Source organism: Halobellus ruber (assembly GCF_014212355.1).
Lineage (GTDB): Archaea > Halobacteriota > Halobacteria > Halobacteriales > Haloferacaceae > Haloquadratum > Haloquadratum rubrum.
This window is the reverse complement of sequence record NZ_JACKXD010000003.1, coordinates 224,761-280,200: the sequence shown is the minus strand read 5'-3', so window position 1 is coordinate 280,200 and position 55,440 is coordinate 224,761. Positions and strand designations below refer to the sequence as shown.

The window sequence follows — 55,440 nt, the reverse complement described above, 5'->3', positions numbered from 1 at the left end:
TCACCAGTCCCGTGAAAACCACCTGGTGTGGTGGTTTGTGGCGTGTAGCGACAGAGAGGTTGGGACCAAATCTGTTGTCACACGCCACGCTACGATCCGTGCTGCCGGTATAAAGAGGTGTTGTGAGTAACTGAGTGAACACTGACGGAGTACCGGTTTTGTTGGACCCGTACCCTCCCGATTCGGCGTGTCTTTATGATTGTACGTGTTACATCGTCATATCTCAGTCCGGTGAATTAACCAACCGGGGACCGAACGGGACAGTAGCGGTTGAGGTTGGGACCAATGGACGATAGTTCAAATCAAGACCAAGCGATCGAACTGCTCAAGGAACTCGGACTCAAGGAGTACGAGGCCAGGTCGTTCGTGGCGCTCACACGCCGCGAGCGCGGGACAGCAAAGGACATCAGCGAGACCTCCGAGGTCCCCCGGACGCGTGTCTACGACGCGATTCGCGTACTGGAATCGAAGGGACTGGTCGAGACCCAACACTCGAACCCGCAGGTGTTTCGGGCGGTCTCCATCGACGAGGCTGTCAACACCCTCCAGTCGGAGTACGTCGAGCGGACCGAGTCACTCCGGAGCGCTCTCAGTGGACTCGACCCGGCTGACGACGAACGGACGACGGAAGCGACCCACGAAGTATGGGCGCTGAGTGGTAACCAGGGGATCACAAGTCGAACGCAACAGTTGATCGAGGGGGCGACCGAAGAGGTGGTTCTCGTGATCGGGCACCAGAGTGTTTTCACCGACCGACTGGCCGAGCAGTTGCGGACGGGCCAGGAGCGCGGTGTGAACCTCCTCATTGGAACAGCCGATGAAGACCTCCGAGCCGAGGTTCAGGATACTCTCCCGGACGTCGATGTGTTCACGTCGGGCTTGGACTGGTTGAGTCGATCGACGCTCCCGTCGGACAACACGGAGATCAGTCGGCTGTTGCTGGCCGACCGCGAGACGATCCTAGTGAGCTCCTTCACCGAAACCGGAGAGGACGGTCGCGAACACGAACAGGGGGTGTTCGGCCGTGGGTTCGACAACGGGCTCGTTACGATCGTTCGACGACTGATGGCCACGGGACTGCCGGTGGCGGATGATCCGGGGGACGGCGACGCCTGAATCCCGCCGGACGCAACGCCACAGGATTCGCTGAGAACGACTGAGGCGTCTCCGATGGCACCGACTGCCGCGTCCCGACGCGACGTGTTCCAATCGAGAGCGACGACACAGCAGCTCGATCGGCCGGCCTACGACTCGACGCCACCGTACGACCAGGGTTCACCGACGGCGCTCACTGAGGATGTCCGGACCGTCTCGGGAATCCGGTTCGAACACAGCGCTCACAACCCGGTCGAGCGGCTCGTCCGTCAGTATTCACTGTCCTACGTGGAGTTCATACTGTCGGCTGTAGTCCCGTGACGGACTTCGACACCTCGGGGTGTCGAAAATCTTCACGTAGTTATACCCAACAGTATCAGCCCCCACGATCAGTACTCCGGTCCGACCCGGTAGGAGATGCCACCGCTTTTCAGAACGCTCCCGCTGAAAGGGCCACGAAACAGCGTTCGTCGAACATCCCCGGCAGCACTCCGAGCCCCGTCGGTCGCTGGGGTTCGATTCCGGTCCCGACCAGCCGACACTCCGGCGCAGTTGGACCAAGCGCTTCAGCGCCGATCTCCGTGAGACAATCGAGAGAACGGCTCGGATGCCCCTCATCAACGCACAGAACGCCGGTGTTGCGGTTCCTCGTGACCCGGAACGGAGGCTTCGGTACTGTGACGGCGAGTCCGGGGAGACCGGACTGTCCCGGAAGAAGCAGCGAAGATCAGCACTCACTGTACTAATATAGTAGCGTTTGCAACTGGTTGCACATCAGATCGCACGCCGTCGTGCGATCGAGTGAGCGAAGACTTGCAAACGCTACCATAACAACCCTATATGACATTCCTAATACTGCCAAATTCGACGGATTTGACGGCTGTAAAACCATATACGCAGACGTGAATCAAGTACCGCTACATCCTCTTTCTGTTGTTGAGGCTACTCCCGCGATGGAGGGGGCAGTACGCGTATCTCACCGGTATTCCGAAATCCACTGGGATGGCACGTAGTACCCGCTTCGTCGGTCTGTGTTGACAGTCACGCACCGGCAGTTGGCGCATCAATCTTTCCAGCACCGGTCGCAGCTAACACCACTACTGGCCGGCCCGACAACGGTCACGTCTGTGAGACCGATCTCGATCCGGACGTGGCACTCGGTAGGCGGCGACCGGGCACCGACGACCCCGGCCGGGGGCTGACGCCGACTACCCCCTGAGGGCCTCGACCGGCAGTTCGTTCGCGGCCTTCCAGGCGGGATACAGCCCGCTCAGGACGCTCGCGACGACCGCAAACCCGAAGCCGTACCCGAGATACCGGAGGCTCTCCCACGCGAACACGAGGGTCGGGTCCCCGGTCAGCATCTCGAAGATCACGAGCCCGGTGCCGAGCGACGCGGCGGCACCGACGACACCGCCGATCAGTCCGAGGAACGTCGCTTCCGCGAGGATCATCCGGAGGACCTCTCCACGACGGATCCCGACCGCACGGAGCACGCCGATCTCGCCGCGGCGTTCGATCGTGCTCATCAGCATCACGTTGAGGATGGCAACGCTCGCGACGACCAGCGAGATGGCGCCGATACCGAGCAGCGCGAGGTTGAGGGTGTTGAAGAACGAATCGATGTTCTCCTGGATGTTCGCGAAGTTCGTGACGCTCACTTCCTCGTCGTCCTCGGTGTTGAACCGGGTTTCGAGCGTTGAAGCGATCGCCTGCGCACGGTCGCCGTTGGCCGCGACGACGGTCACTTCGTCGTAGTGTTCCTCCTCGTCGAGTGCGGAAAGCGGGACGACGAGTTCGCTTCCCCCGCCGAAGCCGCTGCTGGACTCGATCAACCCCTGGACGCGGTAGAGTCGCCCGTCGTAGGTCACCGGGTCACCGAGTTCGATCCCCAGCCGTCGCGCCGTCTCGTTGGTGAGGAGTGCCCCGGAACGCAGTCGTTCCGGGGACTCGCCCGCGGAGGCGGTGTACAGCGCGGCGGCGTTCGTGACGCCGACGACGTTGACGAACGCCTCCTCGCCGTCGCGGGACGACAGCGTCGTACTGTTGGTCTTCTGTGGCACGACCGGGGCGTCGGTGACGATACCCCGGATGGCGTCGACCTGGTCGTCGGTCACGCCGTCCGTCTCGCTGTCCGCCCCCGACCTGACTGTCACGTCGCTCCCGAGGCTACCCAGATCGGACGTCGCCTGCTCCTGGAGTGCGACGCCGGCGATCCCGAGCGACGCGATCGCCACGACGCCGATGACGATCCCGAGCGTCGCGAGCGCGGTCCGGATCCGGTTCCGCCCGAGGTTGCGCCACGCCATCCGGAGGCTCGGGAACCGCCACAGGAGGTCCGAACGGCTCACTGTATCACCCCGTCGACGAGGCGGACGACCCGGTCGGCGTACTCGACCAGTTGCTCGTCGTGTGTGACCGCGACGATCGCGATGTTCTCCTCCTCCTTGAGCCGAGTCAGTTCGTCGAGGATGGTCCGCCCGGTGTCCTGATCCAGGTTGCCGGTCGGCTCGTCGGCGAGGACGATGTCGGGTTCGTTGACCAGCGCCCGGGCGATCGCGACCCGCTGTTTCTGCCCGCCCGACAGCTCCTCGGGCGTGTGCGCAAGCCGGTCGCCGAGACCGACCCGGTCGAGGAGGTCGGCCGCGCGGTCTGATCGATCCCGTGTGGTGTCCCACAACGACGGGAGCTCGACGTTCTCGACTGCGGTGAGCATCGGCAGCAGGTGAAACGCCTGAAAGACGAACCCGATCTCCGAGCGGCGTTCCTCGGTCAGTTCGTCCTCGGAGAACGCCGTCACGTTCCGGCCATCGAGTCTGACGGTCCCCTCCGAGGGCGTATCCAGGAGTCCCACCAGGTTCAGCATCGTGCTCTTGCCGGAGCCGGAGGGCCCGATCACCGTCACCATCTCGCCGCGTGCCGCCGCGAAGTCGACGCCTGCAAGCGCCTCGATAGTCTCGCCGCCGGTCCGGTAGCGCTTGACGACGCCGTCGAGTCGGACGACCGTCATCAGCTTCGCCGTCGGTAGATCACGAGTCCGACAATCACGCCGAGGATCACGACCGCGCCCCCGACGAGTGCAAGCGGCGGACCGCCGGACCCTCTCGGGTCGTTCATCCCTCCCGGGGCGGGTTCGTTTTCGACCCCGACAGCTCGGGCGGACGGGGCCCCGGCGGCCGACAGATCCACCCGCTGTGTCGTCGTCACCCGCTCGTTGTCCACGAGATACGTGATCTCGACCGGAACCGAGGAGGCGTTCTCCGTCCGGGCAGTCAGCTCGAAAGTCGCGAACTCGCTGGCTTCGACGGCACCGACGAAGTACTCGCCGGACGGCGGCGTGGGCGAGACCCCAGGCGCGTCACCGACCCGAACCAACACCGAGTCAGCGTCGGTGCCGCCGAGGTTGGCCGCATCGCCCTGAATCATCACGCCGGTGCCCGTCCGGGACACTTCGATCGCGGTGAGTCGGACCCGACCGGGGACCGGCGTCTCGTCGTCGACGTCGACAGCGAGGGTGGTGGTGTGATTCCCGCCGGCAGCCGCATACGTCGCGGTGAAAGTCACCGAGTCGGCATCGACAGCGTCGGTGTCGAACGCCGTCGTACCGCTTGCCTCGGGGGGGAGTTCTTGGAGGAAGTTCCGATCGACGACGGTCCCGTTCGCGACCGCAGCGATCTCGACGTTCGAGAGGTTGGTGTTGCCGTAGTTCGTCAGCGATATCCGGGTCACTCCGGTGTCGTTCGTCGGCGTGCTTGCAGCGAGATCCGCCCGGACCGTCGGTTCCGTCACGTCGATATAAATCGGGTACGTGTAACTGTGGTAGCTCCCGTCCTCGTCGCGAACGCCCACGTTGAGTTCGAGCCGCTTCTGTCCCGGCGTGTCGAAGGTCGTCGAGATCGGTACCGACAGGCTGCCGCCCGGGGCGACGGACCCGACGTTTTCCACGCGGGCGAACTCCTGTAGTGTCCCGGGCTTCCGGACGTAGAGGTCGGTCACGTCGACCGTCGTGTCACTGTTCTGTAAGTTGGCGATCGTGGCGTCGATCGTCACCTGTTCGCCGGTGTTCGGGTCGTCGGGCGTCACCACCACCGACGACAGCTGTATGGCCGGATCAGCGGCCGTGACTGCGGCGACACCCGACCCGCTGAGCACCACCAACAAAGCAATCACCACTCGTGGGAGGGGGGACCAACGCATTGTCGACAACGTAGTCGCTTCGGCCTGTTAAGCGCTCAGTAGACTGATATTTCGATTTCAGTCTTCCGTCGGATCGACGGTCGATGCGGATCGCGCCTCCGGGGTAGCCGTCGGAACAGACGCCCCCTCCGGAACGCCGACAGAGGAGTTGAATGCTGGACCCGACGACGGCATCGCTCCGCGAAGCCGTTCAGGAATCGGGTGAGCGACCGGCACGATCCGGGGACGCTTCACGGAACGGCGCGGCCGTGTTCCGAAGAGCACCACACTACCGTCCGTCGCAGGCGGCGGAGACTCTCACGCAGATATTAGTCATCGGTATGGCTTTGTGTTCGGTGTGTCTTCTCCGGCGTATGTCAAGTCCGGGCCCCGGGGACGCACCGGGAAGGAGTTCGGCTCCCACGGCCGAAATCGATCTCGATTGGTTGAGCCTCGAGGACGGCGAGTCGATCCAGTGGGCGAGCACGCCGCACAAGTACAGTCTCGTCCCCGCGTTCGTGTTCGGGATCCCCCTGTCGCTCGTTCTCATCGGGATTCCGCTTCTCGTGGGGTCGTACCTGCAGTACACGAACACGAACTACGTCGTCACGAACCGGGGGCTCTACAGCAAACGCGGGATCCTCTCCAGGGACGTCCAGCAGATCGGGTTCGACAAGGTACAGAACATCTCCTACTCGCAGTCGGCGCTGGGGTCGTCGTTCGGCTACGGCTCCGTCGAGATCAGTACGGCCGGCGGGTCGGGCGTCGAACTCGAGTTCCGGAGTATCCCGGATCCGGCCTCGGTACAGGAGCTGATCGCCGGAGAGATCGACAATCGACAGGGGCGCGACTCGGAGTCGGCCACCACGACGGACGACGTCTTAGACGAGATCCTCGAGGAGCTGCGTGTCATCCGCCGGGCGGTGACCCACGACGACGAGAACCACCCGGAGGGGGCGCGGACTGCCGGCCCGGCCGGCGGCGGGACCGAAGCGCAGCCCTCGGCCGACGAGGAATGAGCGACGAGTGGTGGTTTCGGGACGGCGACGAGCGGGTCGTCTGGCGGGGACAGCCGCGGCTGTCGGCTGCGCTGGGCGGCGTTGGTGCTGGGGTTGTCGTCTGCGCCCTCGCGATCGGTGCTGCGGTCACCGTGGATCCACGGATAGCTCTCGGCTGCGCGTTCGGAGTCGGGATCGCCGTTTGGGCCGTATTGCGGGTCCGACGGACCGCGTACGTGCTCACCACGCGGGCACTGTGGCTGAAACGTGGCGTGCTCGGACACACCGTCCGGCGGGTCGGGCTTTCCAAGGTCCAGAACACGGCCTACGCACAGTCGGCTACGGGGTCACTCTTCGGCTACGGGACGGTCACTGTCGACGTTGCCGGCGGGGATGACCTCCGGCTTCGCCGGGTCGAGGATCCCCGGACACTACAGGAGGCGATCGCCGAGCGAGCCGGGAGGTCCGACGGAACCGTCCCGGGGTCGACCGAACAGTGGCAGTCGGTGCTGGGACTGCTCCGTGAGATCCGAACTGCGGTCGAGTGATCAGAACGACGTTCGTGGCGTTTGAAAGCGAAGTTACTCACTGTGTGCGCCGCCGAGTCGCGGGCGAGTGTTTGTACACAGGCCGATACGTTCGCAGCTATGCGGCCAGTCCGTGCAGTAAAGCGGGTCCCGGGTACGACGGTCCTCGTCCTCGGTACCCTCCGCGCCGGACGTCTCTGGCGCCAGCAGGAGCCCCCCGGCGAATCCCCCTTCCCGAACGCGTTCGATCCGGCCAGTTCACGGGAGGCCGTACTCGAGGCGGTCAGTCAGTTCATCGACTCCGGCGACCCGGGGAACGGAACGGATGCGCCCGACGGCAACGAAACCACGATGCCGCCGTCGGAGACGCCGAGTACCGAAACGACGACATCGCGGGGAAACGAGTCGACGTGAGCCGGTCACGCCGATAGCGTCACGAGCAGCGATGCGGACGTGTCCGGAACTCCCCCCGGGGAGTTTCGTGAGTTCGTGCGTCGCCGTCACGGCGGGAGTGCTCCCGGAAGTCCCGAGGACCTATCTTCTCCCCCCGACGAGTCGGCCGTATGAGCGAATCGGATCGCAGCCAGCCGAGCGACACGATGCGGGAGCGGGTCGACGAGAACCGGGTAAAGCTGTGGGTGCTGCTGGGAGCGAACCGGTGGGTGCTCACGGGAATCATCATCGGGGCGATGTTCGTCGCGCTCGTGGTTTTAGGGAGCCTCGATCCCGCGCCGCTCCGAGCAGCGATGGGTAGCAAAGATCCCGTCGAGACGACGTTTCAAGGGTTTCTCACGGCCATTATCACCGGCGTGACGCTCGTCGTGACCCTGAATCAGCTGGTGCTCTCACAGGAACTCGGCGCGGTCGGCGACCAGCGCGAACGGATGGAGGAGGCGATGACGTTCCGCCGGGACGTCGAGGGCGCAATCGACAGCCCCGCGGCCCCGCCGGAGCCAGCGGCGTTCCTCCGGGCGATCGTCGACGCGACCGCGGCGAGTGCGGACCGGCTCGCGGCCCTCGTCGGGGAGAGCGGCGACGACGAGCTCCGCGAACGAACGACCAACCTCGTCAACAGCATCAGGGGAAACGCGGACGCGGTCGACGATCGGCTCGAAGGGGCGGAGTTCGGAACGTTCGAGGTGCTTTTCGCCGCGTTGAACTACAACTACTCCTGGAAGCTCTACGAAGCGCGTCGGCTCCGCAATCGCCACGCGGACGCGCTGTCCGAGGAGGCGCAGGCGGCGTTCGACGAGTTGGCCGAGGCGCTGCGGTTCTTCGGCCCGGCCCGGGAGCATTTCAAGACGCTGTACTTCCAGTGGGAGCTGGTGAATCTCTCGCGGGTCATCCTGTATGCGGCGGTTCCGGCGCTTCTCGTGTCGATCAGCATGATCCTGTTCGTCGACAATCCCGACACCATCCCCGGTGCGACCCTCGCGGTCGACAACCTGGTGTGGGTCGCCAGTGCCGCGGTCGCGGTTGCCCTCCTCCCGTTCGTGCTGTTGCTCTCGTACGTACTCAGGATCGCAACCGTCGCGAAACGGACGCTCGCAATGGGGCCGTTCGTGCTCCGGGCATCCGAACGCACCGGCGATGTCGAGTGGGAACGCTGATACGACCGGCCCCATCCGTCGGTTCGGGATCGGTCCCGAGCGGGGGGCGTGCGGTCGTGCGTGACATCGTCCAGCATCGGTGCCTTCCGCGCCTCGCCGACGCGGAAGCGATCGATTATTAACCAACAGCTTCCCGGAGAGAACCGAAAGTGTTGGTTAAGACGAAGGAATTCGGAAACGGCCCACGCCCTCGGGAGGGAATGGACGCCCGAAGCGTCGAAGCTGAAGCGGCCGAATCCCATCAGGCGTGGGATACTTCCATATCCGCGTCGGAGTGGGTAGAGACACACCCCGCTATCGATGTGTCCGTCACGAGAGCAGCAACGTCGGCAAGGCCGTATCGGGCGCATCGACGGGCACGATCAGTGTAGTTGGTGGCGCCTCCCGGACCGTACTCTACGTGCAGTTGTGTCGAATATGCCGTCCGAGCGACGTAAGTCGGATGATGCTTTCGGTTGGAAGACACGAGTCGGTTCCAGCAGTCCACGGGGTGCCGGAGGATCAGTCGAGCCAGCAGACACTAACGTCTCGGGGACGAGATTCCCACGATGCGAACGTCCACAGTCGTCATCGCCTTCGGGGCCGTACTGTTCGTGATCCCCTTCCCGGGAACGTTCATCCTCGGCGGGGTAGTGGCTCTCGTCGGTGCACTCCTACGGTGGTTTGACATCTGATCCGGCCCCGAACGTGCCGTGAGTGTAGACCTCGGTCGTTTCAGGACCGATCGGCCTCGTGACGGGTCAGGTCCGAGAAGCGGTAGAGACGGACGCCTCTCGGAGGGCCGGGGAAGACAGACACCCCTCTATCGAAGTGTAACGCTCGGGATCTCCGATCCGTCCGACGCCCCGCTCGGGTTCTCTCGGGCTACAGCCGGTCACGCCCGGCGACCGACGAACCGACAGCCCCGAAGACTCACAGACGGACCCTTTGTCGGTGTGTTCGTCCTCGACGCTGCCGACCACACACCCCCATCGAAGTGTAGCGACCCCGCCGCGTTCCTACCGGTCGGGACTGACCGGCCCCTTGTACTTCGAGGTTACCGTATCGCCCTCCCGCCACTGCCAGTAGTAGTAGCGGTTGTCGTTGATCTCCTTGATCGTGATCGTGGCCTTCGACGGCACGTCGTCCGGTCGTTCCTCGACGTCGTCCTCGCTGGATCCTCCCTCCGGACGGGCCTCGCAAGCTTTGTGCTCCGCCAGCGCCTCGGCGTACCCGGCGACGCTCCGAAGCCGATCGGGATCGTATCCGTCGAGGGCGTCGAGGACGTCTGTCGGTAGCCCCGCCGGCGGTGTCGGTGGCTCGTTGGACATCGGGTTCGGCCCCTCGTTAACCAACGGAACCGCGGTGATCGTAGTTTTGTTGGTTAAGAACTCCCCCGCCCCGGAGCGGACGAAACGTTCGGGAACGACCCGCTGCTGTACCCTGAACCCCCGGGACGGCCTGTTCGACCGCCAGCGGGTCGGGGAGATCATCGCGGGAGGAGCGCGACGATGCGGGCCAGGGAGTTGGAAATCGCGGGACGCTTCAGGTCGCCGACCGACTACGGGATCCCGGAACTCCCCGACTGGCAGGTTTGCCGGCCTTCCCGTGGCGGGGTCGAACTCGCGGACGACGGCGATACGTTCATCCGCGCCGAAGACCCGATACGGTTCGAAGAGAACCACCGATGACAGACGACACCCAACAGCCGGACCCTGACGCATCGACCGCACGCGACGCCCCGGACGTCGTGGTGGTCGGCGGCGGGGTCGCCGGCCTCTCGGCGGCCGTTTTCACCGCCCGCCACGGGTTGGAGACGACCGTCCTCGATTCCGGCGAGTCGATCCTCCGGCGGAACGCCCACCTGGAGAACTTTCCCGGCTTCCCCGCCGGCGTGAACGGCCGGCACCTGCTGGACCTCCTCGGGGAACAGGCCGCGGAAGCGGGCTGTGAGCAGGTGACCGCGACCGTCGCGAGCGTTGGGACGACCGATGGGGGCTTGGTTGTCCACACCGACACCGGCGACCGATACCGCGCGGCGTACGTTGTCGCCGCAACGAAGAACGCGGTCGGCTACCTGGAGGACGTCGACGGCGTGGGCATCATCGACCGCGGCAAGGCGTTCGTCGACACCGACGAACGCGGTCGCACCGGCGTCGATGGCCTCTACGCGGCGGGTCGCCTCGCCGAGAAGCCCCACCAGGCGGCGGTCTGCGCCGGCCACGGAGCCGAAGTCGGCGTCACCATCCTCGAAGACGACGACCGACCGTTCTACCACGACTGGGTGACGCCAGAGGGGTACTTCACCGACCGCGGCCGCGACCTGCCGCCCGGGTGTGAGGAGGTCGACGAGGCCGAGCGGGCCGACCGCGAGGCGCGCTCGCTCGACGTTATGCGCGAGCGGTTCGCCGAGCCCCACCCCGACGACCAGGTCACCCACCCCAGTCTGGGTGAGGACTAACTCCCCGCAACGCGTAGCCGAACCCAGGATGATCGAGGCGACACCCGTCGATATCGGAGCCACCGGCGCCGCTCGGGGGCGGCCGGCAGCCGTGCGACCCCGTCCTCGGGAGGGAAGCCCCGCGGAAGGCGGCAGCCGGCGTCGCCGCAGGCGGTCGCAGGCGCGGGTGTCCATGCCGACCTCCGAACCCGGAGACCGGCCTGCTCCCGGAGCGGACGGCGAGCGTAGCGAGTATCGAACCGACGGCCACCCGGAAGCCGTGTCCGACAGCGTATGAGCGGCACCGCACAGTACCTGCTTGCCGTATACATCCTTGGGCACCGTACCGACCCGCCGATCCGAACCACGGCGGTGGCCGAGGCGCTGGATCGGTCGCCCGCGACGGTCACCGAGACCTTCCAGCGGCTCGACGAGCAGGGGCTCGCCGACCACGAGCCCTACGAGGGAGTCACGCTCACCGAGGCGGGACGCGAGCGTGCCGCGGAGCTCCACGAAACCTACGTGACCGTCTCGTGGTTCTTCCGGAGCGTCCTCGAGTTGGACGATTACGAGGCGGAAGCGATGCAACTGGCCGGGCTCGTGAGCCCGACCGTCGCCGAACGGCTTGCCGCGACGCTGCCCGTCGAGACGGACGCCGCATCACAGAGTGACGCGGAAGTGTCGCCGCCGACGGACGACGACACCCCCTGACCGCGACCGCCACCCGCCCCCGACAAACTCGGATACATCAGGGCCGTGACCCCCAACGACGATCCGATCCACGACTACTGATACTGTTGGCTGTAACTACGTGAAGATTTTCGGCACCCCGGGGTGTCGAAATCCGTCACGCGACGATAGCCGACAGTATGAGAGCGACAGCGAATCCGGCGCGCGCAGCATCAAAGCCCGCCAGCGGTCGTCGGCGCTCACCGAAGACGCTCGGTGTGATCGGCATACCCGGATCGACGTCGGGCAGTCCACCGCCAGGCCAAGAGCGTACTTCCCGTGCACCTCCCACCGAGAGTGAACCGGGGGTGTGGCGTGCGGGTCGTGCGTGACATTACAATCCGAATAATCAACCCAAAATATCAAAAATCTTAGTATTGTACAAGACGAATATTAGGCAACTAAACCGGGACGTATCTGCCTGCGGGCCGATCACATCTTCACCGCGAGACCAGGGATCGTACCGCCGTGTCGTCGTCGCCTCCCGTTCGAGGCAGTTACGATGGGGTTCTCATTCGACGTCCGATATCGAATATTTGTACGAGTCTATTTGATAAATATATGCGGATACACTATCCGTTCGATCACAAAAATACCAAATATATCAGTGTAATTTACTTCTGATAAATCACGGTTTTCGTCGCCCGGTGACTAGCGTAAATTGAAAGCTATTCAAAAGTAGGATGCGTCGCCGGACACCGTTCGGATTGGACGCGTTTTCGTCCGTGACCGCCGTCCGGGGCTTGTCGGAGGTGGCCTCCCGATCCGCTGGACGGTCGCACTCGGAGGCGTGAGGACGATGTCGACCACCGTGGAGGAACGGTGCGGGTTCCGGGAGCGATAGCACTACACGCGCCGAGCAACTGATTCACGATCGTGTCGGGGCAATCCGGAGCAGAATGAGAGCACCGTAACGACGATGGACGATATTACAGCCACCCTGCGAGTGAAGTCGCCCGATCTGGCGTTGACCGAGACCGTCGCGAACGTCGCGGCCGCGACGGTGAAGCCCGTCTCCGGAGCGGGAACTGCGCCGAACCTGGGCGCGTATTTGTTCTCCGTCCGGACGGACGACTTCGAACGGTTCGAGGCCGCCCTTCGAGGGGATCCGACGATCGAGTCGTTCTCGCGACTCGTTGCGGACGGCCCCGAAGCCGTCTACCGGTTCGAGTACGACCCGGACGCAACGGTGTTTTCGGCCGCCATCGCCGCAGTCGACGGCATTTCGATCGATTGGACCAACGACGGGGCAGCGTGGATCGTTCGCGTCTGGCTGCCCGACCGGGAAGCGTTAGCCTCCCTCTGGGAGTACGCCACCGACCACGACGTCGAGTTCTCGCTGGAGCGGGTGTACGAGCATACCAGCTTCGCCGACTCGCGACCGGAACTCACGGACGATCAGCGGGACGGGTTGCTGCTCGCCTTGGAGATGGGATACTTCGAGGAGCCGCGCGCGGCAACGTTGAGCGACGTCGCCGAGGAGTTGGGGGTCTCCCAACCGGCCGCCGGCGGACTCCTCCGGCGCGGGGTTCGCCGCCTCGTCGAGTCGAGGGTCGCAGTCCGGAGCGAGGACGCGACCGGCGTGTGACTCGGGGCAGAACATAGTGGAGCCGCTCCGGATACGATGCCCCCTCACCGGGTGTTGACCACCCCACCGTCCACCACCAAAGACGCCGCATTGACGTAGCTAGCGAGGTCGCTGGCCAGGAAGAGCGCGGCCTTCGCGATCTCCTCCGGTCGACCCTGGCGGCCCAGCGGGATCGTTTCGAGCCGCTCCTGTCGTTTCTCCTCCTCCAAGTGGTCGTAGTCCTCGACGATCTGTGCGGTCTCGATCATCCCGGGGTGGATCGCGTTCACGCGGATGTCCGGCCCGAGGGCATCAGCGAGCGCGTACGTCATAACCCGCACAGCACCTTTCGAGGCGCAGTAGACGACGTTACTTCGGGTGCCGACGTCGCCGTTGATGCTCGAGAGGTTGATGATGTTGCCGCCGCCCGATTCCTGCATCCTTTCGGCGGCGTACTGCGAGCCGAAGTACGGGCCCTTCGCGTTGACGTCCATCATCGTCCGGTACTCGTCCTCGTCGACCCCGAAGAGGTCCTCGTTGTGGGCGAAGATGCCGGCGTTGTTCACCATCACGTCGATCCCGCCGAACTCGTCGGCCTGGTCGACCGCCGCGCGGAGGTCGTCGTTCGACCTGACGTCACACTCGACATACGCCGCCTGTGACGCCGTTTCCTCGACGATCAGCTCGTGTGTGGGGGTGCCCCCGAGTCGGGGCTCCTCCCGGATGTCCGCGACGACGACGTCCGCCCCGTTGTCGGCGAACGTTCGGGCGATTGCACGGCCGTTGCCGCTCGATGCGCCGGTAACGACGGCTGTGTCTCCGCTGAGTAGATCTGCCATCGTAATCGACTTTCACACCTCACTCATTAATTTTTGGTAAAGTATCCGGAAAGTATCATTTTCGTGGCGGATCGCTCGACCGCGTGAGTGCGACCATACCGACCTCGGTCGTGGTGTATATACACTCCGGCAGCCCCTGTGACGGGTCGCGAGCGCGTCGGCGTCGAACGGCGCTCAGCGCCCAGCCCTCGCAGGGGACTCGAATCGATCAGCGAGAGGGTGAGGAACGGTTTCGACGACGGACCGAGAATGCCATTCCGTCCCACACGCCCCTCGATTACGCATCGACCCCGTACACCGCCTCCCGAATCACATCCAGGTGAGCTCTTCGGGCTCCTTGGTCGGTTCGACGTTCTTCATCGAATCGAAGATCTCCAGGACGTTCTCGGTGAGCGGCTGGGAGTAGAACCCGCCGGCGTCCTTGGTGTTGGCGCTGTACGACGTCTGTGTGAACGTCAACATTGAACCGAAGTACGGTGCCATATACCGACCGAGAATGCCGTGTTCGCCGTGGCTCATCATGATGAACTCCGCATCCAGGTGGCGGTCCATCAGCACACACGCCTGGAACGTATCCAGCAGATCCTCCCAGCTTCTGTCGACGCTCACGAGCTTCACCATATCCGCACCGAGGTCGTCGAAGTCCCGGGCGATCTCCAGGGCCTCCTGTGGCTCGAGGTGCACTCGGGCATGGGTCGACGTCTGGACTTCGGTTCCCATCTCCTGGAACGCCTCGATTTCGGCCTTCTGGCGCTCCCAGGCCTCGGAGTCCCTGGGCGGGGCGGTCTCCTGTGGTGGCCCGTCGCTTGCGAGTGAGTACTCGGCCGCTTCCTCGGAGAACAGTTCGGGACCGGAGGTCGGGTCGTACGTGTCCCCGACGTAGTCGACGGCGTCGGCGCCCGCACGGGAGGCCATCCGGAGGACGTCCTGGCGGTCCTCGTCGGACAGATCGAGCGTCTCACCCGCGAAGTTCCAGCGGTAGTAGATGGCCATCACCGGCTTCGAGGTGCAGTTGAAGATCTGACCCAGATCCTCCTCGTTGAGGTACTCCTCGCGGAGGCCGAACGTCCCGTCGCCCATCAGCGTCACGACGAACGAATTCGCGCCCTTGTGTTCCGACTCCTTGATCACGCTGATGACCTCAGCAGGAGTTGATTCGTAGACGCCGACACACGTGAACGGCTGGGACAGGTCTGTGAAGTTCGGCTGTTCTCGCATACAACGGACGAGAAACTAATATAGTATAAAACTTTTGTCGGATCCCCTGATTCACGCGTCGGTAGCACGGCAAAACACGCCATCGTGAACGGATCACCCCCAGCCTGAGGCCGTCTTCTCATACTGTTGGCTATACCTACGTGACGGTTTTCGACACCCCGGGGTGTCGGAATCCGTCACGGGACGATAGCCGACAGTATCAGTCTGTGGGTAGCTGAACGTCCCGGGCACGTCTGCTCGCATCGACCGGCGGGGCAACTCCGAAAATTCACGACACGTGGAGTTTATATCCGAGTCCGCGGGAGACAAGCTGCTGGAGGGGCCAATCCGTTCTTCCACTCCCGGATGTGGTACCCTGTAGGCGAAATCACGCCGGTGGACGTTGGCGTCTGTGCCCCGGAAGCTAACGGACGTACATATGTTATACCTCGTCCGCGCCCCGAACCGCTACTTCGCGCCTGTTGCGTCGATCAGATCCGTCGGCACGTATGAATTCTACATCTCGTAAATTCCGATCCGGACAGCTACCGTGCCGGATCCGGCACGGTTCATTCGAGACGCGCCTCCAGCTTCTCGATGTGGTCGTTCAGAATGCCGGGGAGCCGCTCTTCGAATCGCCGCTTTTTGGTTCTGTACGTCGGCCCGGCGATACTGATCGCGCCGAGCACGGTGCCGCTCGGTCGCACAGCCACCTGGCCGATCGCGTAGACCCCTTCCTGATCCTCCCCGCGATTGAGGGCGTAGCCGCCGTCACGTATCTCGTCTAACTCACGTTTCAGTTCCTCACGCGAGGTGATCGTCTGATCGGTCTGTGGGGGGAGACCGACTCGGTCGACGATGAAGTCCACCCGCTCTTCGGGGTAGGTGGCGAGGATTGCTTTTCCCGCCGCAGTCGAATGGAGATACATCCGTTCGCCGACTGTGAAGTACATATCCACGTCTGTCGTGGCGTCGACTTCCGGTCTGAGATACCGTCCCACCCCGTTCTCTTCGACGGTGAAGCTCGTCTCGAAGTTGGTCTGTTCGTCGAGTTCGTTGGTGATCTCGATGGCGTGCCGGTAGGCCGGGTCTCTGGTCTTGGCGTGCTCGCCCAGTTTGGCGAGCTTGAGGCTCGGCTGATAGATGTCACCCTCCGCCGTGAGGAACCCACGCCTCCGAAGCGTGTGGAGGTGGTTGCTCGCCGTGCTTTCGGCGATGTCCAGGCGATCCGCGATCTGTGACACGCGTGCGCCTCCCAGTTCGACGACAGCGTCGATTACTTCGAGTGTCACCGAAGAGGATTGCAGCAGTCGACCCGACTCCTGTGTTCGCATAGACGGTTCGTCCGACCGTGAATATAAAAACTTCACGCCTGGTAAACTCTCGTTCGGTCCGCCAAAGTAGCGGCCCCGCTCACCTCCCGGCCCGACGAATGCCGGAACGCGCCTCGCCGATTCGGGGTCGTACTCCTCCTGTGGACTCGGAGGACGGCGGTGACAGAGGATTTATTACGCACGCAAGTGTCGCAGTTGGTATGCGTATTGGTCGGTTCAGCGCGGACGGCGAGGAACGCATCGGCGTCTTCGACGGAGCGGAAGTCGTCGACGTGACGGCACAGTTCGACTCCTTTGCGGAGGCGTTGGCTCACCCGGAGTCAGCAGATACGGCCGGAAAAGAGCGGTTTGCCCACGACGAGGTCTCGTATCTCCCGCCGACCACGGACCGGAGTGCGGTGTTCTGTGCCGCTCTCAACTATCGAAAACACGCCGAGGAGTCCGGCAGGTCCGTCCCCGAGCGGCCGTACCTCTTCACGAAACTGCCGCGATCGCTCGTCGGCCACGAGGCACCGATCCAGTACCACGCGACAGTCACCGAGGAGATCGACTACGAGGGCGAACTCGCGTGTGTGATCGGGGACTCCTGTCGGCACGTCTCGAGTGCGGAGGCGCTGGCCCACGTCGCCGGGTATACCGTCCTGAACGACGTCTCCGCCCGGGATCTCCAACTCTCGTTCAGTTACGAGAACGACGATATGGTCGATTGGTTCGCGGGGAAAGCGATGCAGGCCACGACCCCGATCGGCCCGTTCGTGGTGTGTAACGAGATCGAGGACCCCCAGGACCTCGGGCTCGCCTCGCGAGTGAACGGCACGACGATGCAGGACGAGAGCACGCGAATGATGAGCTACTCGGTTGCCGAACTCGTTGCCTACGTCTCGTCGCTGGTCGAACTGCGACCCGGCGACGTGATCGCCACGGGAACCCCGGAGGGCGTGGGCGTGTTCCAGGACATCAGCCTGGAGCCCGGCGACGACGTCGAGGTCGAAATCGAAGGGATCGGGACGCTCCGTAATACCGTCACCCACGCCGAGTAGCTTCGGGCTGCAACTCACGCGGCGGTGACCCCGAGCCGGCGTTTCCGTGACCAACTTATAAATATCCGGAACGGAAATCCCAGTACTGATGACAGAGAACGTACTACTGACAGGGACTGTTCTCCCGAATTCTGCGGTGGAAAAGGAGATCGTCGAGGACGCTGGCGGGAGTCTTACCACGATCGACGTGTCCTCCACAGCGGAGTTGATCGACGCAGCGACGGACCCGGTGGGCATAATGACGATCGAGACCGACATCGACGAATCGGTTATGGACGCGTTCCCAAATCTGGAGTTCATCTCCGTCCACGGGATCGGCGTCGATATGGTCGATCTGGACGCCGCGACGGAACGCGGGATTCCGGTGTTCAACACCCCACACTACTGTCTCGAGGAGGTCGCGACACACACGTTGAGCCTGATCCTGGCCTGCCAGCGCCGGGTGTGTCAGTTCAACAGCGACGTCAAAGCCGGCGGGTGGGACTACGAATCCGAGGGACCGATCCGCCGGTTGAGTTCCAAGACCGTCGGCGTGGTCGGGTGTGGCGACATCGGCCTGGAGGTCGTGAAACGACTCACCGGCTTCGACGTCGACATCCTCGGCTACGATCCGTACGTCTCCGAGGCGGAACTGAGCCACCACGGGATCCGGAAGGCGGACTTCGAGACCCTCTGTGAGAACTCGGACATCATCACGGTCCACACCCCACTGACCGAATCGACGAGACAGCTGATCGATGCCGCGGCCTTCGAGTCGATGGGGGAGGGGGTTACTCTGGTGAACGCCGCTCGGGGCGAAATCGTCGATCAGGACGCACTCTCCGAGGCAGTCGAGCGTGGGACCGTCGCGTATGCGGGGTTGGACGTTCTACAGGAGGAACCGCCCGAAGACGACCGTCTTTTGAACTTCGATAACGTCGTGGTCACGCCGCACGCGGCGTGGTATTCGGAGGATGCACTGGCGGAGCTCCAGCGCCAGGCTGGCGAGAACGTGGCTGCGTTCATCCGCGGCGAGCGCCCCGACTACGTCGTCAACGAGTCCGTGCTCGAACAGCCCCGGACCGGGCAGTAAGCGACGGGGGACCGGAGCGAACGGACGACCCGGTAGCGATGGCCGGTCAGATCGTGTGGTAGCCGCCGTCGACGTGGATCACCTCGCCCGTCACGTACGATGCGGCATCGGTACACAGATACAGCGCGCTTGCTGCGACCTCAGCGGGATCCCCACCGCGGCCCATCGGTATCGGTTTGATCGTCTCGCCCGCCTGGATCGCTTGGGCCGCAGCGTCGGGGCCGCCCTCGGACAGTTGGGTCGGAACGAATCCCGGGGCAATCGCGTTGACGCGGATGTCCGCCTCGGCGAGTTCCAGCGCGGCTGTACGGGTTATCATCAGGACGGCGCCCTTCGAGGCGTTGTACTCGGGCAGATCGTAGTCCGCCATCGTGGAGTTGATCGACGCCGTATTGAGGATCACGCCGGACGCGTCACGCTCGCGCATGTCCGCCGCGGCGTGTTTGCACCCGAGCAACACCCCGCGGACGTTCACGGCGTGCACGCGATCGATCGACTTCTCGGTGACGTCGAACAGCGGCCCCCGCTCGACGATGCCGGCGTTGTTGACCATCACGTCGACACCACCGTAGTCGCGGGCGGCTTCGACGACCGACCCGACCTGCGTGGAATCGGAGACGTCCGTGCGGATGAACGACGCGGTCCCGCCGCGGTCGACGATGGTCTCGTGTGTCGGGGCCGCATCCTCGTCCCGCGGCGTCTCGTCGACGTCCGCGATCAGAACCGTCGCGCCGGCCGCCCCGAACTGGAGTGCCATCCGGCGGCCGATCCCGGAGGACCCGCCGGTCACGACGACAGTCTCCTCGGAGAAGTCGTACGTGGCGTGTGCCATACTCACCGGATTCCGCCCAGTATGACTTAATTGACAGGGTAGCAATCCGATCGAACGGTCCGGAGAGGCTCCCGGCGGGGAGCTCGGCAGCCCTGTTTGATTGTTTATACTGTTGGCTATAACTACGTGAAGATTTTCGACACCCCGGGGTATCGAAATCCGTCACGGGACGATAGCCGACAGTATCAGTGGCCGGTTGCTGGATCTTCGACACACGGTAGCTCCCGACCACCGAGCGACTAGCAGCGCCGTGACATGTTTGCAGTCGGCAGGTCGCCTTCCGCGTGAAGCGGGAATCGTCTCACCCGTGCGACGGTACCGGGGTTCTATTCACTCCCCGTCCGTGCGGTTCTCCGCGCGAAATATTTGATGGTGTACATATTTATGTTTCTTACATTTTCGGCTTCGCTGCCACACCTGTGCGGTCGGACACGACGGTGTCCCGTCCGACCCATCGACCGGTGCCCCCTCGTGGGCGGCGTGGCTCAATCCGACACGCTGTTTTCTACGCCGTCCTCCAGTGACGGGCAACGCAAAGTATTATACGCGCAAGCGAGCGACATTCGAGGGTATCACACGATGTCGATCATCGCGAAGGTCCACTTTTCGCACCCGAATATGGCACTCGCGACCGTCATCGAGTCGTTCCCCGATGTCGCGATCCGGGTACTCCAGGAGGTCAGCACGGATCCGGTCAGCAACACGTCGTTTTTCATCATCGAGACCGATCGGACCGACGCACTGGAACGAGCGCTCGAAGCGGATCACACCGTCGAGCGTGCCGAACGCGTCTCGCGATACCAGGACTGGCCGGTCTACAGCGTCGAGTTCAGTTCCGAGGCGATGCTTCTGGGCTCGGCCGTGACCGAACACGGCGGGTTTGCGCTCGACGCACAGCAACACGATGGCGGGTGGGTGGAACGCTGGCAACTACCGGATCGGGAGTCGTTTCAGTCAGTCTGGCAGTACGCACTCGACCGGTCGTTCCAGTTCGACATCATCAAGATAAACCAAATCCCTGACAGTAGCGGTTCGAATATGTTCGGGATGACGGACAAACAGCGGGAGACGATCGCGTACGCCTACAACAACGGCTACTTCGGGGACCCCAGCGAGATCACGCTCGAGGAGATCGCGGACGATCTGGGTATTTCGACGACTGCTGTCAGCGGTCGGATCAGACGCGGGATCGAAAAGATGGTGGAATCGACGATTCCGGAGGCGGACGGACAGCAGCGTCTATAGGGGGCTGAAATGATCGTCGATGGGTTCGTGGATCTTCCCTTCCATTCGGAGTGCGTGGAGTTCGTCCAACACGGCACTGATCGGCACCTCCCGGGTCGCTGCCGCCGCCGTAAGCACGCCGACCGGGACCCCATCGTCGTACTCCCCGTCTAACGTTTCGAGCATCGACTCGACGTTCGGCGACGAGGCCGTGACGTCGAGCGCGACCCGTTCCCACTCGATCCCGTGTCCCGTTACCCGTTCGTGGCGTCGATACACCTCGACCGCCTCGTTCGGCTCGGTGACCGGGACGTGGAGGTCACACGCCGGACAGGTCACGATGCCCGCCCGTGGTTCGGCTGTGGACATACTGCGTCCGGTCAGGCGTCGTAGGCTCGCTCCGCCAACTGGTGGAGCCTGTGGACGCTGTGTTCGTTCGGTCCGAGGTGACCCTGTCCCAGCGCCCCGGTTTTGAGCCCCTCGTGTTGGCGCTCGACGATCTCGAAGTCCTCCTCCTGGAGCTGCCGGCTCGTCCGGATGAGCTCCTCCTGATCCTCGCTGAGGTCGTCGTCCGGGAAGTAGTAGTCGGCGACGAGCTGGATCCGGCCCTCGTCGATCGGATCGACGTAGTACGTCCCGTAGCCGTCGGCGGTTCCGTATAGATTGAACGTGAAGTTCGGCCAGAAGTAGTAGAACCGTCCTTCCTCCTCCTCGTGGATGCGCACCTCGTCGTCCAGTTCATCCTCGTATTTGTAGTGCAGGATCCAGTGGTAGTCGTTGACTTCGAGTTCGGAATCACCGATTTCCACCCCGCTGATCCAATCCTGGTGGTTGGCCGCGCAGTGGTCACACTCGGAGTAGTTACTGCCGAACGTCTTCCAGTTGCACTCCACTTCGGAGACGTACCGGCGTGCGAGCTGGTAGTCGCCGATGGGGAGTGCTTCGAGTTCCGTTTTCATCGAGCCGGCCTGCTCGGCGAGCGTGAGGGGCGGTTCCTCGGCGAAGTTGACGAAGACGAGTGGGCCGATCGAGTCGACGGTGACCTCCATCAGGCTGTTTTCCTCCGCGTCCAGCTCCGGGATCGTGTCGTCGTCGATCTCCGGATTCAGCGTCGCCTCCTCGAAGCTTCTGGGCGTGCTGGCGAGGTCACCGTTCAGTTCGTACGCCCACAGATGGTACGGGCAGGTGATCCGGCTCAGGCTTCCGGGATCGGTCATCGGCGTGTCCTCGAGCATCTTCGAGCCGCGGTGGGCACAGACGTTGTAGAACGCTCGAACGTCGCCGTCGTGATCGCGCGTGACGATGATCTGTTTGTCACCGATGCGACGCGTGAAGTACGCCCCGGGCTCCTCGATCGCGGTCCCGTGGCCCGCGTAGACCCAGTATCGTCCGAACACTTTCTGCTTTTCCATCTCGAAGACGTCCGGATCGGTGAAGTACCGGGCCGGGAGCGCGTTCGTCTCGTCGGTTATGTCTGCGCTGACGGCAGCGACCTCGTCACTACCATTGTTCCACCGTGCCATACCATAGATTGACCGTGTAGAACTATGTAGATTCGGTCTATGAGCATAACCCGTTTAAATACTCGGAGCGTGAGCCGGTGGTGGGTGGTACGGAGCCTGGCTGCACCCCGGCTGACGGCTGGAACCGTCGGAACGAGCATCGCACTGCCCGACTCCGAGGGAGTATGAGGCCCACTTCGATACCGCCCATCCGATCGAGCCGGATACCCCCTCTCAGCCCTCACCCGTTCGGCCTGTACCGTCGCCATCCTCCGCAACTGTGGACACGACCAACCGCTCGATGCCACGCCGGAGGAGACCGCCGGCGGCCGGCTGTGAGATCCCGAGCTCGGCGGCGACGTCGTCCAGTGGCGCGGTTCGTGGCTCCTCGAAGTAGCCCATCTCCAGCGCCACGAGCAGGGCCTCCCGCTGTTTCTGCGTCAGGTCCGGCTCGTCGCCGGCGAGACTGGTGTAATCGCCGACACGCTCGAGCGAGAACTCGATCGCCCGATCCGATGCGAACTCGCGGAGGGACGCCAGCGCCTCCCGATTCGGAAGCCAGACGCGAACGATCCACGCCGCCCCGTCGTTCGTCCAGTCGAGGGAGATCCCGTCGGCGTCGGAGATCGCAGCCGAGAAGACGGTCGCGTCCGACGCGTACTCGAACCGATACAGCGCCTCCGTTCCCCGATCGACGATACGCTCGAAGGAATCGATCGTCGGGTCTTCGGTCAACGCGGCCTCGAAGCGATCGAAGTCGTCCGTCTGCACCGTGAACAGGTACGCCCCGAGGTTCGGCACGGTTCCGGCGCCGGCCACCGGTTGCACCGTCGCGGCATCAGCACCCGCGACGGTCCGCGTCAGCGCGAGGTCCGGTGATTCGAGCCGGATGGTCACTGTGATATCGCTCATTGCTATCTATGCGGATCGCTCGTTTTTCTCCCGAAGTAGTGTCGTTACCGACCTGCAATCAATCGTTCGATCGATCGGGGTGGTAGCAATCTCCGTCCTTTCGGGACCGGATGAAAGGGACACGCACCCCGACCATCTCGGCGGTGCCGATCATCCTCCAGGAGACTGCTTCGCGGCGTGTGTTGGTTAAAACCGCTCGATCGCGTAGCACGGAGAAGGCAAAGTACACGTGATCGAAGACCCGGCGGAGGCGTATCCGGGGACGGACGTCAGCGGGCTGGAAAACCCGGATGTTTGATTTCAAAGGCTCTGACGGGCGTATGTCGCTGACTCTCATCGGACGTCTCCCGCCGGAGTCGGTGGCTCGTGAGGCATCAGCACCCCCCTCACGTACTCCTCATTCGGTTGAGAGAACCGTCTTGTTGGTTAATACTTCCTCTCGATTCTCGAAAAGTACGAACGGAATACTATTCACGAATGGCAAAAGCCGAAGCCATCGGTACCAGCCCGTCGACGATCGAACGACGCACGCCGTCGCGGCCCGTCACTCACTCACCGCCACGGACTAACACGCCGACGCTGCCCGCGAGCCGGACCGCCAGACTCTCGAAGTGGGCACTGGCGAAGCCAGCCACCAGCACTGCGCCGACGGTGTTGAACACGAGGTCGTTGACGATATCTGTCGTCCCGTACTGGGCCAGGACCGCCTCGCCGCCGATCAACGTCGCCAGCCCGCCGCTCGCGAACTCCAGAATCTCCCAGGCGACGCCGACTGCGAGCACGAACAGGACGACGAAAGTGGCGCGAAACCCCCGGGTAAACGTGACCGCGGTGGTGTGACGCTCGACGCTCCGGGCCAGCGCGTAGCCGACGCCGGCAACGATGCTCGCCGAGAACGTATGCGTCAGGCTGTCGTACCATCCCAGCGACTCGTAGAGGCCGAGCGCGCCGACCGCGTGCAGCGTCGCCGCGAGCGTGATCCACAGTACGAGGCCGGTGTCCATCGCGTAGTCGTACTCCCGGCGGAACAGTGCCGGGAGCAACGTGATCGCCAGCGGGCCGAGGCTGTTGACCGCAAGCGTCGCGTTGCCCCGAACGAGCGCGACGCCGGCAATCCCGAGCAACAGCAGCTGCAACGTTCGGACGAGGCGTGTGTGTTGGTGGGCGTCGCCGGGGAGGTCGACCCCGGCATCGGTAGTGGCCGTGGTCCCCCCGTCACCGGCCGCCCGGAGCCGGTCGATCCGGTCGGAGAACCGGAAGTACACGTCGAGAAGGACGCCCGCACCGATCCCCGCCGCAGTGGCAACGACCAGGTCCCACATCAGCTCGGTTTTGTCGGTGACGAAGGCCGTCCCAGCAACCGTGTCGGCGGCAAACGTGCCGGCGGCCCACGTGCCGGCCGCGGCCATCGTGGTGATGACGACGAAGACGGCCGCGAACCGGGGCGTCATAGACAGCGACGTGAAGGCGTCCAGCACGACGGCGACCAGCATCGCGAGCGCGGCCGCGGCCACGAACGGGGTCGCCTGTGGGAACGCGCCGGCCGCCCGGACTGCGACCGGAAGGGCGGCGACCGCCAGTAGTTCGGCCGGCACCGTCACCGCCGGGTCCCGCGTTGCGAGCGGGACGACGACGACGACGGCAACGAGCAGGGTCGTGAACAGCGCCCAGTCCGGTTCTCCGGTCACCCGGAACTGTCCGACTGCGGCGACCAACCCGACGGTGATGGCCCACGCAGCGAGCGCGTCGGCCCAGTGGGGCGCCAGCAGTGACCGGAGCGACGACATCGGCGGCGGTAGCTTCCGGGCGATAAAAACGGTATCGTCCCGGTGGGAGGTGGGCCGTAGTAGATCAGCGCCCGCCCCGTTTTGACCAGTAAATTCGATCATCCGTGTGATAAGAGACACGGAGAGTACCTGTGCTTTCAGACGCGGCATAAACCCGACACTCCGGTCGCTACCCCACCGACGCCACTCCAACCGGATATTCAACACCCGGTCGTTGATTTTAATAATCACTCATGATCGGTTATCATTTCAGTGAACTGCTGGAGACGACCCGCACCTACGTCGGACGTATCACGAACCACCAGCAGGTTCGTGACGATCCCGACCAGTGCGGGTTCTCCGCATCAAAACTGTGCAGCGTCGGACGCTACTACATCCGACAGCGGTGGGATGACGACGGTGAGATACCCGACGAAGCCGAACTCAGATCGGAGTTGAAAGGCCACGAACGCTGTAGTGACCTGCATTCTCGGTCGAGTTCGTTCGAGACGGCTTCGCCGTCTCGTGATGCCAATGAGCTTCGCTCATTGATACTGTTGGCTATAAGTACGTGAAGATTTTCGACACCCTGGGGTGTCGAAATCCGTCACGTGACTATAGCCGACAGTATCAGTGGGAGATGCAGCTCACTCCGCGTTGATCCGTTCAACCGGGGTCCCGTCCGCCGGCGGCTGTAGTTCCACAGTATGATTCGTATGTCGGGCGTGGGTCTCCGCCCACCGGCGAGCAGAGCGTTCCTCGAGATACTGCTCGCCGTCCGGGCACTGCCGGCACTCGACGATCCACGGCGTCACGTCATCGGGAAAGTGACCCGTATGCCGTTCGTGATCGAGCGCGAACTGTTCGACAGCCCGGTTCCCAGCGTACAGTTCCTCAAGTTCGTAGTCGAGGTCCCACGCACGGCCACACTGCGTGCACGCGACAGTCGGCACGCCGCTCTCCGACGGGTCTGCAGACGAGTCATCGGTCATACGTCCTGATACCACCCTGGCCACTTCTGCGCTGTCATTGCCACGGCCGCCCACCACCCTGTCGTCGCTGTAACCGGCCGGATCGCTCGTCGGGTTCCCCGGCAGCACTCTCGGGTCGAGTGATTCGGCGCCCGTGAGGGCTCTCCGAACACTAACGGCGAGTACGACTCCACGTCGGCTTCGTCAGCGGCTGCTGTGAGTGCGGCTTGATACTGTCGATCATAAGTACGTGAAGATTTCTCACACCCCAAGGTGTGGAAATCCGTCACACGACTACAGCCGACGGTGTGAGTGACTGTGTCGAGCGATACTGTCGTCATCGTCATCGAGCGGAGGTGAACGGCTGTCGCAAACGTGAGGATATGCAGCGACGGTCTCCTCGTCAGGCGTCCCCGAGTGCCGGTAGTGGGCGGCCGCGGCTTCATACTGTTGGCTATAACTACGTGAAGATTTTCGACACCCCGGGGTGCCGAAATCCGTCACGCGACTATAGCCGACAGTATCAGCACCCGCGACATCAGTTACGGCGTCGCGATCCCGGATCCGGATCGCGACACTGTCGTGAACCGTGTACGCACACCTCGACGCTGTGAGTTCCGACTCCGTCTCCGTCCGGGACATCACGGCGTCCAGCGTGATTTCATTGGGTAATAAGTTCACCTGCAGATGTTTTTAGGGACGTACTGCACGATGGGTACGTTTTTACCAGTGCTCCGACTGGACAGTAGCTATGGCGATCGCGGATGTCGGTGAAATCGAGGCCCCGCCTCTCGAAACCGTCCCGGTCGATGCGCGGATCGGTCGCGTGATCGAGTCGATGCTCTCGCGGAAGTTCTCACAGATGGGGTTGACGCGTGATGGCGAGTTCGTCGGTGTCGTGTCCTTCCAGTCCATCGCCCGTGCGCTGCTCGTGACCGATACCGTGCTGAGCGATCCCGGAGGTGCGAGCGCTCGTGTTGCCGAATTCGCCGTTGAAAACCCGAAAACGGTCCGGAAGGACAACGATATGGAAGATCTATTCGATCTGCTCGGCGACCGGTCGTACGTCCTCGTTCACGATGACAGCGTCGTCGCACGGGACGATGGAACAGTCCCCTATCGCATCATCACTGACTACGACATCCGTGAGTACTGGCGCGAGGCCACCGAACCCTTTCTGCTGATCGAGGAAACCGAACTCAGGATCCGTAGTATCATCCACGCCGTGATGGGCAGTGAGGTTGCGGACGCTCTCGAAGCCGTCAGTGAGGATTCCGATACGCTTCGCCCCGTCACGAAGCTCGAAGACTGTAGTTTCGCCCACTACCGCCGCCTCATCTCCGTTCGCTGGGACGACGGCTTCGACACTTACTTCTCGGAAAAACCGGACTTCATCCGCGAACTGATCGGCCGTCTCAACGAAAACCGGAACCGTCTCTTCCACTTCCGCGTCGACGACCGGAGCGAGCTCGATCAGGACATCATCGACTTCGCCCACGGCTACTTCACCTCATTCACACCCGACACAGCATCACAGCCGGACCCCTCACAGCACAGTACGTAACACCATTAGGCGGACCCTCAGGATCACACGAAGACGCCAGAGTCGTCGATACGGGTTCGTCCGGCCCAGTTCCAATCCGCCGACGAGACGCTCACATAACCCGACTGAGTCGAAACCACCTCCACAGTTTCTACGAGTCCATACAGTCATCCGAGGCCGACGGCCTGCCGGCATCCGGTCGCCGCCGAACACATATCCGTCTCGCTCCCGGATCACCAGGTATGTCATCGGATACCACGGATCAGGACATGACCGAGGTCGCCGACGTCGACGGGCTCCGCGATGCTGGGCGGACGGTCACGATGGCCGCCGGCCGCCCGATCGCGCTGTTTTACCACGAGGGGGAGGTGTACGCCGTCGATAACCGCTGTCCGCATATGGGATTCCCGCTCTCGAAAGGCAGCGTCGAGGACGGCTTACTGACGTGTGACTGGCACCACGCACGGTTCGAACTCGCACGGGGAGACACGCTGGACATCTGGGCCGACGACGTCCAGACCTTTCCGACGCAGGTCCGAGACGGGTCCGTCTACGTCGACCCCGATCCCGACCCCGACGTGCCCCCGGAAACCCACTGGCGAAACAGACTGGCCGACGGTCTGGCGGAGAACCTCTCTTTGGTCACCGCAAAGGCCGTCATCCACCTTGATCACTACGGCGAGGGGTTCACCACGCCGTTGGAGACCGCGGTCGAGTTCGGAACGCAGTACCGCGCAGACGGGTGGGGCCGAGGGCTGACGACGCTCGGCGCGATGGCGAATCTCCACGATGACCTCGCGCACGACGAGAAACTCCGGGCGATGATCGTCGGCGTCACCGAGGTCGCAGACAACTGCGACGGCGAACCGCCGCGGTTCGAGCAGTACGCGCTCGACAACGAGACGCTCTCCAAGTCCCGGCTGAAATCCTGGTTCCGCGACACCTGCGACGTCCGCGACGCCACGGGCGCCGAGCGCTGTCTCCGCACCGCGGCGAACGTGCTTGACCGCGAGGACCTCGTCGAACTCCTCGTTGCCGCCGCCACCGATCACATCTATATGAACAACAGTCACACGATCGATTTCCTCAACAAGGCCATCGAGACCCTGGATCACGTCGGGTGGGACCGCCGGGAACCCGTCCTCGCCACCGTGGTCGACGCCATCGCCGACGCCTCACGCGGCGAAGAAACCAGCGCGTGGACCCGGCCAGTCGACGTGGCCGAACTGTGTTTCGACGCTGCCGCGGACCTGCCCGAACTGATTGCCGCCGGCGCCGACAACGAGTGGGACCGACCCGACGACTTCGTCGAGACGCTGCTATCGAGCGACCCACACGAGATCGACGAGGGACTCCGGGACGCCGTCGCCGCCGGCGCGAGTTCCGAGCAACTCGCCCACGCGGTCGCGGTCGCCGCACTCCGCCGGGTCGCCCACTTCGGCACCGGGAACGAGTTCAGCGACTGGAACACGGTGCACCACACCTTCTCGTTCGCCAACGCCGTCGACAACCTCGCACGCCGCACCGACGCGCCGGCCGTCTACGAGGCCTGCTGGCAAGGCGCGATGTCGGTGTATCTCGACCGGTTCCTGAACCAGCCGCCGGCGACTATCCCCGATCCCGGGGCCGGCGCGGACGGTGATCCGGCCGACCTCCGTGACCGCCTACTGGCGGTCCTCGACGAGCAGGGCGGCGTCGACGAGGCGGCACGGATCGTCGCCGGGCACTTCGACGCCGGCGGCGACCCGACGGCGCTGAAACGGACGCTGGGCGAGGGACTGTTGCGCGAGGACGCCACCTTCCACACCCTGCAGAGCGTCGAAGCTGGCTTCCGACAGTTCGAGGTGGCCGATACCGATCGGGAACGGCGACTCGCGCTGATCGCGCCGGCACGGTATCTGGCCGCGCACTCCCCCACCCGGCGTGAGCGCGAGCAGACAGTCACGATCGCGGAACGACTCTTCGACGGCGAAGCCATCCACGAAGACACCGAGGGGTGAGTCTCACAATCGGCTGCGGCGCTGTCGGGGGTCCTCGGACAGACAGTGCCTCACGCACGCACTCGAGTCCCCCCTCACGCCCGCACTGCGAACACGTGACATCGACACACCACTCTCAGGGCGTCCACGGACGCCTCATCGGTCACACGCCCGTAGATACCCCGGTCGCTTCTGCCGTCCTTCGTCCGACTGCGGTGACCCGCCCCGGCCACAGAATCGCACTCCTCAGCCGGTCGTCATCCGATTCGTACTCTCTCCGGTGATTCGGATCTCGGTACTGTTGACGCGGTCGTACGTCCACGTCAGGCGAACGCGTTGGCGGTCGGTGACGCCGTCGGAATCGCCGTCGCGGGAGATGCTGAACTCGGCTTCGAACAGCCGGACGAACCCGCGCTCGTCGACAACAGCCGTCATCTCATACTCGGTGACTGTATCGGGAAGCCCACCTGGCCGGCCTGTGCCTTCGAGTCGGTAGCGCTCACCGAACTCGTCGCTCTCGGTGGCAGTAACCGTACTCTCGGGGGTCGCAAGATACACCCGAACCATCCTCCCCGGACGGAGAAACGAGACCGCACGCGGCGTCGCCGTCGGCGTCCGGTTGTCGAGTCGGGAGAGCCCCCCACCGTTGTTCGTTACGCTATACTGGTCTGTCCCGTCGAAATACATCGCGCTGAGCAGCGACCGGGTTCCCCCGGCCGGTTCACGGCTCGTCTCGACGACCGCCTGTTCACCCTCGACACGCACATCCACATCATACTGTACCCGCCCAGTAGACCCGGTTTCAGGGGCATAGTAATCGAACCAGATCGTGTACGACGACGTGCCCGCAACAGTCGCTGCGTGTGCCTCCGCCAGCCGGCTCGCGTTGCTGATCCCTGTCTCGCTCACGCCGGGTACGACTGCTGGGGTGCTGACGCCGGTGTCGGTCGGACTCGATCCGGCATCGACCGTCACGGTCCCCGGTCCATCGCCCCCCGGGCTCGTCACTGTCCCGGGCGTGACGGCTGCCTCATCCGGTGTTTCGTCACCGGCGACACCTGGGTTCGTCGGGCCGAAGACTGCCCCCGCTCCGACAGCCACGACGAACGCCGCGAGCAGAACCGTCACCACGGTCTCGGCTTCGAGCCTCTCTACGGCTCGGCGGACTCGGTCCCGCGGCGGGGCCGTCACCGCTTCGGGTGCCGCGCCGAAATGCCGCTCACACAGGTCCGCAGCCACGTCACGCTCGATAGCGTAGCGAAGCATCCCGGTCAGCCCAGCGGCGTCGACGACCCGTGCGTTCAACTCCGCAGCCAGCGTCTCTCCCGCTCGTGGACGCCCCGACGCAACAACCACGTCCACGGGACGCGCCGTCTCGACAGGCGGCGTCCCACCACGCCCCGTGAGGACGTACACCACGCGAGTCTGCTCGTCACGGCGTGCGGTAACGACCGCTCCGTCACGATCAGTCTCGAATCCCCGAGCGGCCCAGAGGTCAGCCACGAACGCCGCGAGGCTCTCGCTACCGAACCCACGCACCCGCGCTTCGAGAACGTCAGGATCCGCCCAGTCCATTGCGCCTCCACTCCTCCTTTGCGATGCGAGCATCAAACGTGTGTCGGGCCAACCGGCCACCGACGCCGTCGACACCGATTCATTCCACTGCCCTGCGGGCGCGAACGGTTCCTGCCGTCGGCACACGAACGGGTACTGATACTGTCGGCTATCGTCCCGTGACGGATTTCGACACTCCGGGGTGTCGAAGGTCTCCACGTAGTTGTAGCCAACAGTATCACTGAACGGCCCCTGGCGGTGCAATGCCGGACCCAAACGCTGCCTGCTATGACACGTAGCGAGCGGAAGCCAACCCCTTCAGGGGTGGGTGTGAGCGACAGCACGGCACGGTAAACCACCACCCTGAACTCGGCTGCAACCCCGATGTTTTATTTGTCGGAGAAAGATTATCGAGGTAAGCAAGTCGGGAAACTTGGAGTTGGATGGGTGTCTCCACCACAATCAAAAAGCGAGCCCGCCCGCACTTGCCACCGCTACGACGAGACTGAAACGGCGGTGAGGCCGATGGCCCGGCCTGCTGGCCGCCCGAGAGAACACGACGGCGGAACCACACTACCGTGGCGACACGGTAGTGGGTTGTCGTGAGCGGATACCTCCGCAAGGGGGCAAAGCAACACCACGACCCCCGTTCAGGGGCTGAAGCGGAACCCACAAACCGGAGTACCACTATCATAGTGGGAATCTTGCCTCCGGGTGCCCGGCGACCCATCGGGGTTGCCCACCGCGCGAGGAATCCCACCCCCTTCAGGGGTGGGAGGAGGTCAAAGCAGACGTACTTTCGCACTGGGACAGCACGAACCCCGTCCTGATTCCGGTTGTAGACGCCATCGACTCGATCAACAACTTCCGTCGCCGCCAGGTCACACTGCTACCCGACGACGCCACCGGGATGCCGACAGTATCAGCGATTCAACGATCGAGTCAGCGTGAATACGAACAGTGCAATGAGGAAGGCCCCGAGGAACGCCTCTGTAGCACTCACGTACCGGACAGCGAGCGTCCCTCGCGGGTTGCTCCCGATGAGGAAGGCCACGAAATTCTGCAGGCTGAACAGGACGTAGTCCCGCGTTCCGCTGCCGCTCGGGAGCGCATTCATCAATTGGTAGATACCGCCGAATGCGAAGACGAGACCGATGGAGACGCCGACTACGTTCCGCGGCCGCTCACCATATCCTGCGACGACGTCCAGCGTCAGGTTGGTCACCCAATCCCACCCGCTCTTGAGGCGTCCGTGGATGGAATCACCCGTCCGGAACTCGTTCGCGTGGCGTTGGCGGCGAAACTTCATTTCTCGGATGAAGAATCGCGCTGCCATCTCGTCTGCCCCGGTCCGGTCGGCACCGTTCTTGGCCTTGAGGTAGGTGTTCTCCAGTTCGCCGGCGGTCGGTCCTCCGGGCTTTTCGCCTTCTAGCTCCTCTTCGGCTCGTTCGGCAAATTCGTGGAGGGTCTCCTGCAAGTCATCTGTCGTCTCTATGTCCTCGAGTTCGACGTCAAACTCGACCGGCGACGCATCTATAGTGGCTGCGAACATTTCGGATATGCTCTCCGTTTCGTGCTCGTTTGCCTCCTCGATCAGAGCCGCGACGTCCTCCATCTCTGAAACGATCTCTCCGTCGGAAATCCCGTCGTCGATATCGACGGCGTCAGTGAGGGTATCGATACGCCAGTCGACGGCGGCGAGGTCGTCACTGTAGGGGCCAAAGTCAAAGCCGTCAAACGTGGTGTTCTCGAAGCGGAAGCGCTCGAACAGGTGGGCGTCGTCGTCGTTCGTCGCGAGCTTGATGTCGCCGAGCGTTGCGTCCGTGAAGTCGTAGACGACGGGGGTATCGGCGGGCAACGTTATCCGACCGCTCTCGGCTGTCACCCCGGAGAGATCGAAGACCCCTGGCTCGGTGAGCGTCGTGTTGTCGAAGTATATACGCTCTGCGGTTCCGTTCAGTTCCACGGTCTCTCCCAGCGTCGAATTCATAAAATTGAGGCTCCAAGCGTCGACATCATCCAGTGAGACCCCTGTGCTGACCGTTATGCCGGTAGCGTGGACGTCGTCCCGGAACGTGGCGGAGCGCCCCTCAATGGCGCCGACCTCGGCGGACGCGAGTAACAGCGAGTCCTCGAAATCCGCGTCCGAGACCTCGAGAGACCCACCCACAGTGCAGTGCGTCATCTCCACTCCTTCGTCGATCTCGACATCTGTCATATCCACTCCCTCCACGATCGTCGCGGTTCCCAAGCTCACATCGCCGGCTACGGATGCCTTCGACAATTCCAGATCCCCCCCTACCGACGCCTCCCTGAGCCACACTCTCCCCTCGCAGTTGAGACGTCTCGCCTCGATATCGCCGTCGACGTCTGCCGAACCGAGGGCCAACTGGCCCTGTACCGAGGCGTCGGTGAGGTCCAGCTCACCGTCGACGGTGAGTTCTGTCAACTCGACACGGTCGCCGAACCGTGCACGCTGAAACGACAGGTCGCCGCGTATCAGGCTATCGTTGGCTACAGACAGGCCCTCGGCGGTGATCCCGTCGACGAACTCCCCTTTGTTCGCTCGGAACTCGCCGACGGAGGCGTCCTCGAGGTTAACCTCGTCCCGGAACGACGCCCCTTCGAAATTACAGGTCCCGATCTCGGTGTTGGCCAACCATAGTATCGAGTCGAACTTGGTGTATGCACAATCAAGCCTATCCTCGATGGACGCGTACCGCAGGTCGATGGGGTAGTTGTCCGGCGGGTGGATGGTCTCGAAGGAGAGGTCTAACGACGACAGGCGCGCCCCGATGAAGGCCTTCGCCTGCTTTCCGGGTTCCTTGAGCGCGGCCACGAATGCGTCGCGAACCTCCTCAGGTTGCTTCGTCGAGACCGGGGCGTGGAAGATACAGTAGTCCCCGTCGTCCCGGGGGTCCCGGGGGCAGGTCCAGTCAATACTCTCGTGCCCGTACGCACAAGCCTCCGCCGGTCGTTCTTGCGGGTCTAGTACCGCCGGGTCGGAGGCATGTGATCCACCCTCGTCATTATCGGCCATTTGTCGGGCTGTGTATTATAAAACAATTAAATCCGATGAAGTGGGAACTGCTGCATACAACGCCCGAGTTGACTGGGACAGTTCCATCAGAACTACAGTAGCATCTGCAAGTCTTCGCTCACTCGATCGCACGACGGCGTGCGATCGGATGTGCAACCAGTTGCAAACGCTACGATAGGCACGTCGATACCACCCAGATTTATGACCGCTGTCGTACAATAATCGCTTGATGCCCTCCAGTGACGACCGCAGCTTCACCGAGAGAGCCGCGGACTTCCTGGATAGTATCGGCCTCGAGGACTTGACCGAGGATTATCGTGAGGAGAACAACGCCGGTGACGACCGACTGGCAGACGCGTTCGACCCGCTTCCCGATGCTCTCGCGGACGTCCCCGAAGTCCACGAAGTGAACAAGGTGAACACGCACCGCGATGGCGACGATATTCTGGTTCCCGTCGTTCCGGTGGTTCTTGAGGACGCGGGCGAACCCGCTATGGACACCGTCTGGGACGTGGTCGGAACCATCCTCGAAGCCATTCATTCGGTCTTCAAAGGGTTCCACGTCCGCCATTACGACGTGCAGTTCGCATACGCCGACGCCAACGAAGAGGACGTCGTCTACCGGCGTATCACCGTCCAGCCGACACTCGTGGAGAGGTACCTCACCGACCCGGGATACACCCTGTCGGACCTGCGCGCCGACGTGAAGGCTGGCGACGACGGTGACGACGGCGTGCCACCCGTCTACTGGCAGCAGTTTGACGCCGAGTCGATGGCGTCGTCGGGCGCGTACGCCGGCGGTGGCGGAGCCGCCGTCGCTTCGGCTTGTGCTGGCGCGAGTGCTGGAGCGGCCGCCTCCTGTGCCGGCGGTGCGGCCGGTGCTGGCGGCGCCGGTGGCGCTGGCGGGTGTTGAACGTCGCCGACCGCGCTTGCCCGGGGTGAACCGACTGGAACCGATTACCATACCCAAGCGCTGTATCGACCGATTCTTGATCACCTGTGGGAACCTTCGTATAACACCCTCATCGCCAGTTGCGGGGGCTACAATCGCATCCACCAGACCGAGGCCGTTCGGGAGTCAGTCGGAGTTGAGGCGACAGTCACGGAACTGAGCATCGAGGCGGACGGCGGGAGGTCCTCGAACCCGGGCGCCGGGTACGAGCCGAACGTCGCGTTCGTATACGGGTACGTCGGACCCGAGTACACCGGAACCGAACTGTACCCGGCGGACATCGAACGGGGCTCCGAGACGCGGTCGACGGGTGCGGAGTACGAACCGGGGGCAGGGACGACCGCGTCCGTCGCGCCGGCTCGCCTCCCGGACGCGCGTCTGCACCCGGGAGACGGGTAGCCGTGGATCGCGGATTCGAGGCGGACGCCGGGGGTGTCGCAGCGAGCAACTGAGTCGATAGTTCCGAAACGCATAGGCGGGCAGTGTGACAACCCTCGGCGTGACGTATGCCCTCCACTGACGACGACATCGCCATCCGGACGACCGACCTGCGGAAGACCTACAACTCAGAGGTCGCCGTCGAACGACTCTCGCTCGCGATCCCGACGGGAACCGTCTACGGCTTTCTCGGCCCGAACGGCGCGGGCAAGACGACCACGATGCGACTCCTTACGGGTCTGACAGGGCCCACGAGCGGATCCGTCCGCGTTCGCGGTGTCGACGTGACCGATCGACGTGCGCTCGCGTCACGTATCGGCTACCTTCCCGAAACGCCACCGCTCTACGAGGAGTTTAGCGCACGGGAACAACTGGAGTACGTGGCTGATCTCCGTGACGTCCCGCAGGACGTCGCCCGCGACCGAATCGACGGGTATCTCGATCGGTTCGATCTGCGTGGCGACGCCGACAAACGGATCGAGGCGTACTCAAAGGGGATGCGGCAGAAAACCGCGTTCGTCCAGAGCGTCCTGCACGATCCGGACGTCCTGTTTCTCGACGAGCCCACCTCGGGACTCGACCCACGCGCTGCCCGGGCCATTCGGAGATCCATCACGGCCTTTGCCGATCGGGGGACCACAGTCTTCCTCTCGACTCACATACTGCCAGTCGTCGAAGCTATTGCCGATGCGGTCGGCGTGTTGTTCGACGGGAGGCTCGTCGCGGAGGGAACCCCGGAAGAGGTACAGAACCGGGCGGAGACGGGTGCGAGCGACTCGTTGGAGGACGCGTTCCTCGCAGTCACAAGCGACCACCGAAGCGACGCACCCCACACCGGAGAATGAGTCTACAACGCGACGTTCGGTACGGCCTCCGAATCGGCCGTGCGGAGTTCGTTCGGAGCCTCCGGGGGTATCTCGGAACCACGCGCCGGCTCATCGGACTGGGGGTTGTGTTGTTGTTCTTCGGCGGGAGTTTGCTGCTGTCGCTCCCGACTGCGTACCTGCTCGGTCGGACTACGCGCTCCGTGACCGCGATTCCGTTCTTCGAGGCCGGTGCAAGCGCGTTCCCACTCGTGCTCGGGTTAGTGGCGATGCTGAGGACACTGGAACGGATCGGGAGCGTCGAAGCCGAGGATCTCGTCCTGACGACAGTCCACCCGCGTGCGGTGGTTCTCGGCCTTATGGCTGCGGAGATCGGGCGGCTGTCCCTGTGGTTCGGCGTGCCGATCGGTGCGCTCGCCGTCGCGTTCGCACTGGGGGCCGGAGCACCGTCACTCGTCCTGACGGGCGGCCTCGTCGCACTACCGCTCGTCTGTTGTGCAGCCGTCTGGGGGTACGCCGCCGGACTCGGTACCCTGCGATTCCTCCGATGTCTCCCCGCCGTCCGTCGGGTCCTGAAGCTGGTGGGTGTTCTCGCGATGGTCGGCGTCGCGGCGGCCTCGCAGTTCGTCGGGACGTACATCGTTGAGCCGGATCGCTGGATGCGGTGGCTGCTCTCGGCGGCGACGTTCGACCCGCTTGTAGCGTACGTTTCGCTCGCCTTCGCCGGAACACCCCTCGTACGGCCGGTGTCGGTCGGATCGGTCGCCGTGCTCGGTGTCGCGCTCGCGCTGACACCGATCGGACTCGCGGTCGCCACAAAGCAGGCCTCTACCCTCTGGTTTACCGACGCCCCGACTCGACCCACGTCGAAACGGGGGCGCACCTCGAGCGGCGGGTTCACCGCACCGCGGCCGTTCGCGTGGACCGAGGCGGGGCGGATCGCGTGGGGCGTCCTCGTCCGCGCTCGTCGGCGCCCACGGGAACTGAGCCACCTGCTGGTGATCGTCTTCTTTATCGGCCCGGTCGGAACGACCATCGTGCAATCGTCCGGTGACGCGATCGGGGTTCTCGTCGCGGCCACGGGGGTCGGCCTCGGGACGGTTCTCGCGGGAGCGGCGTTCGGATTGAACCCGCTCGGGGACGACCGCCCGCAGCTCCCGTTACTGCTGCTCACCACGACCGAACCACGGGCCCTCGTCCGCGGGCGGGTGGTGGCCGGTGCTGCCGTCGGTCTCCCGATCGCCGTTCTCGCTCCGCTCGCGTCGGTCGGCCTCGGAACGGCAGTGCCGCGAGCCCTGGCCTTCGCAGGTGTCGGAGTCGGGACCTGCGTTGCCGCGGCGACGTTCGCGCCCGGCATCGGCGCGGCGTACCCGATATACGAGGAGCGCGAGTTCTGGGGGACCGAAACGGTCGTGCCGTCGACGCTCGTGATGATCGGGTATCTGTTCGTCGTCGGTGGCGGAACGGGGCTCGGGCTCGTGGTGACGTGGTTCGCCGTCGCCGGAAACCTCGTACTCACTCTCGTCTTTCTCGTCGGCTTCGGAGCGTACGTGACACTGATCGTAGGCGTATCATACGGGGCGTACCGCTACGCGATCCGACGGTACCGACGCTACGCGTTCGACTGATCCACGTGCTGACGACGGCGGTCGTCCGTGTGACGGTCCGGTATGTGTACGCTACACTGGCTCACGTGGAACACCCTCGGTGGGAGCCACGAAGCGAAGGACCAACTCAGGACGATGAGGGAGCACAGTAGACGGTGCGCGGTGGTGATCTGCGTGGAGCGTCCGAGCCGATGTTCCCGCGTAGCCACGAGTGAGACGGGACACTACGAGACGACGCTTTGGACGTAGATGTGTGCGTACGCACTCGCCCACAGAACGGAGACGAAGTCACCGACGCTCGAGGAAATGGCGTCCAACACCGGCGGTGCCGGTGACAGTCCTGTCGTCAGTTCCGGGAGTGACGCCGGAAGGGAGAGGCTGATCGCGCTCCCGACGGCGATGAGGACGATGAGGACGAATCTACTGTGGTAGTTCCCCGTGATCCGCCAACTCACCCGGAGCGATTCGAGCGGGCCGTACTGACCGATGACGCACGCTTCGGGCGCGAACCACAGCTTGAAGACGAGGAGCAGAAACGGGACTGCGAACACGACCCCCCCGACCGCCGCGATGACGGGGAATCCGACCGTCTCGAGCGACATAGCAGCGAGGCCCCCGGCCAGGAGAACGACCGGAAGCGACAGGACGAACGGAATCAGCATCGCTGCAAGAACTACGAGCGCAACGACGCCGACCAGCGCCGGCGCTCTGGCAACGCTTCGACGTAGCCCGCCGCACACCGTGACAGGGGTGTCGGTGAGTTCGCTGGCGGCGATCGTTCCCACGTAAGCGCGGATCAGGACGACGAAGACGAACCCGGTTACGGCTTCCATCGTCCCGACTACAGGCGTCGGGAGCGCGGTAACCAGTCCGGTTCCGAGGAGTCGCTTGCCGAGGATGACCACGCCCGCGAAGACGACGATCGACCGGTGGGATCGAAACAGCCGAACGGACCACACGAGCATGTCGAGCACGGTCCGATTGACGCTGACAGTCCCGACGTTCCGACAGTCGAGACAGCCGCACCCCTCGAGGTCGTCCCGGGCTTTGATCGTGGGTGCCGCGCTGCTCGTCGGTGCGTTCTCGACGGAATTCGCCTGCCGGCTCGGGAACTCGGGTCGGTCGGTCATTCGCCAGTGAGTAGCTGCGACACTGCTTCGCCGGCCGCAAGCAGGATCGACGGGGGGCCGAGCAGCGAGGCGAAGGATCTGAACGCGCGCTTGAGACTCGGCCGGTCGTCCTCCGTGCCGAGAAACAGCAGCGTCGGATCCTCGGACACGACGTACACGCTCATCTCACGCCCCTTTTCGGAGTAGCACGTGTCCGTGACCTCGATCACGCCGGCCGATTCGAGGTTTGACAGGTGGTAGTGAACGTTCTGTATGCTCTGATCGAGCTGTTCGGCGATCCGTGCCGGCGTCGCCGGCGTCTCGTTGAGCAGACGGAAGATCCCGTAGGCCGTTTCGGAGGACAGCGCTTCGATCACGTCCCTGGTGTCGTCGTCGTCGAGACTCAGGACGGTCGGGGAGTCGCTTCGTTCGATCGTCGCGTCCGTCTGTGTCGGGAGGAGTCGTGGCATCGTGTGTCGAATGCGGGGATGCGTCGTTCGGGTCAGTTCCGTTCCGGTGCGAGCAGTGGCCCTTCGCGGTGGTCGTACGTAGTTGTTAGTGAGCGATCATCCTCCTCGCCCCAAAGGGGCCGTGGTAGCGATCAGTCGCAGATAGTACGCCGCGTGTAGAAGTACGCGACGCCCGCCGCCGACGGGCCAACGCCGACCGCGAGCGGAACGGCAGCCGGGAGCGTCTGGGGGGGTGCGACCGATCAGTACCGTTCTGCGCACGAACTCGGGGATGCGGAAGGCGTTCGATAGGACGAGCCAGATTTCCGAGACCCCGACGACGCTTGTGAGATTCGCACGGACGAGTCGGGCGCTGCTCCGGAACGCCCCCGTCACGCCGTGGTCCTCGACGACGGTCGCGGCGTCGTAAAACTGCACGAACAGACAGACGACGAGTACGGACGCCAGCCACACGAGCATAGAGCCGATGCCGGCAGCGACGGCGAGCAGTTCGTGTGCCGCTGTGAGTGCGGTCGTTCCGATCCCGAACACGAGTCCGGCAACTCCGAGCAGTCTGCCGGCCCCGAGGACGATACCCACGAACAGTACGGTTGCCAGAACCGGCCGGAGGTAATGCGTCCGGGCGCTGGTGACGATCCGAGCGGGTGAAACGCCCGGTCCCTCGACCGCGTCGCGGGCAGTTCCGAGCACGAACGGGAAAGCGACCAGCCACGCCACTGACGCCCCCGCCGAGAGCACCGGCGACCCGACGAGGTCGTCGACGTGTCGGAGCTGGCTGCCGGCCCCGGGAACCAGCCCGGCAACGAGTAGCACCGACTGTCTCTTTGAGGCAGCGGCTCCGTCGTTGAACGCGGCGACAACGGCCATCACGTCCACGTCGTCACGGAGCCATATTAGAACGCTTGAAGCATTAAAATTAGATTTGAGCCACCTTCGTGCGGCCGAATCCGCGACGTTCGGGGGCGCGTTCAGGCAGTGTCCACCGTCCGAAAACCACACACAAGACTCTTATTCCTCTTCCGACAGCCTGCGGTGTGCAGCGACAGGTCCTCGTTGCAGTCATCGCCACGTCGGCCCTGTTCGTGGGTGCTGCGTACGCCACCGACGCCGGGCCGTTCGAGCCGGACCCGCCGGAGCCGACCCCGGAGGTCGACTCACTGGCCGTCACCGACCGTGGGTGCCGCGGCGAGATCCGGTCGTTTGCGGCCTCGAAGAGCGGCGCAGGCGGCACCAACGTCTACCGGGGAGTCGTCGAAACCGCGTCGCCGGACGCCGAACTCACGGCGAAGGTCGCGCGGACGTCACCCGAAAACGCGGACATCGTCACGTACCGAGCGGTCGTCCGAACGATCGAGCCGTCGAACGGCACGACGTCCTGCAAGGGAGAGATCGCGTATCGGCTGGAGATCGATGCGCCCGGCGGGGTGACCGGCAAGCGCGTTGCAGTCTACCTGAACGGGCGAATCGCCCACTGTAGCGCGGGATCGACCGGACCGAACCCCGGATGCCATCGGCTCTACGAACTCGCACGGAAGACCCCGGTCGCGTCGAATCAGTCCACCGCGGTGGGGTGATAGCGAGCGGTATCGGGTGGATGTGAATTCCACGATCCCGGATACACACGGGCAAACGGGCGCAGTCGCGGAAACTCCTATCGCGGACCGCGCTCCAGGAGGGCCGTCCCGAACGGAGTCAGCCCCCACCCGTTCCTCGCTCCGGACGACCGTTCCCGGGCCGTGTATCCGATCGTCAGAGTCTTTTTCCGGCGTTACCCCACACCGGAGTATGCCCCCCGCTCTCCGGTACGCCGTGTCAGTAGCCGTTGGATCGGTCGTTACGGGTTCACTCGCGGTTGCGACTACGGCAGACACGCTGATTAGGGCCTCACTGTTCCCGCTCTATGCGGTCGTGACGTCCCTGATAGTTGCACACCGTCAGGAGTGGCTTGCCCGATCGCGTGGGGACTCCGCGGGAAGCCGGGCCGGTGCTGCGATCGGCGGCGCCGGAGCCTTCGCTGGGGGGGGCGTTACTTCAAACGTCGGTTCCGGCCGCGGCTGCCGGATTCGGCCTGCTGTTTCTCGGTATGGCAGGGGCAGTCGCTCTCATCGGGAGTTGAACGGGGACAGCACCGAGTCCGCGTCCCGAACCGCCGGTCGGCACGGCGCACTCGCCAGCCGGGTGCCGGGAGTTTCGCGAGGCCGACGACCCCGTCGTCCCGCACAGTTCCCCCAGACGGGTCATCAACCGCGCCGCGCTTCCGGAGCCGTCCTTAGGTGGTCCCGCGTGGCTGCGATGATGCTCCACACCGAGACCCACGCGAGGAGCACGAGGAACGCGATCGCCGTCGAGGACAGCAGCCCGAGCGCCGCCGTCAGATCGGTCACCGCCGAGTACGAAACCAGAACGACGAGTCCGGCGACGCCCGCCCCGACGATCCCTTCGAGACACCACCAAAGCTGGGTTGATCGGGTGTTATTCCGGTCGAACGCCTGGAACCGCCCGCCGTCCGCCTCTGGTGTGGTCATACATACCACCATCGCGAACGTTTCGATTACTCCGTAATAATTGTACCGCACAGTTCACACTCCACGGGAGCCGGCGGCTTCCACCGGGTGTGCGACCTGTAGCCCGTCGCCAGCCGCGTCGACGACGTCGAAGACGAGTCTGCGGTAGCCCCGAGATCCGTCAGGACGCCGTCGTCCGTCCTGTCCGCGTGCCTGTTGTGGCGGGACGCCGCCGACAGCACGAGCGGCCGAGGTGCGAAAGCGGGGGTGAGTGAAACGGTAGTTGGAGCATTCAGAACCTTGTTTGATCCTCGGACCACTCCTCCGGCAATGCTCCAGTCGATCCTCGACGTCCCGGACTGGGTACTCGGGGCCGCCGTCGGAGCCGCGTGGGCGGTCGTCCTCGTCGCGACCGTCTACAAGTATCGCGCCGGTACCCGCTCCCGCCGTCGGTTCTACGTGACGATCTGTGTGGGATCGTTCTGGTTGGCGTACAGCTTCCTGCAGATTTCGACTGCCGCCTCCGGAGTTATGGAGATTTTCCTCCTCGCGCTTGCCGCCGGATGCGTTCCGATCGGTCTCCTCGCCGGCGTGCGGTGGCGACGGAGCGACGATCCGGATGGGGGCGGGGACGCGATCGGGTAACGGGTCACCCATCGGACGCACCCCACGCTCGTTGTGATACCGACTGACCGCGGCACGTAGCGAGCGTCAGCCCGTCGAGATGTGCTCGCGCCGTCCGTACAGGTAGTACGAGAGAAGCGGGACCGAGAGCGCGAACGCCGCCGGAAGGACGACGCCGGCGAGATGGACGATCCCGGCCAGTGGCCAGGCGATGCTTGGGGACCACCCCGGCGCCCGCCTGAGCGCCCGAACGTCTCCGAGCAAACAGACGAGGACGATCACCCCGACGAGTATCCCACCCCAAAACGAGATCACCCCCAGGATGAACGACGCGACACCGACTCCGACGTTCAGGTCGGCTCCCGACCCCGATACCGCGACGAACGTCCGGGACGCAGCCCCGGAGAGAAGCGACAACGCCGGCACTACCGGACAGAGAACGACACCGAACCACCACGGGGCTCTCGACATTACGGTATGCTATCCATCATCAAACGACGTACTCGGGTGCGAAAGCCACCACGCCGATCAGGCTCAGCATCAGGACGATCGCGGCGATCCGTAGCCCACCCGCTGCCCGTCGTCGTCCCGCAGGCAACGCTTCGGCGACGCCGGAAAGCGCGAACCCGACCGCCATCGCCACCGTCCAGACCAACCTGGTTCCACCGACCACGTACCCGTAGCCGGCGAGGCCGGAGAGGACGACCGCCCCGCCGAACATCACGAGCGTCTGTGGCCGCCCGGACGGCTCACGGAACAGGCCATTCCGTACTCTGGAGAGCACGTACGACCCCGCGTGCCGTGGGGTTGAGACACTACCGGAGACTCACACGCCGATATCAGTCTTCTCGGGTGTCTCGGCCGGAGTACCCCGGAGCGGCCCTCCGGGGGAGCCGGAAGGACCCCAGCGAACGCCGCTCGCCCCGACTCCGGGCGACCCTCGTTCGATGTCGACGCAGTAGTTCAGCAGGTGCGCGCCGAACGCGAGCCGAAGCCGCTCCGAAGGGTAAAATCCGCGTTGAATCATCCAGCGTGCCTATGTTCCCAGCCGTGTAAGACGGAACTGAGACGAAATGTCCCTCCAGATCCGAACGTCGCTGACCGGCGGTATCGGTCGGTGTCTCAACCGAAACGGCCTGCTGTTAGCGCTGGCGTACGTGCTCGTCGGTGCGGCCTGGCAGGTCCTGTTTTACAGTGCAGTTGTGGCGGCAGTCGGGCAGTCCGCCGCCCCGAGCGGCGCCTCCGCTCTCCCGACCGTCGGACTTCCGATTGCCGTTTCAGCCGGCGGAGCGGTGATCACGTTGGTGCTGTTGCAGTATCTCACGGTGGTTGCGATCCGGACGTTCGTCGGGGGCCACGCGCGGACGATTCCGACCGAGTTCTACACGCGCAACATCCCGTACGTGCTCGTCAACTCGATCGTCGGGTCGCTCGCGTTCGGCCTGCTCATCTTCGTCGGCTCGGTGCTGTTCGTCGTGCCGGGGATCATCGCTTACGTCGCGTTCATCTTCACGCTGCTCTACATCGCGGCCGAAGACCAGAGTTTCATCGCCGCGTTCCGGAGTAGCTGGAGCGTGACGCGGGGGAACTGGCTCCGATTGTTCGGCCTGCTGGTGATCGTCCTCGTCGGCATCACCGTCGTTCCGGGCGTGCTGTCGGCGGTCGCAAGCGCTGTCTTCACCGCGTCGTTTGGGCCGGCGCTCGCGACGCTCGCGTCCGGGACGCTCACGCTGCCGTTCTCGCTGCTCCTGCTCGGCATCCTCGCCGAAGCGTTCACGCAGCTCCGGACCGCACAGGACCGATCCGAGCCCCGAACCGGCGCCTCGGCCGCGTGACGGTATCGCCCGTGGCAGGCTGGCGGCCGGCGTCGCTTCGGAGTCACCCCGTCTCCGTGCCGCTCGTGTTCTCCAGTCGGAAGCCCACGGAACTCCGAACGGCAGCGCTGCCGACGACCGCTCCGACAGTTCGGGCGTGACGCGACTTCCAGTGGAAGCCCCGCCCTATAGCGTCTATATGCGTATGTGTGCCACTGTGTCGTTCGATAGATCCGTTCGCGACGGGTCGTGCCGGGATCCTTCTCGCGCACTACGCGCGCCCGACCACACGGGCGAACTTCGCCGCTTTCGGTGGGCGACGTGACGCCCGCCGACGCTCACTGCCGCCGCTGGGTCCGCGCGGACGAGACGAGGAGGAGATAGGTGATCGTTCCCGTCGTCCATACGAGCACACCGACGGTCTCGGGGGTTCGAAGGGACACGTACTCGACGAGTGCCAGCGGGGTCGTGCTCAAGCCGAACAGACCGACCGCGTGGCCGAGTCTGTCGGGCCCGTCCCTGAACGTGACGTGTTCTCCGAGCAGCGTGATCCCGTAGGTGGCGTAAAAGTATACCACCCCGGCGTAGATCGTTGCGATGCCGGCCGCGAAGAACCAGTCCGGAAGCAGGAACGCGTGGACGACACCGCCGACCGCGGCGCCGAGCAGTACTGCGACGAGGAGGGACTTGTGCGGATTCACGCCTGGAGGTTGTCGCCATCCCGGTAATAATCCTGCCGAGCGGAGGGGATTTGATTGCAGCCGGCCGCTGCCGGTAGCAGGCCCCGCCGGGCGTCGATACGCGAGGTCGGGACCGTTGAGTGGGTCGATCCGGGCCGGCACCCTATCGAACTCCGACCCCGGAACGCCGACGTAGGCGCCGAGCAGTCGGTCGTGCGACGGGGCCCTTCAGCCGGACGCCGGTCAGGACTCCGAGATCCGGGCCGCCGCCGGATCGCCGAGAAGAGCCTGCGTGTACCGGCGGAACAGCCAGGCCGCGAGGTTGGTGAGGTTCAACGTGACGAGCAACGAGACGGCCCCGAGAACCGAAAACGCGAGCGCGTCGCCCAACGAATCGACGGCCCAGTCGCTGACCGTGACGGCGAACTCGATTCCGACCAGGACGTCGCCCCACGGCACCGACAGCGACGGCGAGACGGTGAGGGGGTCGGCCAGGAAGACGCCGACACGTCCGCCCGGGGTGTCGTAGTACGCCGGCGTGGCGATGAACGCCAGCGACGTCGTCAGGCCGGTGACGAGGAGGACGAACGCGCCGATGCCGGCCGGGAACTTCGACAGGAGGTAGCCACATTCGAGCCAAGTCCGCCGGTTCACCAGGAGCGCCCGAACGCGTTCGGACACGCTGCCGCTCCGGAACGGATACGCCGGTGTGGCGATGTCGGCATCGAGCAGGCGGTTCGCGAGCCGGCGCTCGACCGCCGCAAAGCCGCGCACGAGCAGCAGCGTCAGGGCCAGCAGCGGGAGTCCGACGAGCAGAACGACCAGCGACGCGGAGATCGAGAACCCGACCACGAGGACGACGAAATATACGATCCCGAGGGGAAACATCAATCCGAGATAGAGGAGGTGGCGGTAGGTCCGGGCCCGTACCGGCGCGGCAGCGAGGGATTGCAGGGAGGGCAGCGACGGGATCACGGACACGGGTTGGACGGCCATCGGCTAAAAACGTCGGCAGACGGGGCTGAAATTAATACGGGCACCGCCACAACGCCGGGACGATGGACTCGGCCGGCGAGCGGGACGAGGAGCTGCTGTCGCTCCTCGACGACGAGAACGTCCGGACGATTCTGGTCGAAACGAGGGAGGAGTCCCGGTCGGTCGCGGCGCTGAGTGACCGCTGTGGGGCGGACGACTCGACGGTGTACCGCCTCGTCGACCGGCTGGAGGACCGCGACCTGCTCGTCGATCACCAGGAACTGGACCCGGACGGCCACCACTACAAGACGTACTCCGCTCGGGTCGAGCGGGTCGAAGTGGAGTTCACGAACGCGGGGATCGAGGTCGCCGTCGACAGGCGCGAACCGCCCGCCGACCGTTTCACACGGCTCTACGAGGAGTTCACCGGATGACACGCACTCACACGTTGCTACAGGTGACCGTGGAGGGCGGCGCGACGGTAACCACGGTCGCGGCGCTCGCGACCTTTCTCGTCGCGACCGTACTCGCCGTGCTCGTCACCTACCGATTCCTGCGGGGGTACGTGCGGTCGCGGTCGAAGCCGATACTGCTGCTGGCCGTCGGGATGTTCCTGCTCGCCCCGGCACCGATGTTCATCCGGCTCGTTGCGGGCAACGTCCTCGCGGTGGCCCCGCCGGTACGGGTGTTGTCGACGACGACGGTCGAGGCAGCCGGACTCCTCGTCATCCTCGGCGTGATTTACTGGGGGGGCCGATGAGCGCGTTGGAGACGGTCGCGACGGTCAGCGTCGCTCTGACAACTCTCCTCGGCGTGGTCGTCGCGTCGCTCGCCCTCCGCGGATACCGGCGCAACGACAGTCCGGTGATGCGTGGGCTGGGCGTCGGCATCGTGGCCATCGCGGTCGTCCCGCCCGTGGTCGTGGAGCTGCTCGCCCCGCTGTTGTCGCTGCCGGACGCGCAGGCCCTGCTGTGGGCGACGCTGTCGCACGCCGTCGGGCTACTCGCTATCTACCGGACGTTCGATCACTGAACATAAAACTTTCGCAGGTTTGCCGATCGAACAGCCCTGTTCGCGGTTATATGCTACCTCCGGCCGTCGGTACACCCGTAGCGCATGACCGAAGCGATTCCCCGTGACGCCCTCCACCGGTTCGTCACCGCGCCGATCCGCGCATCGACGTACAAACGACTCGTGTACCTGTTGCTCGCGTTCCCGCTCGGGCTGGCGTACTTCGTCGTGTTCACCACGGCGTCCTCGCTGGGGGTGGGACTCGCGTTCACGGTCGTCGGCATCCCCATACTGGTCGGAACCCTCATCGCGACGACTGCCGCCGCGCGACTGGAAGCCCGTCTCGCCGAGCGGTTGCTGGGCCGCGAGACGGCTCATCCCCGCTCGCTGCGCCGGTCGCTCGACACTGACGACGGGTACGTCGCCGCGTTGCGGCGGTTTCTCGCGGCGCCGACCACGTGGACCAGCGTCGCCGTCGTCCTCCTGAAGTTCCTCTACGGGCTGGCGGCGTTCGTGATCACCGTCACCGGCAGCACGATGGTCGTGGCGATGCTCGCCGCGCCCGCAGTGTACGACGACCCGAACGTCAGCTACCGGATCGGCGGGCTCGTCGTCTCCACCCTACCGGAGGCTCTCGCCGTTGCCGGACTCGGAGCGATCGGCGTCTGGGTCGTCTGTAACGTGTGCAACGCCCTCGCCACGGCCGGCGGGATGATGACCGACGTGCTGCTGTCGGTCGGCCGGGAGGCGGACCCGTGACCGCGCGGACCACGACGCGAGGGGAGTCCGATCGTGATCGGAGGCGTGCGGCGCGCGGATAACCCCCGCCATCGCAGTCCGGAACGACCGGTCGCGGGCTGCGGTCCCGCTCCGGGGAGCGGCCGACAGCACCGCACGCCCCGGTCGGACCCCCCGCTTGCGGACCACCGGCAGGAACTACGTTTAATATATTTCGTTACATAGGGTGGCCCCGTATGCAGCCGATGGTCGGAAAGCGGGTCTTCACCCGCGTCCGGACGATCGACGCCAGTACCGCAGGCGAGTGCCGACGGGGACGCCGCGGGGAGACGTATGGTTAGCGCGACGTCAGTCGGGTTGGCACTGCTGCCGCTTGTCGCCATCGCGGTCCTGATGGTCGTGCTCTATCAACCCGCCACCCGGACGATGCCGATCGCGTGGGCGCTCGCGGCGGTCGCCGCGTTCGTCGGGTGGAACATGTCGCCGACGCTTATCGCCGCCGCGTCGATCCGCGGCGCGATGACCGCTACTCGGATCCTAGTGATCGTCTTCGGGGCGATCCTTCTGTTGTACACGCTCAAGCAGTCCGGCGCGTTCAACGTGATCAACGCCGGGTTCTCACAGATCAGCGACGACCGCCGGGTGCAGGTGATCCTGCTGGTGTTCCTGATGGGGTCGTTCATCGAGGGGGCTGCCGGGTTCGGCACTCCCGCCGCCATCGTCGGTCCGCTGTTGGTCGGCCTCGGCTTCCCGCCGCTGGCGGCCGTCGTCGTGGCCCTGACGGGAAACATCCTGGCGATCACCTTCGGCGCGGTGGGAACGCCCCTGATCATCGGGCTGCGCGATGTCGTGTTCGCCGAGGGGACCAGTGCCGCCCGGGAGGTGGTCACACAGGGCGGGTTCGAGAGCGTCGGCGCCTACGTCGCCCAGATCGGCGTCTGGGCGGCCCTCATCCACGCCGTAGTCGGCATCGCCATCCCGTTCATCGGCGTCGCGATGATGACCCGCTTCTTCGGGGAGGAGCGGTCGATCCGGCCGGCGATCGAGATCCTCCCGCTTGCGCTGTTCGCGTGGGCGGCGTTCGCGATCCCGTACGTCGCGACGGCGGTGCTTCTCGGTCCGACGTTCCCCGCCCTCCTCGGGGCGATGGTCGGCCTCCTGGTCGTCACGGCGACGCTACGCGCGGGGTATTTCCTGCCCGACGACGACTGGGACTTCGGGCCGCAGTCCCAGTGGCCGGACCACTGGGTCGGCTCCATCGAACCCGGCCAGGGCGTCGGCGGGGCCCGCGGCGACCGGACCGTCGCCGCCGACGGCGGAACGGTCACTACCGGAACGGGTCGCGGCGAGGGGATGTCGCTCGCGACGGCGTGGCTCCCGTACGTCCTGGTTGCGGCGCTGCTCGTGGTGACGCGGGTCGTCGGCCCGCTCCAGTCGTTCCTGGCGAGCACGGGCGTTCTCGTCTGGGAGAACATCCTCGGCACCCCCTTCTCCGAGGGGATCGAACTGTTCTACCTGCCGGGGAGCCTGTTCGTGCTCGTCGCGGTGATCACGTACGCGCTGCACGGGATGAGTTCCGACGAGATCAAGGCCTCGTGGTCGGAGGCGATCCGTAACATCGCGCCCGCGGTGGTCGCGCTGTGGTTTGCCGTCGCGACGGTGATGATTATGCAGCGCACCGGCAGCGCCGTGGTGTTGGAGACGGCGCCGCTGTCGAGCGGGATGCTCGGTCTGCTGTCGGAGCTGACCGCCGGCGCGACCGGCGCTGCGTTCCCGTTCTTCTCCGGATTCATCGGTGCGTTCGGCGCGTTCATCGCCGGGTCGAACACGGTGAGCGACATCCTGTTCGGGCTGTTCCAGTACCAGGCTGCCCAACAGATCGGCGCGCCGACGCAGGTCATCGTCGCCGGCCAGGCGGTCGGCGGCGCCATCGGCAACCTGATCGCGATTCACAACGTGGTTGCGGCGCTCACGGTGGTCGGGCTCATCGGCGAGGAGGGCCGCGTCATCAGACTCGAACTGATTCCGGTCGCCTACTACGGCGTTGCGACCGGTATACTGACCTTGCTGCTCGCGTACGTGGTGGTTCCGAACGGCTTCTGACACGGCGTCGAGCCCGGGGACTCGGTGACGGTGCCGGTTCGACCCCCGACACGTTCAACCAGATGACAACATCAGACACGACGAACGACGATCGAGCCACGTCCCGGGGAGACCCGGCTTCCGACCGGAGGGCCGCCTACGACTACTGCAGCGACGACGTCGAGGCGGCGGAACTGGTCGAAACACTCGACGACCGGGTCGACGGCGACGTGCGGTTCGACTCGTACACGAGGGAACTGTTCGCGACCGACGCCAGCGCCTACCGGGAGCGCCCGGTCGGCGTGGTTGCGCCGCGGTCGACCGCCGACGTCGAGGCGGTGATGACGTACTGTGCGGCGGAGGACGTCCCGGTGCTCCCGCGCGGCGGCGGCACCAGCCTGGCGGGGCAGGCGGTCAACGAGGCGGTCGTTCTCGATTTCAAACGGTATATGAACGAGGTTACCGACGTCGACCCCGACGCCGGGACGGCCCGGGCGCGCCCGGGCGTCACCATCGCCCGGTTGAACGACGCGGTCGAACCGTACGGACTCAAGTTCGCCCCCGACCCCGCGTGGGGCGACAAGAGCGTCCTCGGCGGCGCCATCGGCAACAACACCACCGGCGCCCACTCGTTGAAGTACGGCAAGACCGACGCGTACATCGAATCCTGTGAGGTGGTGCTCGCGGACGGCACCCGCACGACGTTCGGGTGGGTCGACGTCGACGACCTCCACGACCGGGCGGTGGCGGCGCGCGAGGCCGGCTCCCCGATCGAGGCGCAGGTGTACGCCGAGGTGGGTCGGATCCTCCACGAGGAGGCCGCGGAGATCGAGGCGCGGTATCCGCCGCTGAAGCGCAACGTCTCCGGGTACAACCTTGATATGCTGATCGACGACGCCAGGGAACGGGGGGCGGTGAACCTGGCCCGACTGCTGGCCGGAAGCGAGGGAACGCTCGCCATCGTCACCGAGGCGACGGTTTCGCTGGAGCCGATCCCGCCGGAGACGGCGGTCGTGATGCTCACCTACGACGGCGTGGTGTCGGCGATGCGGGACGTCGCTCCGATCCTGGAACACGACCCCGCGGCCGTGGAGGTGATGGACGACGTCCTGCTCGATATGGCGCGTGACACGCCGGAGTTCGCCGACCTCGTGGCGACGCTGCCGGAGGGCACCGACGCGACGCTTCTGGTCGAGTTCTACGCCGACACCCCCGAGGCCGGCCGCCGGAAGGCCGAGGAACTCCTCGCCGACCGGCTGCCGGACGCCGACGCAACGGCCGGGGGCCGGACCGCGACGGACGCCCCGATCCACGCGGTCGACGCGTTGGAGGCGTACGACGACGACCGGCAGGCGCGGTTCTGGAAGATGCGAAAGGCCGGGCTCCCCATCCTGTTGTCGAACACGGGTGACGACAAGCACTGGCCCTTCGTCGAGGACACCGCCGTGCCCCCCGAGGCGCTGCCGTCGTACGTCGCGGACCTCCAGGAGCTGTTCGAGGCCCACGACACGTTCGCGGCCTACTACGCCCACGCGGGGCCCGGCGTTCTCCACATCCGACCGCTCCTGAACCTCAAGTCCGACGACGAACTCGACACGATGTACGAGCTCTCGGAGGCGATCACCGACCTGGTCGTCGAGTACGGGGGGTCGGTCTCCGGCGAGCACGGCGACGGCCGGGCGCGCACCCAGTGGAACCGGAAGCTGTACGGCGACGCGCTGTGGGAGACGTTCCGGGACCTGAAGTCCGCGTTCGACCCGGGGTGGCTGCTCAACCCGGGGACCGTCTGCGGCGACCACGACGCCACCGACGACCTGCGGTACGACCCCGGCTACGAGTTCGACGCCGGATTCGACCCCGTCCTCGAGTGGGACAACGACAACGGGTTCCAGGGGATGGTCGAACTGTGCCACGGGTGTGCGGGGTGTACCGGTCACCAGGAGACCACCGGCGGCGTGATGTGTCCGACTTACCGGGCGGCAGACGAGGAGATCACCAGCACGCGCGGCCGTGCGAACGCCCTCCGGGCGGCGATGAGCGGCGACCTCCCCGCCGACCCGACCGACGAGGAGTTCATGACGGAGATATTAGACCTCTGTATCGGCTGTAAGGGGTGTAAGAACGACTGTCCCAGCGGGGTCGACCTCGCGAAGCTGAAAGCCGAGGTGGTCCACGAACACCACCAACGCGAGGGGATCGGCCTCCGGGACCGGCTGTTCGCCAACGTCGAATCCGTGCTCCGCGCCGGAAGCCTGTTTGCGCCCGTCTCGAACTGGGCGATGGATGTCCCGGGGGTCGGGTGGCTGATGGAGCGGACGCTCGGGATCGCCGCCGAACGGGACCTGCCGTCGTTCAGCCGGCGCACGTTCGTCGACTGGATGACCGACCGCGGCGGGTCGGCGGTCCCGGCCGACGAGGCACACCGCAGGGCGCTGCTGGTCCCCGATCCGTACACGAACTACAGTCACCCGGACGTCGGCGCGGCGGCGGTGCGCGTGTTGGAGGCCGCCGGCGTCCACGTTCGCCTCCCGAACGGGGTTACCGACAGCGGTCGCCCGGCGTTCTCGAAGAGTATGCTAGACCGCGCACAGGCGACCGCAGCGGCGAACGTTTCCGCCCTCGCGCCGCGCGTCCGGAACGGCTGGGACGTCGTCACCATCGAGCCCTCGGATGCGGTGATGTACCAGAACGACTACTTGGATCTTCTCACGAGCGCCGACGCCGAGGCCGTCGCACACAATGCCTACGGAGTGTGTGAGTACCTCGACGTCCACGACCTCGACCGACGGATCGAGTTCGGGCGAGCGGACGGCCACCTGACGTACCACGGCCACTGCCACCAGAAGGCCACGCGGAAGGACCACCACGCCGTGGGCGTCCTCCGGCGGGCGGGGTACGCGGTCGATCCGCTCGACTCGACGTGTTGCGGGATGGCCGGAAGCTTCGGGTACGAGGCGGAGCACGTCTCGATGAGCGTCGCGATCCGCGACCTGCTGTTCGACCAGGTGGACGCTTCGACGGGCGACCGCGTCGTGGCCCCGGGGGCGTCCTGCCGGTCCCAGCTTGCCGCACACGAGGAACTGGACGGCGAGGAGCCCCCGCACCCGATCGAGCTCGTCGACGCGGCACGGAACGCGTGAGCCGTGCCGTACTGTGTGGCCGACGGCACGTGTCGACCGGATCCGTGGTGGCTCCGCCTCGGGCGCCGAGCTATCAGGCGCCCCAACGCGGTCATACGCGCGGCCGACCTCTCGGAGTGTGCCGGCGACCACACGACTGAATCGGGCACTTCTGCCCCGGCGCACCCGCGGCAGCGGTTCTCGGAATCGGGTTCGGCGTCGCGTTCGAGTCCCGAGCGGCGCTACTGCCGTCTCTCGGTCCGATGAGTGCGATCAGGGGGTGGTTCGGCGGATCGGACCCGCGGACGACGTGACGGTGCTCGGCGCTGCGGTCGTGTTGGTCGGGATCCCGATCACGAACCGCGCCGGGTCGGCGTAATCCACAGGGTGCTCCGGGGGACCGCTGTGGCGGCGGGCCCCGCCTTGCGGTCAGCCGAACGCGCTGCTGTCGGTCGGCTTCGTCTGCCGTTTCCCGTGGATGTAGTACGCGAAGAAGCCGGAGATCCCGGTCGTATACGGCATAATGATCGCCATCTTCGAGAACGCGCCGGCGGGGAGCACGGGGGGTTCGGGGACGACTCCGGCCACGCCGGTGACGAGGATCACGAGCGAGACCGCTGCCGCGAGCGCGAAGAAGGCCTCCCCGACGCGCAACAGTTCGGGGCTGTAGCCCGCCGGGCGGTAGCCACAGACCGGGCACCGATCCGCGTCCGTCGGGATCGACTCCTCACACTTGTCGCAGGGCGCGGTCGACCCTCCGTCGTCGGGATCCGTCGCCATATTGGAGCAGAGGGCATCGAGCGTCTTGAGCCTGTTTCACGCCGCAACCCGCTGGCATCGTCACCGGAAGTCGTCCACGAACCGCCCGGGCAAGCGGTCGACGATACGCTCCGGGAGCGCGTCGACGACTTCCTGTGTGGCGATCACCATCGGCTTGCGGACGACGACGTACACTGCGGAGACCCCGACCGCGAGGAGGACGCCCGTCTCGACGGCGCCGTCGACCGCGTACACCACGGGTGCCGCGAACGCGACGGCGACGAGCAGGTCCTCGGGGGCGCCGTCGTATCGCACCCACCGCCGCGGTCGGATCCACCGGCCGTGGTGGTGGCTGTAGACCGCGCGGTCGGACTCCTCACGCCAGGGCCGCAACTCGAGCCCGCCGCCGACCGCGTCCATCGCGGAGTGGACGCCCGCGGCGGCCAGAAACAGCGCCGCCGACGCGGCGGCGAGGGCGAGGCTCGGGGCAATGACCGCGGCGGCGACTGCGCCGACCGACGCGACCGCGGCGGCGACGTTGAAGTACACCGGGAAGTGTAGCGTCCGCCGGTGGCCCGCATACAGGTCGAAGTCCGGGAAGAACCCGCCGACCGCGGCCGCCGCGACGGGGGCCAGCGAGGTGCCGGCCGCGCTCCCGGGAAAGATGGTCCCGACGAGCACGGCGAGGGCGACGCCCGCGAGGGCGTGTGTGGTGGCCATCATTGCCGGTTGTACGGGCACCAGCGGCAAGACCGTTTCGCGTCGTCGGAGACGGTCGATTCGATCCGCCGGCACTCCCACAGCAGCGCGCGGTGCCGCGACCGGAGGCGCCGCACGGGCGTTACACCAATTACCACCGTCTCCGAAACGGTGCGTATGGACTGCCCTCGATGCGGCACCCGACTCACCCGGATCTCCCTGAACGGGGAGGTTCAGTCGGTCTACTGCGAGCAGTGTCGGTTCGCCGACGTCGAGTCCGACCACACCCGGGTCTCGGACGGCGAGGAGACGTGGGACGACGCGCTCCGACGGTTCCGGAGGGCCAACGCGGAGACGGACGGCGAGTCGAACGGGGACGTCGCGGGCGAGCGGGCGCCGGCCCCCGACGACGCGGGAGAGGCGTCCGAGTCGGAGGCCGACGCCGAGTCACCTCCCGCGGGCGATCCGGATCCGGAGGGGGCGACGGACGCCGCCGACGCGGATCGCGGCGACGGGTCGACGGACGACGACGAGGCGGGTACGGAGGACGGTACCGAAACGACGGCTTCAGAGACCGAGTCCGACCGCCCGGCTGACGCCGAGGAGGCGTGATCACGCCGCGGCGGAGCGCCCGGCGTTCCCGGCCGTCGTCGCGAGCAGCCGGGCGACCCCTTCCTCGGGGGAGCGCGTGGACCGACGACCCGATCCGCGTCAGTCCTCGGCGGCCTGCTCTGCGGCCGCGCTGCTGTTGCCGCCACCCGACTCCTCCTCGGAACGGGCCGCGACCAGGGCCCCGCGGGCGACGCTGTACAGCGGGTCGTCGACGCTTCGGACGTCGCTAATGGAGAACGGGATCGTGGTGTCCTCGAGGTGCTGGGCGAACAGCTCCTCGAACCCATCGGGGCTCGATGTCCCGCCGGTCACCACGACGGGGACGTCGAGGCCCTCCTCGACGTCCTCCTCGTCGACCTCCTGGGCGATCATCTCGATCACGTAGTCCAGCAGGTTCTCGTAGTAGATCGACAGCGCGCCCTCCACGCCGCCGACGTCGGTGGTGAAATCCAGCTTGAAGTCGTCCTCCTTGATCGAGGTGACTTTGTCGACCGGGG

At 65.1% G+C, this 55,440-nt stretch carries 55 protein-coding genes and 1 pseudogene (1 of these 56 only partly in view); 30 read left to right on the top strand and 26 right to left on the bottom strand.

All coding sequences use genetic code 11. The features are described from left to right. Positions 1-285 precede the first annotated feature (285 nt). Together H5V44_RS09860 and H5V44_RS09855 are read left to right on the top strand one after the other, a co-directional pair. Positions 286-1,116, top strand: a complete 831-nt coding sequence (locus H5V44_RS09860; protein ID WP_185192952.1) for a TrmB family transcriptional regulator — start codon at positions 286-288, stop codon at positions 1,114-1,116. A gap of 54 nt (positions 1,117-1,170) precedes the next feature. Continuing rightward, positions 1,171-1,416, top strand: coding sequence for a hypothetical protein (locus H5V44_RS09855; RefSeq protein WP_246403898.1), 246 nt, complete (start codon positions 1,171-1,173; stop codon positions 1,414-1,416). 887 nt (positions 1,417-2,303) lie between these two features. On the opposite strand, the gene H5V44_RS09850 is transcribed toward H5V44_RS09855, so the two are convergent. Genes H5V44_RS09850 through H5V44_RS09840 form a run of 3 tightly spaced genes read right to left on the bottom strand, consistent with a single transcriptional unit; the run spans position 2,304 to position 5,292 of the window. Beyond that, positions 2,304-3,446, bottom strand: a complete 1,143-nt coding sequence (locus H5V44_RS09850; RefSeq protein WP_185192951.1) for an ABC transporter permease — start codon at positions 3,444-3,446, stop codon at positions 2,304-2,306. Beyond that, the gene (locus H5V44_RS09845; RefSeq protein ID WP_185192950.1) at positions 3,443-4,105 is read right to left on the bottom strand and encodes an ABC transporter ATP-binding protein; all 663 of its coding nucleotides are present in this window, start codon (positions 4,103-4,105) and stop codon (positions 3,443-3,445) included. Before H5V44_RS09845 ends, H5V44_RS09850 begins: the two co-directional genes overlap by 4 nt. Next, on the bottom strand, positions 4,105-5,292 hold the full coding sequence (locus H5V44_RS09840; protein ID WP_185192949.1) for a hypothetical protein: 1,188 nt from the start codon (positions 5,290-5,292) through the stop codon (positions 4,105-4,107). Before H5V44_RS09840 ends, H5V44_RS09845 begins: the two co-directional genes overlap by 1 nt. Positions 5,293-5,645: 353 nt before the next feature. Here H5V44_RS09840 and H5V44_RS09835 point away from each other — a divergent pair, with 353 nt between their 5' ends. The 5 genes from H5V44_RS09835 (at position 5,646) to H5V44_RS17820 (ending at position 9,080) form a co-directional block, all read left to right on the top strand. After that, positions 5,646-6,290 carry a PH domain-containing protein gene (locus tag H5V44_RS09835; protein ID WP_185192948.1) on the top strand — a complete coding sequence of 215 codons (645 nt, stop codon included), beginning with the start codon at positions 5,646-5,648 and terminating at the stop codon, positions 6,288-6,290. Further along, positions 6,287-6,817: a PH domain-containing protein gene (locus H5V44_RS09830; protein ID WP_185192947.1), complete on the top strand. Its 531-nt coding sequence runs from the start codon at positions 6,287-6,289 to the stop codon at positions 6,815-6,817. Before H5V44_RS09835 ends, H5V44_RS09830 begins: the two co-directional genes overlap by 4 nt. 99 nt (positions 6,818-6,916) lie before the next feature. Then, positions 6,917-7,210, top strand: coding sequence for a hypothetical protein (locus H5V44_RS17560; protein ID WP_246403897.1), 294 nt, complete (start codon positions 6,917-6,919; stop codon positions 7,208-7,210). 149 nt (positions 7,211-7,359) lie between these two features. Beyond that, the gene (locus tag H5V44_RS09820; RefSeq protein WP_185192946.1) at positions 7,360-8,406 is read left to right on the top strand and encodes a hypothetical protein; all 1,047 of its coding nucleotides are present in this window, start codon (positions 7,360-7,362) and stop codon (positions 8,404-8,406) included. A gap of 548 nt (positions 8,407-8,954) precedes the next feature. After that, on the top strand, positions 8,955-9,080 hold the full coding sequence (locus H5V44_RS17820; RefSeq protein WP_281381254.1) for a hypothetical protein: 126 nt from the start codon (positions 8,955-8,957) through the stop codon (positions 9,078-9,080). A 324-nt stretch (positions 9,081-9,404) separates the two neighbouring features. On the opposite strand, the gene H5V44_RS09815 is transcribed toward H5V44_RS17820, so the two are convergent. Next, on the bottom strand, positions 9,405-9,716 hold the full coding sequence (locus H5V44_RS09815; protein WP_185192945.1) for a hypothetical protein: 312 nt from the start codon (positions 9,714-9,716) through the stop codon (positions 9,405-9,407). 180 nt (positions 9,717-9,896) lie between these two features. On the opposite strand from H5V44_RS09815, the gene H5V44_RS09810 reads away from it, so the two are divergent. From H5V44_RS09810 to H5V44_RS09795, 4 genes are all read left to right on the top strand, one after another. After that, on the top strand, positions 9,897-10,076 hold the full coding sequence (locus tag H5V44_RS09810) for a hypothetical protein (RefSeq protein WP_185192944.1): 180 nt from the start codon (positions 9,897-9,899) through the stop codon (positions 10,074-10,076). Further along, on the top strand, positions 10,073-10,846 hold the full coding sequence (locus tag H5V44_RS09805) for an NAD(P)/FAD-dependent oxidoreductase (RefSeq protein ID WP_185192943.1): 774 nt from the start codon (positions 10,073-10,075) through the stop codon (positions 10,844-10,846). The genes H5V44_RS09810 and H5V44_RS09805 overlap by 4 nt, the downstream gene beginning before the upstream one ends. A 273-nt stretch (positions 10,847-11,119) precedes the next feature. Beyond that, positions 11,120-11,536 carry a metal-dependent transcriptional regulator gene (locus tag H5V44_RS09800; RefSeq protein WP_185192942.1) on the top strand — a complete coding sequence of 139 codons (417 nt, stop codon included), beginning with the start codon at positions 11,120-11,122 and terminating at the stop codon, positions 11,534-11,536. 937 nt (positions 11,537-12,473) lie between these two features. Then, a complete protein-coding gene (locus H5V44_RS09795) occupies positions 12,474-13,142 on the top strand; it encodes a helix-turn-helix domain-containing protein (protein ID WP_185192941.1) in 669 nt (222 codons plus the stop codon). A gap of 44 nt (positions 13,143-13,186) precedes the next feature. Here the strand turns inward: H5V44_RS09795 and H5V44_RS09790 are convergent, their stop codons facing one another. The 3 genes from H5V44_RS09790 to H5V44_RS09780 all read right to left on the bottom strand — a co-directional run bounded on the left by H5V44_RS09790 (position 13,187) and on the right by H5V44_RS09780 (position 16,491). Then, positions 13,187-13,960, bottom strand: a complete 774-nt coding sequence (locus H5V44_RS09790; protein ID WP_185192940.1) for an SDR family oxidoreductase — start codon at positions 13,958-13,960, stop codon at positions 13,187-13,189. A 309-nt stretch (positions 13,961-14,269) separates the two neighbouring features. Continuing rightward, the gene (locus H5V44_RS09785) at positions 14,270-15,178 is read right to left on the bottom strand and encodes a type I 3-dehydroquinate dehydratase (RefSeq protein WP_185192939.1); all 909 of its coding nucleotides are present in this window, start codon (positions 15,176-15,178) and stop codon (positions 14,270-14,272) included. Positions 15,179-15,726: 548 nt separating this feature from the next. Beyond that, on the bottom strand, positions 15,727-16,491 hold the full coding sequence (locus tag H5V44_RS09780) for an IclR family transcriptional regulator (RefSeq protein ID WP_185192938.1): 765 nt from the start codon (positions 16,489-16,491) through the stop codon (positions 15,727-15,729). A 200-nt stretch (positions 16,492-16,691) separates the two neighbouring features. Here H5V44_RS09780 and H5V44_RS09775 point away from each other — a divergent pair, with 200 nt between their 5' ends. Together H5V44_RS09775 and H5V44_RS09770 are read left to right on the top strand one after the other, a co-directional pair. Then, positions 16,692-17,531, top strand: a complete 840-nt coding sequence (locus H5V44_RS09775) for a fumarylacetoacetate hydrolase family protein (RefSeq protein ID WP_185192937.1) — start codon at positions 16,692-16,694, stop codon at positions 17,529-17,531. A gap of 88 nt (positions 17,532-17,619) precedes the next feature. Beyond that, positions 17,620-18,603 (top strand): C-terminal binding protein, encoded by a 984-nt coding sequence (locus H5V44_RS09770; protein WP_185192936.1) that lies wholly within the window; start codon positions 17,620-17,622, stop codon positions 18,601-18,603. A 46-nt stretch (positions 18,604-18,649) separates the two neighbouring features. On the opposite strand, the gene H5V44_RS09765 is transcribed toward H5V44_RS09770, so the two are convergent. Beyond that, positions 18,650-19,435, bottom strand: coding sequence for an SDR family NAD(P)-dependent oxidoreductase (locus H5V44_RS09765; RefSeq protein ID WP_185192935.1), 786 nt, complete (start codon positions 19,433-19,435; stop codon positions 18,650-18,652). A gap of 579 nt (positions 19,436-20,014) precedes the next feature. On the opposite strand from H5V44_RS09765, the gene H5V44_RS09760 reads away from it, so the two are divergent. Beyond that, on the top strand, positions 20,015-20,680 hold the full coding sequence (locus tag H5V44_RS09760) for a helix-turn-helix domain-containing protein (RefSeq protein ID WP_185192934.1): 666 nt from the start codon (positions 20,015-20,017) through the stop codon (positions 20,678-20,680). Here the strand turns inward: H5V44_RS09760 and H5V44_RS09755 are convergent. From H5V44_RS09755 to H5V44_RS17555, 4 genes are all read right to left on the bottom strand, one after another. After that, positions 20,675-21,028 carry a hypothetical protein gene (locus tag H5V44_RS09755; RefSeq protein ID WP_185192933.1) on the bottom strand — a complete coding sequence of 118 codons (354 nt, stop codon included), beginning with the start codon at positions 21,026-21,028 and terminating at the stop codon, positions 20,675-20,677. The two genes, H5V44_RS09760 and H5V44_RS09755, sit on opposite strands and share 6 nt — an antisense overlap. An 11-nt stretch (positions 21,029-21,039) precedes the next feature. After that, on the bottom strand, positions 21,040-22,182 hold the full coding sequence (locus H5V44_RS09750; RefSeq protein WP_185192932.1) for an aromatic ring-hydroxylating oxygenase subunit alpha: 1,143 nt from the start codon (positions 22,180-22,182) through the stop codon (positions 21,040-21,042). A 213-nt stretch (positions 22,183-22,395) separates the two neighbouring features. After that, positions 22,396-23,073, bottom strand: a complete 678-nt coding sequence (locus tag H5V44_RS09745; protein WP_185192931.1) for a helix-turn-helix domain-containing protein — start codon at positions 23,071-23,073, stop codon at positions 22,396-22,398. A 548-nt stretch (positions 23,074-23,621) separates the two neighbouring features. Continuing rightward, positions 23,622-24,860, bottom strand: a complete 1,239-nt coding sequence (locus tag H5V44_RS17555; RefSeq protein WP_185192930.1) for a hypothetical protein — start codon at positions 24,858-24,860, stop codon at positions 23,622-23,624. 257 nt (positions 24,861-25,117) lie between these two features. Here H5V44_RS17555 and H5V44_RS17550 point away from each other — a divergent pair. Then, positions 25,118-25,339 (top strand): annotated as a pseudogene (locus H5V44_RS17550) (RNA-guided endonuclease TnpB family protein); the annotation flags it as partial. A gap of 147 nt (positions 25,340-25,486) precedes the next feature. On the opposite strand, the gene H5V44_RS09730 reads toward H5V44_RS17550, so the two are convergent. After that, on the bottom strand, positions 25,487-25,831 hold the full coding sequence (locus H5V44_RS09730) for a hypothetical protein (protein ID WP_185192929.1): 345 nt from the start codon (positions 25,829-25,831) through the stop codon (positions 25,487-25,489). A 730-nt stretch (positions 25,832-26,561) separates the two neighbouring features. Between H5V44_RS09730 and H5V44_RS09725 the strand changes: the two genes are divergently transcribed. Together H5V44_RS09725 and H5V44_RS09720 are read left to right on the top strand one after the other, a co-directional pair. Then, positions 26,562-27,374 (top strand): CBS domain-containing protein, encoded by an 813-nt coding sequence (locus H5V44_RS09725; RefSeq protein WP_185192928.1) that lies wholly within the window; start codon positions 26,562-26,564, stop codon positions 27,372-27,374. A 221-nt stretch (positions 27,375-27,595) separates the two neighbouring features. Next, a complete protein-coding gene (locus tag H5V44_RS09720; protein ID WP_185192927.1) occupies positions 27,596-29,353 on the top strand; it encodes a Rieske (2Fe-2S) protein in 1,758 nt (585 codons plus the stop codon). 225 nt (positions 29,354-29,578) lie between these two features. Here H5V44_RS09720 and H5V44_RS09715 read toward each other — a convergent pair whose 3' ends face one another. Both H5V44_RS09715 and H5V44_RS09710 read right to left on the bottom strand, forming a co-directional pair. After that, positions 29,579-30,907 carry a hypothetical protein gene (locus H5V44_RS09715; protein WP_185192926.1) on the bottom strand — a complete coding sequence of 443 codons (1,329 nt, stop codon included), beginning with the start codon at positions 30,905-30,907 and terminating at the stop codon, positions 29,579-29,581. Between the two features lie 901 nt (positions 30,908-31,808). Beyond that, positions 31,809-33,926, bottom strand: coding sequence for a hypothetical protein (locus H5V44_RS09710; protein WP_185192925.1), 2,118 nt, complete (start codon positions 33,924-33,926; stop codon positions 31,809-31,811). 229 nt (positions 33,927-34,155) lie between these two features. On the opposite strand from H5V44_RS09710, the gene H5V44_RS09705 reads away from it, so the two are divergent. From H5V44_RS09705 to H5V44_RS09695, 3 genes are all read left to right on the top strand, one after another. After that, the gene (locus tag H5V44_RS09705; RefSeq protein ID WP_185192924.1) at positions 34,156-34,839 is read left to right on the top strand and encodes a hypothetical protein; all 684 of its coding nucleotides are present in this window, start codon (positions 34,156-34,158) and stop codon (positions 34,837-34,839) included. 545 nt (positions 34,840-35,384) lie between these two features. Next, positions 35,385-36,161, top strand: coding sequence for an ABC transporter ATP-binding protein (locus H5V44_RS09700; protein ID WP_185192923.1), 777 nt, complete (start codon positions 35,385-35,387; stop codon positions 36,159-36,161). Continuing rightward, on the top strand, positions 36,158-37,768 hold the full coding sequence (locus tag H5V44_RS09695) for a hypothetical protein (protein ID WP_185192922.1): 1,611 nt from the start codon (positions 36,158-36,160) through the stop codon (positions 37,766-37,768). Before H5V44_RS09700 ends, H5V44_RS09695 begins: the two co-directional genes overlap by 4 nt. Before the next feature lie 203 nt (positions 37,769-37,971). Here H5V44_RS09695 and H5V44_RS09690 read toward each other — a convergent pair whose 3' ends face one another. The 3 genes from H5V44_RS09690 to H5V44_RS09680 form a co-directional block, all read right to left on the bottom strand. After that, positions 37,972-38,877 carry a hypothetical protein gene (locus tag H5V44_RS09690; protein WP_246403895.1) on the bottom strand — a complete coding sequence of 302 codons (906 nt, stop codon included), beginning with the start codon at positions 38,875-38,877 and terminating at the stop codon, positions 37,972-37,974. Next, entirely contained in the window at positions 38,874-39,326 is a 453-nt protein-coding gene (locus H5V44_RS09685) for an ArsR/SmtB family transcription factor (RefSeq protein ID WP_185192921.1), read from the bottom strand. Before H5V44_RS09685 ends, H5V44_RS09690 begins: the two co-directional genes overlap by 4 nt. 96 nt (positions 39,327-39,422) lie before the next feature. After that, a complete protein-coding gene (locus H5V44_RS09680; protein ID WP_246403893.1) occupies positions 39,423-40,193 on the bottom strand; it encodes a DUF7847 domain-containing protein in 771 nt (256 codons plus the stop codon). A 167-nt stretch (positions 40,194-40,360) separates the two neighbouring features. Between H5V44_RS09680 and H5V44_RS09675 the strand changes: the two genes are divergently transcribed. Then, positions 40,361-40,900: a hypothetical protein gene (locus H5V44_RS09675; RefSeq protein WP_185192920.1), complete on the top strand. Its 540-nt coding sequence runs from the start codon at positions 40,361-40,363 to the stop codon at positions 40,898-40,900. 666 nt (positions 40,901-41,566) lie between these two features. Here the strand turns inward: H5V44_RS09675 and H5V44_RS09670 are convergent. Continuing rightward, on the bottom strand, positions 41,567-41,851 hold the full coding sequence (locus tag H5V44_RS09670) for a hypothetical protein (protein WP_185192919.1): 285 nt from the start codon (positions 41,849-41,851) through the stop codon (positions 41,567-41,569). A gap of 309 nt (positions 41,852-42,160) precedes the next feature. Here H5V44_RS09670 and H5V44_RS09665 point away from each other — a divergent pair, with 309 nt between their 5' ends. After that, on the top strand, positions 42,161-42,475 hold the full coding sequence (locus H5V44_RS09665) for a hypothetical protein (RefSeq protein WP_185192918.1): 315 nt from the start codon (positions 42,161-42,163) through the stop codon (positions 42,473-42,475). A gap of 66 nt (positions 42,476-42,541) precedes the next feature. Here H5V44_RS09665 and H5V44_RS09660 read toward each other — a convergent pair whose 3' ends face one another. Further along, on the bottom strand, positions 42,542-42,925 hold the full coding sequence (locus tag H5V44_RS09660) for a hypothetical protein (RefSeq protein WP_185192917.1): 384 nt from the start codon (positions 42,923-42,925) through the stop codon (positions 42,542-42,544). A 19-nt stretch (positions 42,926-42,944) separates the two neighbouring features. Further along, complete coding sequence (locus H5V44_RS09655; protein WP_185192916.1) at positions 42,945-43,238, bottom strand: hypothetical protein; 294 nt, start codon at positions 43,236-43,238, stop codon at positions 42,945-42,947. Between the two features lie 289 nt (positions 43,239-43,527). Here H5V44_RS09655 and H5V44_RS09650 point away from each other — a divergent pair, with 289 nt between their 5' ends. After that, positions 43,528-44,289, top strand: a complete 762-nt coding sequence (locus tag H5V44_RS09650; RefSeq protein WP_246403891.1) for a hypothetical protein — start codon at positions 43,528-43,530, stop codon at positions 44,287-44,289. 317 nt (positions 44,290-44,606) lie between these two features. Here the strand turns inward: H5V44_RS09650 and H5V44_RS09645 are convergent, their stop codons facing one another. Together H5V44_RS09645 and H5V44_RS09640 are read right to left on the bottom strand one after the other, a co-directional pair. Next, on the bottom strand, positions 44,607-44,969 hold the full coding sequence (locus H5V44_RS09645) for a hypothetical protein (RefSeq protein WP_185192915.1): 363 nt from the start codon (positions 44,967-44,969) through the stop codon (positions 44,607-44,609). Between the two features lie 222 nt (positions 44,970-45,191). After that, positions 45,192-45,944: a sensor domain-containing protein gene (locus H5V44_RS09640; RefSeq protein ID WP_221625669.1), complete on the bottom strand. Its 753-nt coding sequence runs from the start codon at positions 45,942-45,944 to the stop codon at positions 45,192-45,194. A gap of 62 nt (positions 45,945-46,006) precedes the next feature. Between H5V44_RS09640 and H5V44_RS09635 the strand changes: the two genes are divergently transcribed. The 6 genes from H5V44_RS09635 (at position 46,007) to H5V44_RS09610 (ending at position 52,894) form a co-directional block, all read left to right on the top strand. After that, positions 46,007-46,357, top strand: coding sequence for an ArsR family transcriptional regulator (locus H5V44_RS09635; RefSeq protein ID WP_185192914.1), 351 nt, complete (start codon positions 46,007-46,009; stop codon positions 46,355-46,357). Continuing rightward, positions 46,354-46,683 (top strand): hypothetical protein, encoded by a 330-nt coding sequence (locus tag H5V44_RS09630; RefSeq protein ID WP_185192913.1) that lies wholly within the window; start codon positions 46,354-46,356, stop codon positions 46,681-46,683. Before H5V44_RS09635 ends, H5V44_RS09630 begins: the two co-directional genes overlap by 4 nt. Then, positions 46,680-46,955 (top strand): DUF7521 family protein, encoded by a 276-nt coding sequence (locus H5V44_RS09625; RefSeq protein WP_185192912.1) that lies wholly within the window; start codon positions 46,680-46,682, stop codon positions 46,953-46,955. Before H5V44_RS09630 ends, H5V44_RS09625 begins: the two co-directional genes overlap by 4 nt. 84 nt (positions 46,956-47,039) lie before the next feature. Then, positions 47,040-47,693, top strand: a complete 654-nt coding sequence (locus H5V44_RS09620) for a sensor domain-containing protein (protein ID WP_185192911.1) — start codon at positions 47,040-47,042, stop codon at positions 47,691-47,693. A gap of 312 nt (positions 47,694-48,005) precedes the next feature. Next, entirely contained in the window at positions 48,006-49,775 is a 1,770-nt protein-coding gene (locus H5V44_RS09615) for an L-lactate permease (RefSeq protein ID WP_185192910.1), read from the top strand. Between the two features lie 62 nt (positions 49,776-49,837). Then, on the top strand, positions 49,838-52,894 hold the full coding sequence (locus H5V44_RS09610; RefSeq protein WP_185192909.1) for an FAD-binding and (Fe-S)-binding domain-containing protein: 3,057 nt from the start codon (positions 49,838-49,840) through the stop codon (positions 52,892-52,894). Between the two features lie 408 nt (positions 52,895-53,302). Here H5V44_RS09610 and H5V44_RS09605 read toward each other — a convergent pair whose 3' ends face one another. Together H5V44_RS09605 and H5V44_RS09600 are read right to left on the bottom strand one after the other, a co-directional pair. Continuing rightward, entirely contained in the window at positions 53,303-53,653 is a 351-nt protein-coding gene (locus H5V44_RS09605) for a hypothetical protein (RefSeq protein WP_185192908.1), read from the bottom strand. 60 nt (positions 53,654-53,713) lie between these two features. After that, on the bottom strand, positions 53,714-54,355 hold the full coding sequence (locus H5V44_RS09600) for a metal-dependent hydrolase (RefSeq protein ID WP_185192907.1): 642 nt from the start codon (positions 54,353-54,355) through the stop codon (positions 53,714-53,716). Positions 54,356-54,508: 153 nt separating this feature from the next. Here H5V44_RS09600 and H5V44_RS09595 point away from each other — a divergent pair, with 153 nt between their 5' ends. Beyond that, entirely contained in the window at positions 54,509-54,943 is a 435-nt protein-coding gene (locus H5V44_RS09595; protein ID WP_185192906.1) for a hypothetical protein, read from the top strand. 99 nt (positions 54,944-55,042) lie between these two features. On the opposite strand, the gene H5V44_RS09590 is transcribed toward H5V44_RS09595, so the two are convergent. Beyond that, positions 55,043-55,440: the final stretch of a cell division FtsA domain-containing protein gene (locus H5V44_RS09590; protein ID WP_185192905.1), read on the bottom strand. It continues 631 nt past the right edge of the window; 398 of the gene's 1,029 nt are visible here — the last part of the coding sequence; its start codon lies beyond the right edge, outside the window; its stop codon occupies positions 55,043-55,045.

Excerpts from the sequence above, each read along its gene's own strand:
- H5V44_RS09800 (WP_185192942.1), top strand. The coding sequence starts at position 11,120 with ATGAGCGGCACCGCACAGTACCTGCTTGCCGTATACATCCTTGGGCAC.
- H5V44_RS09760 (WP_185192934.1), top strand. The coding sequence starts at position 20,015 with ATGTCGATCATCGCGAAGGTCCACTTTTCGCACCCGAATATGGCACTC.
- H5V44_RS09715 (WP_185192926.1), bottom strand. The coding sequence starts at position 30,907 with ATGGACTGGGCGGATCCTGACGTTCTCGAAGCGCGGGTGCGTGGGTTC.
- H5V44_RS09795 (WP_185192941.1), top strand. The coding sequence starts at position 12,474 with ATGGACGATATTACAGCCACCCTGCGAGTGAAGTCGCCCGATCTGGCG.
- H5V44_RS09695 (WP_185192922.1), top strand. The coding sequence starts at position 36,158 with ATGAGTCTACAACGCGACGTTCGGTACGGCCTCCGAATCGGCCGTGCG.
- H5V44_RS09700 (WP_185192923.1), top strand. The coding sequence starts at position 35,385 with ATGCCCTCCACTGACGACGACATCGCCATCCGGACGACCGACCTGCGG.
- H5V44_RS09705 (WP_185192924.1), top strand. The coding sequence starts at position 34,156 with ATGCCCTCCAGTGACGACCGCAGCTTCACCGAGAGAGCCGCGGACTTC.
- H5V44_RS09605 (WP_185192908.1), bottom strand. The coding sequence starts at position 53,653 with ATGGCGACGGATCCCGACGACGGAGGGTCGACCGCGCCCTGCGACAAG.
- H5V44_RS09610 (WP_185192909.1), top strand. The coding sequence starts at position 49,838 with ATGACAACATCAGACACGACGAACGACGATCGAGCCACGTCCCGGGGA.
- H5V44_RS09770 (WP_185192936.1), top strand. The coding sequence starts at position 17,620 with ATGACAGAGAACGTACTACTGACAGGGACTGTTCTCCCGAATTCTGCG.
- H5V44_RS09640 (WP_221625669.1), bottom strand. The coding sequence starts at position 45,944 with ATGGCCGTCCAACCCGTGTCCGTGATCCCGTCGCTGCCCTCCCTGCAA.
- H5V44_RS09810 (WP_185192944.1), top strand. The coding sequence starts at position 9,897 with ATGCGGGCCAGGGAGTTGGAAATCGCGGGACGCTTCAGGTCGCCGACC.
- H5V44_RS09665 (WP_185192918.1), top strand. The coding sequence starts at position 42,161 with ATGCTCCAGTCGATCCTCGACGTCCCGGACTGGGTACTCGGGGCCGCC.
- H5V44_RS09830 (WP_185192947.1), top strand. The coding sequence starts at position 6,287 with ATGAGCGACGAGTGGTGGTTTCGGGACGGCGACGAGCGGGTCGTCTGG.
- H5V44_RS09860 (WP_185192952.1), top strand. The coding sequence starts at position 286 with ATGGACGATAGTTCAAATCAAGACCAAGCGATCGAACTGCTCAAGGAA.
- H5V44_RS09775 (WP_185192937.1), top strand. The coding sequence starts at position 16,692 with ATGCGTATTGGTCGGTTCAGCGCGGACGGCGAGGAACGCATCGGCGTC.
- H5V44_RS17555 (WP_185192930.1), bottom strand. The coding sequence starts at position 24,860 with ATGTCGTCGCTCCGGTCACTGCTGGCGCCCCACTGGGCCGACGCGCTC.
- H5V44_RS09650 (WP_246403891.1), top strand. The coding sequence starts at position 43,528 with ATGTCCCTCCAGATCCGAACGTCGCTGACCGGCGGTATCGGTCGGTGT.
- H5V44_RS17560 (WP_246403897.1), top strand. The coding sequence starts at position 6,917 with ATGCGGCCAGTCCGTGCAGTAAAGCGGGTCCCGGGTACGACGGTCCTC.
- H5V44_RS09680 (WP_246403893.1), bottom strand. The coding sequence starts at position 40,193 with ATGGCCGTTGTCGCCGCGTTCAACGACGGAGCCGCTGCCTCAAAGAGA.
- H5V44_RS09840 (WP_185192949.1), bottom strand. The coding sequence starts at position 5,292 with ATGCGTTGGTCCCCCCTCCCACGAGTGGTGATTGCTTTGTTGGTGGTG.
- H5V44_RS09625 (WP_185192912.1), top strand. The coding sequence starts at position 46,680 with ATGAGCGCGTTGGAGACGGTCGCGACGGTCAGCGTCGCTCTGACAACT.
- H5V44_RS09805 (WP_185192943.1), top strand. The coding sequence starts at position 10,073 with ATGACAGACGACACCCAACAGCCGGACCCTGACGCATCGACCGCACGC.
- H5V44_RS09660 (WP_185192917.1), bottom strand. The coding sequence starts at position 42,925 with ATGTCGAGAGCCCCGTGGTGGTTCGGTGTCGTTCTCTGTCCGGTAGTG.
- H5V44_RS09820 (WP_185192946.1), top strand. The coding sequence starts at position 7,360 with ATGAGCGAATCGGATCGCAGCCAGCCGAGCGACACGATGCGGGAGCGG.
- H5V44_RS09690 (WP_246403895.1), bottom strand. The coding sequence starts at position 38,877 with ATGACCGACCGACCCGAGTTCCCGAGCCGGCAGGCGAATTCCGTCGAG.
- H5V44_RS09725 (WP_185192928.1), top strand. The coding sequence starts at position 26,562 with ATGGCGATCGCGGATGTCGGTGAAATCGAGGCCCCGCCTCTCGAAACC.
- H5V44_RS09815 (WP_185192945.1), bottom strand. The coding sequence starts at position 9,716 with ATGTCCAACGAGCCACCGACACCGCCGGCGGGGCTACCGACAGACGTC.
- H5V44_RS09765 (WP_185192935.1), bottom strand. The coding sequence starts at position 19,435 with ATGGCACACGCCACGTACGACTTCTCCGAGGAGACTGTCGTCGTGACC.
- H5V44_RS09720 (WP_185192927.1), top strand. The coding sequence starts at position 27,596 with ATGTCATCGGATACCACGGATCAGGACATGACCGAGGTCGCCGACGTC.
- H5V44_RS09845 (WP_185192950.1), bottom strand. The coding sequence starts at position 4,105 with ATGACGGTCGTCCGACTCGACGGCGTCGTCAAGCGCTACCGGACCGGC.
- H5V44_RS09670 (WP_185192919.1), bottom strand. The coding sequence starts at position 41,851 with ATGACCACACCAGAGGCGGACGGCGGGCGGTTCCAGGCGTTCGACCGG.
- H5V44_RS09855 (WP_246403898.1), top strand. The coding sequence starts at position 1,171 with ATGGCACCGACTGCCGCGTCCCGACGCGACGTGTTCCAATCGAGAGCG.
- H5V44_RS09620 (WP_185192911.1), top strand. The coding sequence starts at position 47,040 with ATGACCGAAGCGATTCCCCGTGACGCCCTCCACCGGTTCGTCACCGCG.
- H5V44_RS09615 (WP_185192910.1), top strand. The coding sequence starts at position 48,006 with ATGGTTAGCGCGACGTCAGTCGGGTTGGCACTGCTGCCGCTTGTCGCC.
- H5V44_RS09630 (WP_185192913.1), top strand. The coding sequence starts at position 46,354 with ATGACACGCACTCACACGTTGCTACAGGTGACCGTGGAGGGCGGCGCG.
- H5V44_RS09600 (WP_185192907.1), bottom strand. The coding sequence starts at position 54,355 with ATGATGGCCACCACACACGCCCTCGCGGGCGTCGCCCTCGCCGTGCTC.
- H5V44_RS09635 (WP_185192914.1), top strand. The coding sequence starts at position 46,007 with ATGGACTCGGCCGGCGAGCGGGACGAGGAGCTGCTGTCGCTCCTCGAC.
- H5V44_RS09710 (WP_185192925.1), bottom strand. The coding sequence starts at position 33,926 with ATGGCCGATAATGACGAGGGTGGATCACATGCCTCCGACCCGGCGGTA.
- H5V44_RS09785 (WP_185192939.1), bottom strand. The coding sequence starts at position 15,178 with ATGCGAGAACAGCCGAACTTCACAGACCTGTCCCAGCCGTTCACGTGT.
- H5V44_RS09745 (WP_185192931.1), bottom strand. The coding sequence starts at position 23,073 with ATGAGCGATATCACAGTGACCATCCGGCTCGAATCACCGGACCTCGCG.
- H5V44_RS17820 (WP_281381254.1), top strand. The coding sequence starts at position 8,955 with ATGCGAACGTCCACAGTCGTCATCGCCTTCGGGGCCGTACTGTTCGTG.
- H5V44_RS09730 (WP_185192929.1), bottom strand. The coding sequence starts at position 25,831 with ATGACCGATGACTCGTCTGCAGACCCGTCGGAGAGCGGCGTGCCGACT.
- H5V44_RS09780 (WP_185192938.1), bottom strand. The coding sequence starts at position 16,491 with ATGCGAACACAGGAGTCGGGTCGACTGCTGCAATCCTCTTCGGTGACA.
- H5V44_RS09685 (WP_185192921.1), bottom strand. The coding sequence starts at position 39,326 with ATGCCACGACTCCTCCCGACACAGACGGACGCGACGATCGAACGAAGC.
- H5V44_RS09750 (WP_185192932.1), bottom strand. The coding sequence starts at position 22,182 with ATGGCACGGTGGAACAATGGTAGTGACGAGGTCGCTGCCGTCAGCGCA.
- H5V44_RS09790 (WP_185192940.1), bottom strand. The coding sequence starts at position 13,960 with ATGGCAGATCTACTCAGCGGAGACACAGCCGTCGTTACCGGCGCATCG.
- H5V44_RS09755 (WP_185192933.1), bottom strand. The coding sequence starts at position 21,028 with ATGTCCACAGCCGAACCACGGGCGGGCATCGTGACCTGTCCGGCGTGT.
- H5V44_RS09595 (WP_185192906.1), top strand. The coding sequence starts at position 54,509 with ATGGACTGCCCTCGATGCGGCACCCGACTCACCCGGATCTCCCTGAAC.
- H5V44_RS09835 (WP_185192948.1), top strand. The coding sequence starts at position 5,646 with ATGTCAAGTCCGGGCCCCGGGGACGCACCGGGAAGGAGTTCGGCTCCC.